This window comes from Paraburkholderia nemoris (assembly GCF_905221015.1).
Classification (GTDB): Bacteria; Pseudomonadota; Gammaproteobacteria; order Burkholderiales; family Burkholderiaceae; genus Paraburkholderia; species Paraburkholderia nemoris.
Genome location: NZ_CAJNBO010000014.1, coordinates 171646 through 228728, shown reverse-complemented (window position 1 = coordinate 228728; position 57083 = coordinate 171646). Strand labels below are relative to the sequence as shown.

At 61.6% G+C, this 57083-nt stretch carries 50 protein-coding genes and 1 pseudogene (2 of these 51 only partly in view); 22 read left to right on the top strand and 29 right to left on the bottom strand.

Features of this window, described 5'->3' with window-relative positions; genetic code table 11:
• Together KHO33_RS22865 and mdlC are read right to left on the bottom strand one after the other, a co-directional pair.
• On the bottom strand, positions 1-639 hold the 5' portion of the coding sequence (locus tag KHO33_RS22865; RefSeq protein WP_200566471.1) for an aldehyde dehydrogenase. The gene continues 813 nt to the left of window position 1, outside the view; the window shows 639 of its 1452 coding nt (coding positions 1-639); its start codon is at positions 637-639; the stop codon falls past the left edge of the window.
• A 54-nt stretch (positions 640-693) separates the two neighbouring features.
• Complete coding sequence (gene mdlC / locus KHO33_RS22860) at positions 694-2313, bottom strand: benzoylformate decarboxylase (RefSeq protein ID WP_200566470.1); 1620 nt, start codon at positions 2311-2313, stop codon at positions 694-696.
• Positions 2314-2415: 102 nt separating this feature from the next.
• Here mdlC and KHO33_RS22855 point away from each other — a divergent pair, with 102 nt between their 5' ends.
• Positions 2416-3336 (top strand): LysR family transcriptional regulator, encoded by a 921-nt coding sequence (locus tag KHO33_RS22855; RefSeq protein WP_054042778.1) that lies wholly within the window; start codon positions 2416-2418, stop codon positions 3334-3336.
• A gap of 134 nt (positions 3337-3470) precedes the next feature.
• Here KHO33_RS22855 and KHO33_RS22850 read toward each other — a convergent pair whose 3' ends face one another.
• Complete coding sequence (locus KHO33_RS22850) at positions 3471-3797, bottom strand: DUF4148 domain-containing protein (protein WP_200566487.1); 327 nt, start codon at positions 3795-3797, stop codon at positions 3471-3473.
• 217 nt (positions 3798-4014) lie between these two features.
• Positions 4015-5031, bottom strand: coding sequence for a GlxA family transcriptional regulator (locus tag KHO33_RS22845; RefSeq protein WP_234480684.1), 1017 nt, complete (start codon positions 5029-5031; stop codon positions 4015-4017).
• A 363-nt stretch (positions 5032-5394) separates the two neighbouring features.
• Between KHO33_RS22845 and KHO33_RS22840 the strand changes: the two genes are divergently transcribed.
• The 5 genes from KHO33_RS22840 (at position 5395) to KHO33_RS22820 (ending at position 9944) form a co-directional block, all read left to right on the top strand.
• A complete protein-coding gene (locus KHO33_RS22840) occupies positions 5395-6348 on the top strand; it encodes a choline ABC transporter substrate-binding protein (RefSeq protein ID WP_200566469.1) in 954 nt (317 codons plus the stop codon).
• A 56-nt stretch (positions 6349-6404) separates the two neighbouring features.
• A complete protein-coding gene (locus tag KHO33_RS22835; RefSeq protein WP_200566468.1) occupies positions 6405-7334 on the top strand; it encodes a BKACE family enzyme in 930 nt (309 codons plus the stop codon).
• 77 nt (positions 7335-7411) lie between these two features.
• Positions 7412-8377, top strand: a complete 966-nt coding sequence (locus KHO33_RS22830; RefSeq protein ID WP_200566467.1) for an L-carnitine dehydrogenase — start codon at positions 7412-7414, stop codon at positions 8375-8377.
• Positions 8378-8481: 104 nt separating this feature from the next.
• On the top strand, positions 8482-8994 hold the full coding sequence (locus tag KHO33_RS22825) for a thioesterase family protein (protein ID WP_200566466.1): 513 nt from the start codon (positions 8482-8484) through the stop codon (positions 8992-8994).
• A 2-nt stretch (positions 8995-8996) separates the two neighbouring features.
• Positions 8997-9944 (top strand): alpha/beta hydrolase, encoded by a 948-nt coding sequence (locus KHO33_RS22820; protein WP_200566465.1) that lies wholly within the window; start codon positions 8997-8999, stop codon positions 9942-9944.
• Positions 9945-9964: 20 nt separating this feature from the next.
• On the opposite strand, the gene KHO33_RS22815 is transcribed toward KHO33_RS22820, so the two are convergent.
• Entirely contained in the window at positions 9965-10807 is an 843-nt protein-coding gene (locus KHO33_RS22815) for an alpha/beta hydrolase (RefSeq protein ID WP_200566464.1), read from the bottom strand.
• Between the two features lie 227 nt (positions 10808-11034).
• On the bottom strand, positions 11035-11811 hold the full coding sequence (locus KHO33_RS22810) for an NAD(P)H-dependent oxidoreductase (protein WP_200566463.1): 777 nt from the start codon (positions 11809-11811) through the stop codon (positions 11035-11037).
• A gap of 70 nt (positions 11812-11881) precedes the next feature.
• Here KHO33_RS22810 and KHO33_RS22805 point away from each other — a divergent pair, with 70 nt between their 5' ends.
• A complete protein-coding gene (locus KHO33_RS22805; RefSeq protein ID WP_200566462.1) occupies positions 11882-12796 on the top strand; it encodes a LysR family transcriptional regulator in 915 nt (304 codons plus the stop codon).
• Between the two features lie 77 nt (positions 12797-12873).
• Here the strand turns inward: KHO33_RS22805 and KHO33_RS22800 are convergent, their stop codons facing one another.
• Together KHO33_RS22800 and KHO33_RS22795 are read right to left on the bottom strand one after the other, a co-directional pair.
• Positions 12874-14028 (bottom strand): acyltransferase family protein, encoded by a 1155-nt coding sequence (locus tag KHO33_RS22800; RefSeq protein WP_234480683.1) that lies wholly within the window; start codon positions 14026-14028, stop codon positions 12874-12876.
• 157 nt (positions 14029-14185) lie between these two features.
• On the bottom strand, positions 14186-15190 hold the full coding sequence (locus KHO33_RS22795) for an aldo/keto reductase (RefSeq protein WP_200566460.1): 1005 nt from the start codon (positions 15188-15190) through the stop codon (positions 14186-14188).
• A 142-nt stretch (positions 15191-15332) separates the two neighbouring features.
• On the opposite strand from KHO33_RS22795, the gene KHO33_RS22790 reads away from it, so the two are divergent.
• Positions 15333-16250, top strand: coding sequence for a LysR family transcriptional regulator (locus KHO33_RS22790; protein ID WP_054042792.1), 918 nt, complete (start codon positions 15333-15335; stop codon positions 16248-16250).
• Between the two features lie 43 nt (positions 16251-16293).
• Here KHO33_RS22790 and KHO33_RS22785 read toward each other — a convergent pair whose 3' ends face one another.
• Positions 16294-17175, bottom strand: coding sequence for an aldo/keto reductase family oxidoreductase (locus tag KHO33_RS22785; protein WP_200566459.1), 882 nt, complete (start codon positions 17173-17175; stop codon positions 16294-16296).
• Between the two features lie 116 nt (positions 17176-17291).
• Here KHO33_RS22785 and KHO33_RS22780 point away from each other — a divergent pair, with 116 nt between their 5' ends.
• Positions 17292-18185 carry a LysR family transcriptional regulator gene (locus KHO33_RS22780; protein WP_200566458.1) on the top strand — a complete coding sequence of 298 codons (894 nt, stop codon included), beginning with the start codon at positions 17292-17294 and terminating at the stop codon, positions 18183-18185.
• Positions 18186-18212: 27 nt separating this feature from the next.
• Here KHO33_RS22780 and KHO33_RS22775 read toward each other — a convergent pair whose 3' ends face one another.
• Positions 18213-19373, bottom strand: coding sequence for a porin (locus KHO33_RS22775; protein ID WP_054042799.1), 1161 nt, complete (start codon positions 19371-19373; stop codon positions 18213-18215).
• A 408-nt stretch (positions 19374-19781) separates the two neighbouring features.
• Entirely contained in the window at positions 19782-20513 is a 732-nt protein-coding gene (locus tag KHO33_RS22770; RefSeq protein ID WP_200566457.1) for a FadR/GntR family transcriptional regulator, read from the bottom strand.
• A 276-nt stretch (positions 20514-20789) separates the two neighbouring features.
• On the opposite strand from KHO33_RS22770, the gene uxuA reads away from it, so the two are divergent.
• From uxuA to KHO33_RS22745, 5 genes are all read left to right on the top strand, one after another.
• On the top strand, positions 20790-21830 hold the full coding sequence (gene uxuA / locus KHO33_RS22765; RefSeq protein WP_200566456.1) for a mannonate dehydratase: 1041 nt from the start codon (positions 20790-20792) through the stop codon (positions 21828-21830).
• Between the two features lie 84 nt (positions 21831-21914).
• The gene (locus tag KHO33_RS22760) at positions 21915-23231 is read left to right on the top strand and encodes an MFS transporter (RefSeq protein ID WP_200566455.1); all 1317 of its coding nucleotides are present in this window, start codon (positions 21915-21917) and stop codon (positions 23229-23231) included.
• Between the two features lie 137 nt (positions 23232-23368).
• Positions 23369-24586 carry a sensor histidine kinase gene (locus tag KHO33_RS22755; protein ID WP_054042804.1) on the top strand — a complete coding sequence of 406 codons (1218 nt, stop codon included), beginning with the start codon at positions 23369-23371 and terminating at the stop codon, positions 24584-24586.
• Between the two features lie 468 nt (positions 24587-25054).
• Complete coding sequence (locus tag KHO33_RS22750; protein ID WP_200566454.1) at positions 25055-26902, top strand: S10 family serine carboxypeptidase-like protein; 1848 nt, start codon at positions 25055-25057, stop codon at positions 26900-26902.
• A 61-nt stretch (positions 26903-26963) separates the two neighbouring features.
• On the top strand, positions 26964-27356 hold the full coding sequence (locus tag KHO33_RS22745) for a 2-oxoglutarate dehydrogenase (protein ID WP_234475302.1): 393 nt from the start codon (positions 26964-26966) through the stop codon (positions 27354-27356).
• An 88-nt stretch (positions 27357-27444) separates the two neighbouring features.
• Here the strand turns inward: KHO33_RS22745 and KHO33_RS22740 are convergent, their stop codons facing one another.
• Together KHO33_RS22740 and KHO33_RS22735 are read right to left on the bottom strand one after the other, a co-directional pair.
• A complete protein-coding gene (locus tag KHO33_RS22740) occupies positions 27445-27840 on the bottom strand; it encodes a hypothetical protein (RefSeq protein ID WP_234480682.1) in 396 nt (131 codons plus the stop codon).
• The gene (locus tag KHO33_RS22735; RefSeq protein WP_200566452.1) at positions 27837-28799 is read right to left on the bottom strand and encodes a hypothetical protein; all 963 of its coding nucleotides are present in this window, start codon (positions 28797-28799) and stop codon (positions 27837-27839) included. Before KHO33_RS22735 ends, KHO33_RS22740 begins: the two co-directional genes overlap by 4 nt.
• A 386-nt stretch (positions 28800-29185) precedes the next feature.
• On the opposite strand from KHO33_RS22735, the gene KHO33_RS22730 reads away from it, so the two are divergent.
• Entirely contained in the window at positions 29186-31516 is a 2331-nt protein-coding gene (locus KHO33_RS22730; RefSeq protein ID WP_200566451.1) for a patatin-like phospholipase family protein, read from the top strand.
• Positions 31517-31538: 22 nt separating this feature from the next.
• Here KHO33_RS22730 and KHO33_RS22725 read toward each other — a convergent pair whose 3' ends face one another.
• The 3 genes from KHO33_RS22725 to KHO33_RS22715 form a co-directional block, all read right to left on the bottom strand.
• Positions 31539-32669, bottom strand: coding sequence for an ATP-binding protein (locus KHO33_RS22725; RefSeq protein WP_200566450.1), 1131 nt, complete (start codon positions 32667-32669; stop codon positions 31539-31541).
• A 345-nt stretch (positions 32670-33014) separates the two neighbouring features.
• Complete coding sequence (locus KHO33_RS22720) at positions 33015-33800, bottom strand: alpha/beta hydrolase (RefSeq protein ID WP_200566449.1); 786 nt, start codon at positions 33798-33800, stop codon at positions 33015-33017.
• 180 nt (positions 33801-33980) lie between these two features.
• Positions 33981-34685 carry a response regulator gene (locus KHO33_RS22715; protein ID WP_054041961.1) on the bottom strand — a complete coding sequence of 235 codons (705 nt, stop codon included), beginning with the start codon at positions 34683-34685 and terminating at the stop codon, positions 33981-33983.
• A gap of 208 nt (positions 34686-34893) precedes the next feature.
• Between KHO33_RS22715 and KHO33_RS22710 the strand changes: the two genes are divergently transcribed.
• Together KHO33_RS22710 and KHO33_RS22705 are read left to right on the top strand one after the other, a co-directional pair.
• Complete coding sequence (locus tag KHO33_RS22710) at positions 34894-35898, top strand: DUF535 family protein (RefSeq protein WP_200566448.1); 1005 nt, start codon at positions 34894-34896, stop codon at positions 35896-35898.
• A gap of 248 nt (positions 35899-36146) precedes the next feature.
• Positions 36147-36527, top strand: a complete 381-nt coding sequence (locus KHO33_RS22705; RefSeq protein WP_200566447.1) for a DUF2917 domain-containing protein — start codon at positions 36147-36149, stop codon at positions 36525-36527.
• A gap of 114 nt (positions 36528-36641) precedes the next feature.
• On the opposite strand, the gene KHO33_RS22700 is transcribed toward KHO33_RS22705, so the two are convergent.
• From KHO33_RS22700 to KHO33_RS22660, 9 genes are all read right to left on the bottom strand, one after another.
• Positions 36642-37214, bottom strand: a complete 573-nt coding sequence (locus KHO33_RS22700; RefSeq protein WP_054041965.1) for a hypothetical protein — start codon at positions 37212-37214, stop codon at positions 36642-36644.
• Positions 37215-37771: 557 nt separating this feature from the next.
• Entirely contained in the window at positions 37772-38974 is a 1203-nt protein-coding gene (gene pcaF, locus KHO33_RS22695; protein WP_200566446.1) for a 3-oxoadipyl-CoA thiolase, read from the bottom strand.
• Positions 38975-39411: 437 nt separating this feature from the next.
• A complete protein-coding gene (denD, locus tag KHO33_RS22690) occupies positions 39412-40395 on the bottom strand; it encodes a D-erythronate dehydrogenase (protein ID WP_054041967.1) in 984 nt (327 codons plus the stop codon).
• Between the two features lie 45 nt (positions 40396-40440).
• Positions 40441-41229, bottom strand: a complete 789-nt coding sequence (otnI, locus tag KHO33_RS22685) for a 2-oxo-tetronate isomerase (protein WP_200566445.1) — start codon at positions 41227-41229, stop codon at positions 40441-40443.
• Between the two features lie 79 nt (positions 41230-41308).
• Positions 41309-42643 (bottom strand): MFS transporter, encoded by a 1335-nt coding sequence (locus tag KHO33_RS22680; protein ID WP_054041972.1) that lies wholly within the window; start codon positions 42641-42643, stop codon positions 41309-41311.
• A gap of 68 nt (positions 42644-42711) precedes the next feature.
• Positions 42712-43374: a 3-oxo-tetronate 4-phosphate decarboxylase gene (otnC, locus tag KHO33_RS22675; protein ID WP_200566444.1), complete on the bottom strand. Its 663-nt coding sequence runs from the start codon at positions 43372-43374 to the stop codon at positions 42712-42714.
• A complete protein-coding gene (gene otnK, locus KHO33_RS22670) occupies positions 43371-44681 on the bottom strand; it encodes a 3-oxo-tetronate kinase (protein ID WP_200566443.1) in 1311 nt (436 codons plus the stop codon). The genes otnC and otnK overlap by 4 nt, the downstream gene beginning before the upstream one ends.
• 15 nt (positions 44682-44696) lie before the next feature.
• The gene (gene ltnD / locus KHO33_RS22665) at positions 44697-45698 is read right to left on the bottom strand and encodes an L-threonate dehydrogenase (protein WP_407946191.1); all 1002 of its coding nucleotides are present in this window, start codon (positions 45696-45698) and stop codon (positions 44697-44699) included.
• Positions 45637-46341 (bottom strand): FadR/GntR family transcriptional regulator, encoded by a 705-nt coding sequence (locus KHO33_RS22660; RefSeq protein WP_054041978.1) that lies wholly within the window; start codon positions 46339-46341, stop codon positions 45637-45639. Before KHO33_RS22660 ends, ltnD begins: the two co-directional genes overlap by 62 nt.
• A 297-nt stretch (positions 46342-46638) precedes the next feature.
• On the opposite strand from KHO33_RS22660, the gene KHO33_RS22655 reads away from it, so the two are divergent.
• From KHO33_RS22655 to KHO33_RS22640, 4 genes are all read left to right on the top strand, one after another.
• Positions 46639-48144, top strand: a complete 1506-nt coding sequence (locus KHO33_RS22655) for an efflux transporter outer membrane subunit (protein WP_200566441.1) — start codon at positions 46639-46641, stop codon at positions 48142-48144.
• 131 nt (positions 48145-48275) lie between these two features.
• Entirely contained in the window at positions 48276-49427 is a 1152-nt protein-coding gene (locus KHO33_RS22650) for an efflux RND transporter periplasmic adaptor subunit (RefSeq protein ID WP_200566440.1), read from the top strand.
• Positions 49428-49439: 12 nt separating this feature from the next.
• Complete coding sequence (locus KHO33_RS22645; protein WP_200566439.1) at positions 49440-52493, top strand: efflux RND transporter permease subunit; 3054 nt, start codon at positions 49440-49442, stop codon at positions 52491-52493.
• Positions 52494-52707: 214 nt separating this feature from the next.
• On the top strand, positions 52708-53532 hold the full coding sequence (locus KHO33_RS22640) for an IclR family transcriptional regulator (protein WP_054041981.1): 825 nt from the start codon (positions 52708-52710) through the stop codon (positions 53530-53532).
• An 89-nt stretch (positions 53533-53621) separates the two neighbouring features.
• On the opposite strand, the gene KHO33_RS22635 is transcribed toward KHO33_RS22640, so the two are convergent.
• The gene (locus KHO33_RS22635) at positions 53622-54812 is read right to left on the bottom strand and encodes a M20 aminoacylase family protein (protein WP_200566438.1); all 1191 of its coding nucleotides are present in this window, start codon (positions 54810-54812) and stop codon (positions 53622-53624) included.
• Positions 54813-54904: 92 nt separating this feature from the next.
• Between KHO33_RS22635 and KHO33_RS42955 the strand changes: the two are divergent.
• Positions 54905-55006 (top strand): annotated as a pseudogene (locus tag KHO33_RS42955) (LysR family transcriptional regulator); the annotation flags it as partial.
• 6 nt (positions 55007-55012) lie between these two features.
• On the opposite strand, the gene phnN reads toward KHO33_RS42955, so the two are convergent.
• The 3 genes in view from phnN to phnF are tightly spaced (at most 2 nt apart) and all read right to left on the bottom strand, a layout consistent with a single transcriptional unit that may run on beyond the window.
• Entirely contained in the window at positions 55013-55603 is a 591-nt protein-coding gene (gene phnN / locus KHO33_RS22630) for a phosphonate metabolism protein/1,5-bisphosphokinase (PRPP-forming) PhnN (protein ID WP_200566437.1), read from the bottom strand.
• Between the two features lie 2 nt (positions 55604-55605).
• Entirely contained in the window at positions 55606-56352 is a 747-nt protein-coding gene (locus tag KHO33_RS22625; protein ID WP_200566436.1) for a DUF1045 domain-containing protein, read from the bottom strand.
• Positions 56349-57083, bottom strand: the 3' portion of a protein-coding gene (gene phnF / locus KHO33_RS22620; protein ID WP_200566435.1) for a phosphonate metabolism transcriptional regulator PhnF. It continues 24 nt past the right edge of the window; only the last 735 of its 759 coding nucleotides appear in the window; its start codon lies off the right edge, out of view; the stop codon is at positions 56349-56351. Before phnF ends, KHO33_RS22625 begins: the two co-directional genes overlap by 4 nt.

The window sequence follows — 57083 nt, the reverse complement described above, 5'->3', positions numbered from 1 at the left end:
GACGACCGCGCCTGCATCGGCCGGCGCATTGGTGACGAAGTTCACCACGCCCTTCGGCAAGCCCGCTTCCTGCAGCACTTCGATAATCAGTCCGTGTGTGCCGGGGCAGATTTCCGAACCCTTCAGCACGACTGTATTGCCACATGCGAGCGGCAACGCGATCGCACGCACGGCGAGGATCACCGGTGCGTTCCACGGCGCGATGCCCAGCACGACGCCGGCCGGCTGACGCACGCCCATCGCGAGGCTGCCGGGCACGTCCGACGGGATCACCTCGCCGCCGATCTGTGTAGTAAGCGCCGCCGCTTCCGTCAATCCGCCGGCGGCGAGATGCACATTGAACCCCGCCCACATTGCCGACGCACCCGTCTCCGCTGCCATCACCGCGGCGAACGCCTCGCTGCGCGCTTCCAGCGCATGCGCCGCCTTCATCAGCAGCGCGCGGCGCTCGCTCGGCCCCAGCGCGGACCATGCCGGAAATGCCGCTGCCGCGGCATCGGCGGCGGCTACCGCGTCGGCGACCGTCGCCGCGGGAGCACGCGTCGCGACTTCGCCGTCGAGCGGATTGCGGCGCTCGAAGGTAGCGCCGTTGCTCGCTTGCACGGCTGCGCCGTTGATCAGCATCGAAATACTCTGCATCGTGTTGTCTCCTGCGGAAAGTTTTATGAATGCGGGCGCGGCGCTCGCTCGATGTCAAGCCACGACGACTTCGACCAGCATCGGTCCAGATGACGTCAACGCGTCGCGCAACACGTCATGCAAGCGTTCGGCGTCGGTCACGCGTGTGCCCTGGCAACCCATGCCTGCAGCAAGCGCCACGAAATCGAGTCCGGGCAGATCGGTGCCTTGCACCGGATCGCTCGGACCAAAACCAAACTCCGGGGCAAAGTCCTGCAACGCGGCATAGCGGGAATTGTTCAGGATCACGAATGTGATCGGCAATTTCATCTGCACGGCGCTATAGATGGCCTGGATCGAATACATGCTGGAGCCGTCGCCGATCAGGCCGATCACGCGCGTGCCGGGCTTCGCCAATGCCACGCCGACAGCAGCCGGCATGCCATAACCGAGACCGCCGCTGTCCATCGTGTAGAAGGTGCCGCTGCGCGTGAACGGCAGATAGTTCTGCATCACCGGGCGCGAACTCGGCGCTTCCTCGACCACAATGTCGTCCGCATGGCGCACCTCGGCGAGGGTCTGCAGCGCGAACGCCACCGACATCAATGGAGACGGTTCTGCGCGCGGTGATGCGGCGCGTAGTGCAGGCAAGGGGCGCGTCTTCGGCGCGGGCCGCGTCAGCAGATCGGCCACGCCGAGGCGAATATTGCCGACCACTGCGGTACCTGTCGGCGCCCACGCCGCAATCGCCGGATCGTCGATCAGTTGACACAGCGTTGCGCCGGCAGGCAGATGCGGGCCGTGACCTTCGACGTGATACGTGAATGCCGCTGCGCCGATCACGAAGATCAGGTCATGGCCGCCGAGCAGCTCGACGATCTTCTCGCGCATCGCCGGCAAAAAGCCGGCGAACAGGCGGTGGTCTTCAGGGAACGCACAGCGGCCTGTCATCGGCGCGACGAACACGCGGGCATTGTGGCGTTCGGCGAGACGCACGACTTCGTCCCAGCCGCCGGCGCGGTCGACAGCGCCGCCCACCACGAAAGCCGGCCGTTCACAGGCATCGAGCGCCGCGCCGATCTGCTCCAGCACGAACGGCTCCGGCCGCGTCTCGGTACTCACTACGCGTGCCGGCACCGGCTCCGCGGCGCGGTCCCAATCGTCGACGGGAATCGACACCAGCACCGGCCCGCGCGGCTCCTGCATCGCCACGTGATAGGCGCGCGCGATCGCCAGCGGCACGTCTTCGGCGCGGGCCGGTTCGATGCTCCATTTGACGTACGGCTTCGGCAATTCGGTGGCTTGCGTCGATGCGAGGAACGGGTCGAACGGCAGAATCGAGCGGGCCTGCTGCCCGGCGGTAATCACGATCGGCGTGCGATTGCGGAACGCGGTGAAGATATTGCCCATCGCATTGCCCACGCCCGCCGCGGAATGCAGATTGACGAACGATGCGTTGCGGGTGGCCTGCGCATAACCGTCGGCCATGCCGACCACGACTGCTTCCTGCAAACCGAGCACATAACGGAAATCCTGCGGAAAATCGCGGAACAACGGCAATTCCGTCGAGCCCGGATTGGCGAACACCGAAGTCATGCCGAGGCGCCGCATGAGATCGATGACGGCGTGGCGCACGGTGAAAGGTTCGTGTTGAGAAGATCCCGATGCGTCTGAACGGGGCGCGTTGCTGGTCATCCATGTCTCCTAGTGATGAGCGCCATTTCTTGAAGGCTCATTATCGGAAGCTCGAGGTTGATTGAAAATTGCCTTTTTTGAGAAAAGGCATTACTTTTGCGCATGACTTTCAATCTTCAGCAATTGCACGCGTTTGCCACCATCGTCGCGAGCGGCAGCCTGGGCCGTGCCGCGGAGGTGCTGCACGTCACGCAGCCCGCGCTGAGCCGCACCATCAAGCGGCTCGAGGATCAGGTCGGCGCACCGCTGTTCGAACGGCACTCGAAGGGTATGCAGCTTACTGCGATCGGCAGCGCGCTGCTGCCGCACGCCACATTGCTGCAACGTGAAGCCGATCACGCCCGCGAGGAGATCGACGCGATGCGTGGCCTCGCGAAAGGGACGATTCGCGTCGGCGCGGTGGCGAGCATCGCGACGCTCGTGCTGCCGCTCGCGGTGAGCGGCGTGCTCGCGCGCTGGCCGAATCTGCGTGTCGAGATCATGGAGGGGGTATGGGACCGGCTTGCTGACAGCCTGATGAAACACGAGATCGACCTCGCGCTCAGCATGGCGGTGCCGGACACGGATGAGATTACGGCGATTGCCGATTGCCGATGGGAGGACACGAGCTATGTGGTCGCCGCGCTCGATCATCCGCTGCGAAACAAGACGGATCTATCGCTTGCGGACACGCTCGATCAGCAGTGGTGTGTGCCGCCGCGCGGGACGGGTCCGTTCGAGCATATGCAGCACGTATTTGCCGAGCATGGACTCGGCATGCCGCAGATTGCCGTCGAGACGCGCTCGATCACGGTGCTGAAAAGCCTGGTCACGCGTGCCGGATTTCTAAGCTGGATGGCAACGCCGATGTACGACACCGAAAGCGCGGCCGGCGTGTTCGATACGCTGCCGATTCCGGGTCTCGTCGCACGCCGCACGTTGACGGCGTTTCGACGCCGCCAGGGGATTTTGCCGAGTCCGGCGGTGAAGCTGCTGGAGCAACTCAGGCAGTTGACCGCTGTTCAGGGAGAAGGGCTCGCATGAGGCAAGCAGCGCCGACGGCCCCGTTCAACGCTCAATAGCACAGCGGCCCCGCTTTCACATTGAAGTGAAAGCGGGACCGCTGTATATCGCTGTCAATCAAGCGTGCGCGAGGCTATTGCTCGCGCTACCGCATCTTAATGACCGACGTTGACAACCGGAGCCGAATACGAGCTCGGCGTCGTTTCGCCGCGGCTGCCTGCTTGCGACGAGCCGTTCGTTGCCGTTCCATAACCGCTGGTTTGGGCGGTGCCGTTTTGTGCGGCGACGCGGGCTTCAGCAGCCTGAATGTTTGCAGGGTAGTCATCCGCATTCGACAGAGCCGGGTTGTAGCCTGCCTTTTCCAGTTGCACCAGCTCCGCACGCACTTGGGCGCGGGTCACCGGCTGATTGGATTGAGCAAAAGCAGCGAGCGGCGCAGTAATGAGAGCGGCGATAACAAAAGCTTCGATCAGGGATTTCATGACGACTACCTCCAGAGATTGTTTTTTGCGGCGCTGCAAACGTGTTTGTTTGCAGCCAGTGACGACAGTCTAGGAGGCAGCAGATATAGGGTAAACCCCTAATAAACGAATTCACTGTTGCTGGAAACGGCACAATTGCGGTGAGAGCTTGGTGACAGGCATGTCATCACGCCGGCAAATCAGGCTCTCAATGTTTGAGACCTCGCGCGCAACGAGGTCAGGTTTCCGACAATGCGGGAGCCGATGCCTGGGTTGCCTCGCTTGAAGACAACACCGCGCTGCCATTTCTGCCGCCGGTCGCCTGACGGTCGCTTCTCGGACTTACGCCGAACCGCGCGCGATACGTCCGCGAAAAATGCGAGGGCGACTCGAACCCGCAGGCGACGCAAATCGATGTGATCGACATGTCGGTCTGCTGCAGCAACTCGCGCGCACGGGTGAGGCGCAGTTGCTGATAGAAATGCGTCGGCGTGTCCTTCAGCGACGCGCAGAACAGCCGCTCCAGTTGCCGCCGCGTCACGTTGATTTCCTCGGCGAGTTGGTCGGGCGTCAGCGGCTCTTCCATATGCTGTTCCATCGCCCCAATCACCTGAATCAGCTTGCGGTTGTGCACGCCGTAACGCGCCGCAATTTCCATTCGCTGATGATCCGAACGCTGCCGGATCCGGCTCACGACGAACTGTTCCGATACCGCCGAGGCCAACGCTGCGCCGTGCTTGCGGCCGATCAGGTCGAGCATCATATCGATCGACGCCGTGCCGCCCGCACAGGTGATGCGCCGCGCGCCGATTTCGAACAGCTCCTGGCTTGCGTTTAGCGAGGGATAGCGTTCGCTGAACGCCGACAGCGCTTCCCAATGCACAGTCACGCTGTCCGAACCGCTCAGAAGCCCGGCTTCCGCAAGGATGAAGCTGCCCGTGTCGATGCCACCGAGCGTCGTGCCGGCGCGCTCGAGCCGCTTCAGACAATCGCCGAGCACGCGCGTATAGCAGGCGAGCGGCTCGAAGCCCGCCACGACGAAAACCGTCTGCGCCTCATGGACATCGGCGATTGCCGCGTCTGCATTGATCGAAATACCGTTGCTGGCCGCGACCGGCGCGCCGTCGAGACTCAGAATGCGCCAGCGGTAGAGATCGCCGCGAAAGCGGTTCGCCACACGCAAAGGCTCGACCGCCGACATGAAACCGATCGCCGAAAAGCCAGGCAGCAGCAGGAACGACATATCTTCGGGCATCGTGCAGATGACTCGATCAGGGACACAGAGGGACACAAGCCGCAAGCGAACGCGGGGTTCCGGGCGAGCGTAGCAAGCAGCGCGCAAGCCGGCAAGGCGCACCAAAATTCACAGCGACAAATCGATGCTGCGCCGCAATGACGAACGATGCTGGTTTTCCCTCGTTGTCGCGTGGGAGCAAGAACGGGTCGCTGGCGGTCGCTTTGGCGAGAATATGGGGCATTAACGTTACGTCACTCGTGCAGTTCAAGCCCGGCTCAAGCATGGCTCGAGCCGTATCGTGCAGGTCCGGGGGGCCGTTCGGTTTTTCTCGCCGCGGCCATTTCGTAACACGCTGTTCAACGTGTCCGAAGGGGGAACGTCATGAAGTTACGCGTCAAAGCCTTGCTTGCCCATCTTGCCTGTCTGGCGGCCGTCGTCGCTGCGTCGCCGGTACTTGCACAGGATCCCTCCACCTGCCGCGCGGTGCATTTTGCCGACATCGGCTGGACCGACATTACGTCGACCACGGCGCTCGCCTCGACCGTATTCGAGGGACTTGGCTATCAGCCTGTGACGACCGTCGCTTCGGTGCCGATTTCGTTCGCGGGCCTGAAGAGCAAACAGCTCGATGTGTCGCTCGGCTACTGGTGGCCCGTGCAGGAGAAAGCGATTACGCCGTTCATCGATTCGAAATCGATTCAGGTGCTGCAACCGCCCAACCTGACTGGCGCTAAAGCGACCTTCGCCGTACCGAGCTACGAATACGACGCCGGCCTGAAGACGTTCGCCGACATCGCCAAACATCGCGATCAGCTCGACGGCAAGATCTATGGCATCGAACCCGGCAGCAGCGCGAACGCGGCAATTCAGAAAATGATCGCCAGCAATCAGTTCGGCCTCGGCGATTTCAAGCTGATCGAATCGAGTGAAGCGGGCATGCTGGTTTCGGTGGATCGCGCCATTCGCGCGAAGAAATGGGTGGTATTCCTCGGCTGGGAGCCGCATCCGATGAACATCCAGATCGATATGAAATACCTCACCGGCAGCGACGGCGTATTCGGTCCGAACGATGGCGAAGCACGCGTTTATACGTTGACGTCCCCCGACTTTCTGACGCGCTGCCCGAACGCCGGCAAGCTCGTGAGCAATCTGCGCTTTTCGACGCAACTGGAGAACGTGGTGATGCAGTCGGTGATGAACAAGGAGAAGCCCGCCGACGCCGCCAAAGCGTATCTGAAGAAGAACCCGCAAGTACTGGATGCATGGCTCGCAGGCGTGAAGACGTATGACGGGAAAGACGGCTTGCCGGCGGTGAAGGCTTATCTCGGGCTTTGAGGGGGCGGTCTTGCATCCATCCAGTCGCGCATTTCAATCCACAGGAACTAGCACGCATGAATCATGAAGTTATCGTGACCTGCGCGGTCACCGGCGCGGGCGATACGGTCGGCAAGCATCCGGCCATTCCCGTCACGCCGAAGCAGATCGCCGAAGCCGCTATCGAAGCTGCAAAGGCCGGCGCCACGGTCGCGCACTGCCATGTGCGCGATCCGAAGACCGGTCGCGGCAGCCGCGATCCGCAGTTGTATCGCGAAGTTGTCGACCGGATCCGTTCGTCAGGCACCGACGTGATCATCAATCTGACGGCGGGCATGGGCGGCGATCTCGAGATCGGTCCCGGCGAAGACCCGATGCGCTTTGGCGCGGGTACCGACCTCGTCGGCGGCTTGACGCGGCTCGCGCACGTCGAGGAACTGCTGCCGGAAATCTGCACGCTCGATTGCGGCACGCTCAATTTCGGCGACGGCGACTACATCTACGTGTCGACGCCCGCGCAATTGCGGGCCGGCGCGCAGCGTATTCAGGAACTCGGCGTAAAGCCGGAGCTGGAGATCTTCGATACCGGGCATCTGTGGTTCGCAAAGCAGTTGCTCAAGGAAGGCTTGCTCGACGCGCCGCCGCTGTTTCAGATCTGCCTGGGCATTCCATGGGGGGCGCCCGCCGATACCACGACGATGAAAGCGATGGCGGACAGCCTTCCGCCTGGCGCGCAATGGGCCGGCTTCGGCATCGGCCGCATGCAGATGCCGATGGTCGCGCAGGCGATGCTCCTCGGCGGCCACGTACGTGTCGGCCTCGAAGACAACATCTGGCTCGACAAAGGTGTGCCTGCAACGAACGGCACGCTGGTGCAACGCGCGGTCGAGATCATCGAACGGCTCGGCGGGCGCGCGCTGACACCCGCGGAAGGCCGTCGCAAACTCGGCTTGCCGGCACGTGGCGAGCGGCAGTTGGAGCGGCGTGCGGCGGGACAGTACGCGTGAAGATGTCGAGTTACCCGTTGCGCTTCATATAGCGCGCTGCGGAACCTGAGAACTCATAGGCAAAGGAAACATCAGCAATGGCAGTGATCGTCGATATCAAAACATTTGCGGCAATCGGCGCGGGCGTGATCGGCAGCGGCTGGGTAGCGCGCGCGCTCGCGCACGGCCTCGACGTCGTCGCGTGGGACCCCGCTCCCGGCGCGGAGAAACAGTTGCGCGAGAACATCGCCAATGCGTGGCCGGCCTTGGAGCGAGTCGGCCTCGCCGAGGGCGCAACACCCGACAGGTTGCGTTTCGTCGATACGATTGAAGCCTGTGTCGAACAGGCGGACTTCATTCAGGAAAGCGCGCCTGAACGCGAAGAATTGAAGCTCGCGTTACACGAGCAGATCAGCCGTGCAGCGAAGCCTGAAGCGATCATCGCCTCATCCACTTCCGGCCTGCTGCCGAGCGATTTCTATGCACGGGCGGTGAATCCGCAGCGCTGCATCGTCGGGCATCCGTTCAACCCGGTGTATCTGCTGCCGCTCGTCGAAGTGCTCGGCGGCGAACGTACCGCACCGGCCACCATCGACGCCGCGATGCAGATTTATCGTTCGCTGTCGATGCGCCCGCTTCTCGTACGCAAGGAAGTGCCCGGCTTTATCGCCGACCGTTTGCTCGAAGCGCTGTGGCGCGAGGCGCTGCATCTGGTCAATGAAGGCGTCGCGACCACGGGCGAAATCGACGATGCGATCCGCTTCGGCGCGGGCATCCGCTGGTCGTTCATGGGCACGTTCCTGACCTACACGCTGGCGGGCGGCGATGCGGGTATGCGTCACTTCATGCAGCAGTTTGGACCTGCGTTGGAGCTGCCGTGGACTAAACTGGTAGCGCCGCAGCTCACTGACGAATTGATCGACCGGGTGGTGGACGGCACATCTGATCAGGTCGGATCGCGCTCGATCAAGCAGCTCGAGCGCTATCGGGACGATTGCATTACGAGCGTGCTGGCGGCGATTGGAGAAGCCAAAGCACGGCACGGCATACTCGCCGCGGAGTGATACTGTGTGCCGGAAGACGCCCCGCCCCGCTCCACCGGGATGCGTCAGCGGCACAAGAGCGCTGCGGCCGGCACCGTTCATAGGGATAAAGGAAACGATTGCATATGCCTACGCCGCACCATGCTTCACTGCCCTGCTATCGCGACGTCGTGCGCGCCGAGTGGGTCGACTACAACGGCCATTTGCGCGACGCGTTCTACATGCTGATTTTCAGCTTCGCGACCGATGCGTTGATTGATGTGATCGGGCTGCCTGATTCGGTGCGCAAGGAACGCGGCCGCTCGATCTATACGCTCGAAGCGCATATCAACTACCTGCATGAAATCAAGGAAGGCGTGCAGGTCCGCGTGGATATGCGCGTGCTTGGGCATGATGCGAAGCGGCTGCATCTGTACCTTGAAATGTTCGCCGACGAGGGCGTTGAGCCGGTGGCCGCAGGCGAACAGATGCTGCTGCATGTTGATACCGGCGGACCGCGCGCTGTTGCCTTCGACCCGGATGTCGAGGCGCGCGTGCGGGCGTTGGCGGAAGCACATACTGTGTTGCCGGCGGCCAGGTTTGCAGGCCGCGTGATCGGCTTGCCTGTCAAAGCGCAGCGTATCAGTAGCGAGGAGTGAGCATGCTTGAGCCGGAGATCGCCGCGTTCATCGAACGGACGGCTGCCATCTATGCGGGGCACTCAACTTCGTTGCCACCGAGCGAACAGCGCACGATTTACGAGCGCTATGCGGCGGCACTCACGCCGCCTTTGCCAGCCGATGTGATCACCGAAGACGCTGTGTTTCGCGCAAGCGCCGGCCATCTGATCAAACTGCGGCTTTATCGGAATCGTAGAAAGGCGAGCGGGACACCCGTCGGCATCGTGTTGTACTTTCACGGTGGCGGCTTTGTGCTCGGCTCGTTGGATAGTCACCAGATCGTAACCGCACGAATTGCCGCGGATACCGGACTCGATGTGATTGCGGTCGACTACCGGCTGGCGCCCGAACACCGCGCTCCGGCAGCGCATGAGGATTGTCTGGAGATTACGCTTGCCGCACTGGCCGGCCAATTGCCGTTCGATTCGCTCTCACGTGGCGCACTGCAATTGGCGGGCGACAGTGCCGGCGCCACGCTCGCTGCCAGCGTCGCGATGCGCTTGCGCGATGACGGGATTCAAGGCGTGCGCGGACTTGCGCTGGTCTATCCAATGCTCGGCACGGACCCGCAAATGCCCGCACGCGAAAGCGAAGCGCACGCACCGATGCTCACGCTTGCCAATGTCCATGCGTTTCGCGATCTGTATTGGGGCGAACGGCCGCCCTATCCTGCGTGGACGATACCGCTCGATGCGGCACGCTTCGACCGGCTCCCGCCGACACTTGCCGCAGGTGTTGAACACGATCCGTTGCGGGACGACGCGAGGGTGTTTGTCGAACGCGTTAGTGCGGCCGGCGGACAGGCCCGCTTGTGGATTGGAACCGGACTCGTACACGGGTGCTGGCGCGCGCTCGAATTGAGTCCCGGCGTGAAGGCAATGCATCACACTGTCTGCCAGTTTCTAGGCGAGCATTCAGGCATGCAGTGATGGCTCAAGCCATGCAAGCTTCACGTCTGTGCCGCTGCGCCACTCCGCTTGAATGAACTGGCAAAGAACAGCACCTGGTATTGCACCGCATTCGACCAATACTTCCACGTATGGCCGCCAGGCCGCTCCGCGTAATCATGCGGCACGCCCAGCTCGACAAGCCGCGCATGCAGCATCCGGTTCGACTGAACAAGCGAATCGTTCACCCCGCAATCGATCGTCAGCGCAATATGCGCATTTCCGAAATTGCGCGCGTTCTCGACAATCGCCTCGTTGTTCCAGAAGTCGGCGTGCCGAGCCGGATCTCCAAACACCTGATCGATCCCAGGCTCATCCTCGCACCCGCGCGGATCGACCGCCCCGCTAATACTTCCCGCGGCGCCGAATTCGTCCGGCCGGTCTAGCGCGATATGCAGCGCCCCGAAGCCGCCCATACTCAAGCCCGTAATCGCGCGCGCCTCACGCGTCGCAATCGTACGGAAATGCGTGTCGATATATCCGACGACTTCTGTACCTACATAAGTTTCGTAACGGCTGCGCGGATCGACAGGGCTGTCGATATACCAGCTCTCGTGACCGCCGTCGGGCATGACGAGGATCACGTGATAGCGGTCGGCCAGTTTGCCGATATGCGAGTTCGTGGTCCAGTCGGTGTAGTCGCCGCCCGAGCCGTGCAGCAAATAGACGACGGGAAAGCGATCGGCCGCCTTGCCGTGCGTGTATTGGTCAGGCAGCACCACCGTCGCCTCGAACGACTTATGCATGGCCGCGCTGGGAATGGTGACGACCCGGGACTGGAACGCCCAGACCGGGTTCGTGAAAAGCAGCGTCAGAATGAGCCAGAACGCACGATTCATTTTCATGGTTTGTCGCTCTCCCCCTTTCTATGTGTCCAAAGAACACTGTCTGGCATCTAGCGGCAAAATTCTGTCAACGACTCTAACAACGGCGACTTACAACCAAATTTCAACGAAGCATACGGTCCCGTTAGCTTGGCGCCATTCCAGGGGGAGCTGGAGCGGCCCAAACCGAACGTCTATTTAACAATTACGCCCGCCGCGCGAGCGCGAATGTGGGGAACGCAACGCATCTATTCAATGTGCGCTGAAAAGCCGACCCGATCCGTAGCAACATCCGGCCGCAATGTGAGCGCCGGGATGTCATAGGCACCGGCGTTTTGCGGGCGAAACGGTATCGGCGCAGTCTTCCAGAGATCATCGAGACGGTGCCCGAGCGCGTTTTGCACTTCGGAAAAGCGTGCTTCATCGATCCGGCTTGTCCGATGGATCACGAACGGTGGCAAAACGTCGAAACCAGGGTAATACAGAATGCCGTGCTGGATAGGGAACAACACGTCGTCGATCGGACCGTTGATACCACGCGGGCTGTAATGCGACTCCCAGCCACCTGTTGTCACGACCAGCATCGCCCGCTTGCCCGCCATGTTGCCTTCACCATAGCGGTCACCCCAGCGCGCATCGGAGTGCTCCCCGACGCCATACGCGAAGCCATATGCATAGACGCGCTCCACCCAGCCTTTCAGGATCGCAGGCATCGAGAACCACCACAGCGGGAACTGCAGAATCACTGCATCCGCCCACTTCAGTTTCTCCTGTTCGAGTGCGATGTCCTGGCTTTGCCGGCCGTCTTTGAACGCACGCTTCGAATCGAGAGAAGGATCGAAACGCGCGCCCGGTTGCCTGTCGAGGCTGTCGTTTGCATCGAGCGATGCTTTCCAGTTCATCGCATACAGATCGGATACCTGGACAGCGTGTCCGGCATCCTCGAGACGCTTGACCGAAAAGTCCTTAAGGGACCCGTTCAATGACCGGGGTTCCGGATGGGCATAGACGAGAAGAACATTCATGACCTGACCTCCTTTGCGAGAAAGCACCACGATAGGTCTCTTGCCGGTATATTGGAAATGAATAACCAATATGTCAGGTATTGCCATGAATAATCTCAGAAGGCTGGATCTCAACCTGCTGGTGACACTCGATGTGTTGTTGTCGGAGCACAATGTGACCCGCGCGGCCGAACGCCTGAACTTCTCTCAGCCCTCGGTGAGCGTGCATCTTGCCAAGCTGCGGGATATCTTTGGCGACCCGTTGTTGCTGCCGGGTCCCCGAGGCATGCGCCCCACCGCCAGAGCCGAGGAATTGCGCGAACCTTTGCGCCAGGCGCTCGATGCACTCGAGCACGCAGTGTCGCCGGCCAGCCCGTTCAATCCAGCCGAAGCCAGTCATACGTGGCGCGTTGCCGCGACCGACTATGCCGAATCGACGATCTTGCTGCCCGTCCTGTCCAGCTTGCGCGCGGCAGCGCCCGGCACCCGGCTCGCGATCGTGGAAGCTGCCCCGCCCCGCATCGCGAAGCAAGCCGAACAGGGGGACATCGATCTGGCATTCCATACCAGTGAAGGCGCGCCGCCCGGATTGCGCGGGCGATTGCTTTTCAAGGAGCGGTATGTGCTGGCAGGCCGCGCGGATCACCCGCGCCTGAAACGCCGGCCAACGCTTGCCCAGTTCTGCAAACTGGAGCACGTGATCGTGTCGCCGGATGGTGGCGGGTTTAGCGGCGTCACGGACGAAGCACTGGCTGAGGTGGGTCTCACGCGCAGGGTTGTGCTTTCGGTTCCGCACTTCCTGTTCGTGATGTCAGTCCTCGCGAGCACTGACCTCGTGGCGATGGTGCCGGCGCGATTGGTGCGCGGCAATGGCGCGCTCAGGGTCGTCGAGGCACCGGTTGAAGTGCCAGGATATGAAATGGCGATGCTCTGGCACGAGCGCTCCCATCGAGATCCGGCGCACCAATGGTTGCGGGAATGCATTGTGGACGCGGTGGCGACTTGAATACCCATAGATGTGCCGAAGCCCAGGTTGGCACAACCCGCTTTGGAGGCGTGGCCTTTGCAACGATGCTATTCAAATCAAATCACAGACTGTCCCGGTTCGCCATCGCGAACCCGCCTCGTCACATCCGCTAAGCGTGCCTTGATGCGCCTGCGCAAGGGCTCTTCGTAGAATTTGAAGCAGAGCAGGCTTACCAGCACACAAAAGACAATCACAATCCATCCATTCGATCGTCCGAATCCGATCATCAACGACCAGAGTGCGATGGGCATATGCGTGAGATAAAGCGAATAGCTCGCCTCGCCCAACCGCACCAGGGGGCGCCAGCTCAATATGCCCACGACAGGCCGCTCCAGTAGCGCGAGCCCAAGTACCAATGCGGCAAAAAACGGAGCGTCGAGGAAGAACGAAGGTGACACAGGCCGCCATGCGCTCAGTCCCACAAGAGCCGTCAAAGCCAGGGTCACAAGCGCCTTCCCCCTGACATGCTGCGATCCGGCGCCTGCCCGAAGGCGTTGATAGAAAAGAGCCGAACTGATGCCCATGACAAACTCCGCGAGCCGCGTCACCGGCATGGCGTAGATCATGGCGCCGCTGCGTGAGATCGGCATATAGGCATCCAGCAGCGCAATCCACGTTCCAGTCGTGAGCCACAACGCAATACAAAAAAATGCGAGCCGTGCAGGCTTCAACCCGGTCATCCTGCGCACCAGAAACGGGAACAGCAGATAAAAGAATGCCTCGCAGGAGACGCTGTCAGACGGTCCGTTCCAGGGTTGATTGATAGCCGAAAAAGGAAACCATGCATTGAGTAGAAGCAGTTGGCAAATCAGGCTAATGACCAATGCCGGGTAGATTGCACTCTTGAGGGCATACCACTTCAGCATCAGCGAAGCGTCGCCAGCATGCACAAGATAGATCACCACTGGAACGCACATCAGGAGGCCGAGCAGGATCACCGGATAGATCCGTGCGATACGTGCCTCGTAAAAAGTGCGAACGCCTCCGCGGACAAGTTTGTCGCGATAGGTGAAGGTAAGGATAAAACCGGAAAGGACAAAGAACAGCGACACAGCGGAACGGCCCCCGTCCAGGAAGTTAAAGACGGAGGTCGGCAACGGCAGCAGTTGATTTTCTGAGTAGTGCGAGACGACGACCGCCAATGCCGCCAGGAACCGGATACTGGTCAACGCGGGAAACGCACCGCCGGACTGGTTCAGGCTCACCGCCATCAGCATCGCCTCCTGATTACGCGGGGCTCAATCTACCATCGCAATCCGGCAAAACCTGCATACCACCTGGCAATTCCCGCAGAGATGGCGGAACGTTTGGGTAATTTGGCGCGAATGACCTGTGCGATGCACAAAACGCAAATGACCACTCAGGATTTCACGCCACGCGCCGCCCTTCAACCGGGTAACCCGGATCGGTATAACCCGGCGTAGAAGCATGGCCAGGCGCCACGAGACTATCGACCAGTTTCTCGTCGTCCGGTCCGAGCTGTAATTTCAACGCGTCGACATAACTGTCCCATTGCGCTTCGGTACGCGGTCCGGCAATGGCGCTGCTGACGGCCCGGTTCTTGAGGACCCACGCCAGCGCGAACGCAATCGAAGTCGTGCCGCGCTCGGCCGCGTGCGCGGCGATCGTCTGGGCGATCCTGAGCGACTCCGGCCGCCACTCGGTCTGCTGGATGCGCTTATCGCCGCGACCCGCACGCGAATCGGCCGGCGGCGCCGCATCCACGGCATATTTACCGCTGAGCACCCCGCGCGCGAGCGGGCTATACGAGACGACACCCAAACCGTAGTGATGCGCCGCCGGCAACTGTTCGACTTCCGCCGTGCGGTCGACGATGTTGTAAAGCGGCTCGCTTGCGACTGGCCGGTCGATTCCAAGCTGGTCGGCAAGCCGCGCGATTTCGGCAATCCGCCAGCCCCGGAAGTTGGACACGCCGAAATAGCGGATCTTGCCCTGACGGATCAGATCGCCGATGGCGCGCACGCCCTCTTCCATCGGTGCATCGGCGAGCGCCCGGTGAAAGTAGAGGATGTCGATGTAGTCAGTGCCGAGCCGTTTCAGGCTCGCTTCAACCGACTGGATGATCCACTTGCGCGACTGACCTTGTTCGTTCGGGCCTGGCGAGCTTGGGAAACCGAACTTCGTAGCCACGACCCAGTTGTCCCGGCGCTCCGCGATGGCCCGCCCGACGATTTCTTCCGAACGACCTGCATGATAGACGTCCGCCGTGTCGATGAAATTGACGCCCTGGTCGTATGCCTTGTCGATGATCCGCTTCGAGCTCGCCTCGTCAGTCTCGCCACCGAACATCATCGCGCCGAGACACAAGGGCGAAACCTTCAGGGCACTGCGGCCCAGATACCGATAGTCCATTACCTGTGCTCCGTTCAGGCTGCGCCTGAATTAGAAATTGCTGAACGACTCAAACCGATCAGTTACGACGCTCAATTTACTGGCTGCGAAGACAGGTGACTAGACGGTAGAATCGGCAAACACTTATGAGCGAGATTCATGAATGGCACGCGAAAACCTGAACGATCTGCTGGCCTTCCTCGCAGTCGCGCGCGAACGCAGCTTTACCAAAGCCGCGGCGAAACTGGGCGTGTCGCAATCGGCGCTGAGCCACACCATCCGTGGGCTCGAATCGAGGCTCGGCATCCGCCTGCTGACCCGAACAACCCGAAGCGTCGCGCCTACGCCGGCCGGCGAACGATTGCTGGCCACCGTGGGACCGCGGTTCGATGAAATCGACGAAGAACTCGCCGCCTTGAGCGAGCTTCGCGATAAGCCCGCCGGCACCATCCGCATCACGACGGACGAACATGCGGCGAATTCGATACTTCAACCGAAGCTGACGCAGCTTCTGTCCGAGTATCCGGACATCAAGGTCGAGGTCATCGTCGATCTTGGTTTGACCGATATCGTCGCGCAGCAATACGACGTTGGCGTACGTCTTGGCGATCAGGTGGCGAAAGACATGATCGCGGTACGCATTGCGCCCGACCTGCGTATGGCCGTCGTCGGCGCGCCCGCCTACTTCGCGAAACGTTCGCGGCCCAAAACGCCTCGGGACTTGACCGACCATAACTGCATCAATCTTCGGCTACCCACCCACGGCGGCTTGTACGCCTGGGAGTTCGAAAAGTCTGGCCACGAACTGAACGTACGTGTGGAGGGTCAATTCGTGTTCAACGGAACCAGCCAGATGCTCAATGCAGCGCTGGCCGGCTGCGGTCTTGCCTATGTCCCGGAAGATCTGGCGCGACCGCATATCGCCGACGGACAACTCAAGCAGGTTCTCAAGGACTGGTGCCCGACCTTTCCGGGCTACCACCTTTATTACCCGAGCCGCCGTCAATCGTCACGCGCCTTGGCCGTGCTGGTCGATGCACTGCGCTACCGGGCGGGTCCATCCGCGCAAGGACATCGATAGCAACGACCCGATGCGGATTGCGCGCGCAATCCAAAAAGTGCGATTACGCCTTCCCATTCCCGCGGCCAATGGCGTCCAGTTCAGCGCGCACCTCGTCGGTCAATCTCAACTGTGCTGCCTGCATGTTTTCCCGCAGATGCCCGAGCGACGAAGTACCCGGAATCAGCATGATGTTGGGCGCGCGATGCAAGAGCCAGGCGAGCGCCACTTGCATCGGCGTCGCGCCGATCGATTGCGCGATCGTGGAAAGCGCCGACGACTGGATCGGTGTGAATCCGCCAAGCGGGAAGAACGGTACGTAGGCGATGCCCTTCGCGGCCAGTTCATCGACCAGCGCATCGTCTTCCCGGTGAACCAGGTTGTAGTGATTCTGTACGCAGACGATCTCAACAATGCCCTGTGCCTCGGCAACCTGAGCCGCGGTCGCGTTGCTCAAGCCGATATGGCGAACCAGTCCGCGCTGTTGAAGTTCGGCAAGCGCCACGACCTGCTTTTCGATCGCCCCTTCGGACGGAGCATGCACGTCGCCCATGATTCGCATATTGACGACATCGAGTGCGTCGACACCGAGATTGCGAAGGTTGTCGTGAACGCCACACTCGATATCTTCCGGCTCGAGCGCCGGCATCCAGGAGCCATCGCTGCCACGCACCGCGCCAACCTTGGTGACGATCACGAGGTCATCCGGATAAGGATGCAGTGCCTCGCGAATCAACTGGTTGGTGATGTGAGGGCCGTAGAAGTCGCTCGTATCGATGTGATTGACGCCCGACGCCACCGCTTCGCGCAGCACGGCAATCGCCGCGTCGCGATCTTTCGGCGGCCCGAATACGCCGGGTCCGGCCAGTTGCATGGCGCCATAGCCCATGCGTTGCACAGGGTGGCCAGCCAGCGGAAATGTGTCCACAGGGGTGAAGTTCGACATAGCGCGCTCCTTGAGATGCGATGACGTGAAGGTTTGAGCGGCAGTATGACGAGGATTGCGCTGTTCGATAATCCGGCCTAAATTGCACGGGTTGTTAAACATTTTGAACAATGGTCATGGAATTCAACGATCTTGCCGCCTTCGTCTCGGTCGCGCGCGCCGGCGGCTTTCGCGACGCCGCGCGCATCAGCGGCGTCTCCGCGTCCAGTCTAAGCATTGCCGTGCGCCGTCTCGAATCGAAGCTGGGTATGCGTCTGCTCAACCGGACCACACGCAGCGTGGCCCCGACCGAAGCCGGATTGCGTCTGATCGAAAAGCTAACGCCATTGTTCAGCGAAATGGAAGCCGCGCTGGACGTCCTGAACCGGTTCAGGGACAAGCCGAGCGGCACGCTCAAACTCAACGTGCCGTCAAGCGCCGCACGCATCGTGTTGCCGACCGTCATTCCCCAGTTCCTGAAGGCCTATCCCGACATACGCGTGGAGGTCGTGGTGGAGGATGGCTTCGTCGATGTGCTGTCGATCGGTTGCGATGCGGGCATTCGCTACGACGAGCGGCTCGAGCAGGACATGATCGCGATGCCAATCGGTCCGCGTGTGCAGCGCTTCGCTACCGCCGCGACGGCGGGCTATCTCGACACGCAGGGCAGACCCGAGCATCCGCGCGACCTGCTGGCTCATGCGTGCTTGCGTGGCCAGTTTGCCGGCGGCGCTACGCCGACCTGGTATTTCGAGCGTGACGGCGAGGTGGTGCAGTTGAATCCGTCGGGACCGCTTCTCGTCAGACCCGGCGCGGCAATCGACCTTGCGATCAGTACTGCTGTCGCAGGCGTAGGAGTGATTCACCTGTTCGAGGACATGCTGCGCCCGCATCTCGATAGCGGGGCATTGGAGCCGATTCTGGAGCCGTGGTGGCAGCGCTTTTCGGGGCCGTTTCTATACTATCCGGGCCGGCGTCACTTGCCGGCGCCGTTGCGCGCATTTGTCGATTTCCTGAAGGCGGGTGCTTAGCGTGAGCGTTTGACCGCGCCTTCCCGGTCAGAATGCGTGACGCATCCCCACCGTAACGGCGACTTGCGTATTCGACGACGAAGGCGAGAGCGTATTGATCATGGCATGCGAGAGCACGGAATCAGCCGGTGCGCCGTGCACGTTCTGATAGACGCCTTCAAGATAGAAGTCAGTGCGCTTGCTGATCGAATAGTCGGCCTGCAGCATCCCCGTATTCCATCCCGGCGACGAGCCGTTATAAGCGCCATGCGTGTACGTATACGCGCCCGATAAAGTCAACGCAGGCGTGAGCGCGTACTTGACGTTCGCTTCGTAGTTGTCGAGGCGCAGCGAGCCGCTCAGGGTTCCGGCTGAAGCATCGTTCGCACCGAGGTAAGTGCCGGTTCCGAACGAGAAGACGCCCGACGCGTTGTCCATCTGCGTATGGCTCCAGACGAGGCCTACGGTAGCCGGTCCGAACGTGTAGTTACCGCCAAGCGACCAGATACGCTGACGTTGCGCAAGGAAGTTCGCGCTGGTGTCGCCCGTGGTAACGGCGCCGCCTGCGCTGCCTGCGTTGTTCAATTGCAGGTAGCCGGCAGCAAGGTTGATGGGCCCTTGCGCATAGGACACACCGAAGCCGTATGAGCGGTTGTTCGCGAAACTGCCTGCCTTATTGCTGAAGGCATACATCGTTTCGAATGTGACGCCGCTGAACGTCGGGCTCGTGTACTTGACCGTATTGTTGAAAACGACCGAATTGGCGGCAAGGTTGTCGTTTTCGAACGGATGCGCAGCCATGTTGCCGCCCCACGTGTTGAACTCCGCCGTAAGCGGTCCGACCAGGTCGTTCATCACGTCAAACTGGCGACCGAATGTCACCGTGCCGTATGGATCGCTTTGCAAACCGACCCACGCCTGCGAGCCGAAGCCATCGCCGGAGAAAGCCTGGGCGCCGTTATTCAGCAGGAATCCCTGCTCCAGCTTGAAGACCGCATGCAAGCCGCCACCGAGATCTTCCGAACCCTTGAGGCCGAAGACCGTGTTCTGCGTCGAGCTGCTCACTTCCTGCCAGTTGCTATGGCCGCCCTGATTGTTCGTGTAGACCAATCCTGCATCAATGAGACCATAGAGCGTCACGCTGCTTTGCGCATGCGCCGAAATAGCAAAGGCGCCGGAAAGCGCGACCACGAGTAAAGACTTTTTCATAACTGTTGGCTCCGTGATTGAGCGATGTTGAACGTAATTAATTGTGTGCGTTCGATTCCCACTGGCGAGCGCGTTGGCTGCCAACAGGATCTACGAACGCATAGGCAACGGATAGGCAACGCGTTCGCATGGCCGATGCCATGAGAATTGCGAAAACATCCGTTATTGTTTATTGATTATTGCGTGTGGCGCATTTAATGACGTGTGGAAAGCGCGTGCTGACTAAAGCATGGTTTTCAATTGAATTACACAGGCGTATCTTGCGAGGCGCTGCCGAAAATGAACAGTGCAATCATATGACGGCGAAAATAAATTCCGCGTCAAAAATAAAAGTGACGTGGTGCAAAAAGAACACGCAAATGGCATGTTCAGACAACGTGCCAGGTCAAACGTAAATGGCGCGCATACTTATCGCCACGCTTGAGTAAACTCTCCCACCACGCGAGACAGATGCGACTGCATTGCCTCTCGCGCCGCAACTGGATCGCGGCCCATGATGGCAGCAAAGATACGCTGATGATCTTCCTGTGACGCCGCACGCATCGCCGGCGTATGAAAGTGTTCCTCGATCTTGGCCCACAGCGGATCGCTTCGCGCACAGTCCCACATCGCGGTGACCATATGCAATAGCACGGCATTGCCGGTCGCTTCGGCAATGCGCATGTGGAACTGACGATCAGCCGCGTCGTTAGCCTGCTTGTCATGCATCTGCTCGCGCATCGTGGTGAGGGCGGAGAAGATGCGGTCGAGGTCGCTGTCCTTGCGCTCGGTGGCCGCGAGCGCCGCCACCTCGGACTCGATTAACGCGCGCGCGCGCAGCGTTTCGATCGGACCGGGGCCGCGTGGCAGCTCGAAGGTCACCGGCTTGGCACCGATGCCCGCCGACACATAGATACCCGACCCGCCGCGCACTTCGACCACGCCCTGCACCTCCAGCGCAATGATCGCCTCGCGAACCTGCGTGCGGCTCACGCCGAATTTATCGGCCAGGGTCCGCTCCGAGGGCAATCTCGAGCCTGCTTCGAACTCTCCGGACGCCGCGATCAACGCGTGAATCTGTTTCGCGAGGCCGATGTACGAACGGTCCGCGGCTTCGGCGTCCTGTCTGTGGGCGAATGGCTGGGTGGAGAAATCGGTCATCAAGTGCTCATGGGTAGGCATAGCGAGGCGCCACCTGCGGCCCTCGCGCAAAAAATGGTACACCACTTTCGTCCGCCAGCAGCTTTCCCTTCATTTAACTCAATGCCAACCGCTCTCTCATCACGCAGGGACAAGGCTCAGCACGAACATAGACTGGTAAACCACTATCGCCTCAAATTGGTCAACCAATCATAATCCGCCTGAATCGGGAGACCGGACAACGCGTTCCCTTCCCGAGCCAGCAAGGCTGGTGCAATCCATCCAAGGAGTGAAGTCGTGAAGATGTCTTTCCGGTGGTACGGCGAGTCCGATCCCGTCACGCTGCAATACATTCGCCAGATTCCCGGCATGACGGATATCGTGTCCGCCATCTACGACGAGCCAGTAGGCGAAGTGTGGCCCGCGCACAAGATCGCCGCCCTGAAGTCGACGATCGAAGCGGCCGGTCTTCGGTTCGAACTCGTCGAATCGGTGCCCGTGCATGAAGACATCAAGCTCGGCAAGCCGGGCCGTGACCGTCTCATCGCCAACTATCAGCAGACCATCCGGAATCTCGCCGCAGCAGGCATCAAGGTCATCTGCTACAACTTCATGCCGGTGTTCGACTGGACCCGCACGGAACTGTCGAAAACGCTCGAAGACGGCTCGACCTGCCTCGCGTTCAGCACCAAGGAAATCGACGAGATCGATCCGAACAACGGCATTGCGCTGCCCGGCTGGGATTCGAGCTACAAGCCCGAAGAATTGAAAGCGCTGCTCGCCGAGTATCGCGAAGTCGACGAAGCCAGGCTTTGGCAGCACCTGGAATATTTCCTGAAAGCGATCATCCCTGTCGCCGAAGAATGCGGCATGAAAATGGCCATCCATCCGGACGATCCACCGCGCCCTATCTTCGGATTGCCTCGCATCGTGAAGAACCGCGACGACCTCGCGCGCATCGTGGGGATCGTGGACTCACCAGCGAACGGCCTCACCCTTTGCTCCGGTTCGCTCGGCGCCGGACCGCAGAACAACGTGGAAGCACTCGTGCGCGAATTCGGCGGCATGGGGCGCATCCACTTCGCGCACATTCGCAACGTGAAGATCACGCCTGAGGGCGATTTCGAAGAATCGGCCCACCTGTCCAGTTGCGGTTCGCTGGATATCGCCGCGATCGTGAAGGCGTATCACGACACCGGATTCACCGGCTATTTCCGCCCGGATCATGGCCGCATGATCTGGGGCGAAACCGGCAAGCCTGGCTATGGTTTGTACGACCGCGCGCTTGGTGCCGTGTATATCAACGGTTTGTGGGAAGCGATGGACAAGCTTTCCTGACGCCCGAATAGAACGATCCAGACCAAAGGCGCCGGCGCCGTGCCAGCCGGCGCCGCCATAACGCTATAAAAAACGGAGACTGCCATGCCACGCATCCGATGGACCATGATCTTCATGTGTTTCCTCGCCAACGTCATCAACTTCGTCGATCGGGCCAACCTGGCGATCGCCGCGCCGAGCATTCGCGCGGAGTTGGGTCTGGACGCCGTCGGCATGGGGCTCGTGCTCAGCGCGTTCTTCTGGACCTACGCGTTCCTGCAACTGCCGGCCGGCTGGTTCATCGACAAGGTCGGCGTACGTGTGAGTCTGGCACTGGCGGTCGGCTGGTGGTCGGCCTTCACGATCGCGACCGGCGCGGCCCGCGGTCTTGCGCAACTCGTGGGCGTGCGGCTGATGCTCGGCGTCGGCGAAGCCGCCGCAATTCCGTCGTTCGCCAAGGTTGCGTTCAACTGGTTTCCGCGCAGCGAGCGCGGGCTCGCGAGCAGCATCTTCGATAGCGGCTCGCGCGTCGGCTCAGCGCTCTCGCTGCCCCTGGTTGCGTGGTTGATCTCCCTTGTCGGCTGGCGTGGTTCGTTCGTGATCACAGGAGGCCTTGGTGTGGTGTGGGCGCTCGCGTGGTGGTTCATCTATCGTGACCCGGAACGCTACCGAGCCATTGCACCAGCGGCCGTCGACGCCTTGCTGGCACAGCGCGCCGCCCCTGCCAGAGCCGTTACGTCAGACGAAAACGCCGGCACCGTGTCGTGGCTCGATCTGTTTCGCTATCGCACGGTGTGGGGCATGATGATCGGGCTGTTCTGCCTGAACTTCGCGATTTACTTTTTCATCACGTGGTTCCCGAGTTATCTGCTGCAGTCACGTGGATTCTCGCTCGCGTCACTCGGCACGTGGGGCATGCTGCCGGCGCTGCTGGCCATTCCTGGCGGCTGGCTTGGCGGCCTCGTGTCGGACAGTCTGTTCAAACGCGGATGGAGCGCAACCGCGGCTCGCAAGACATGCCTTGTGATCGGCATGCTGCTCTCCTCGTCGATCGCGTTGTCGGTACTGGTTCAAAGCACGTGGGCGTGCCTGGCACTGTTCGCTCTCGCTTACGCCAGCTTGTCGTTCGCCGGCGCTAATGTGTGGACCCTGGTCGGCGAAGTGGCGCCGACCCCCGCTCATGTGGCATCGCTCGGCGGCATCCAGAACTTTGCAGGGAATCTCGCCGGCATTTTTATCACCACGTTTACCGGGGTCATGCTGGCGATCACAAAGGGTTCGTTTGTGATTCCGCTGATGGTTGCGGGTTCGCTATGCGTGGTCGGCGCCCTGTCGTATCTGTTCGTTGTCGGTAAGGTCGAACCGTTGTCTTTACTCCCGCGCGCCAGAACGGCAAAAATTGCCGGACACGAAGCCGCTTGAACAACAACATCGCAGCCGCCAGGTTTAACCTCGTGTTCATCTGGCCCGGGTTACGCAAGAGCGTGTTCCACAATCAGCAATTGCGGCCATAATGGGGCAGAAACTTCAGTTAGAAACTTCACCCCGATGTACCCACTATGACCGAGACACGCATTAGCCCGCTGCGCAAATTTGCCGATTTCGTTCGCGAGCAGCGGACGCGCCTGACCGCGCAATGGATGAAAACCGTTTTCGGCGATGTCGACCTCGTCGAAGCGGACAAGCTCACCTATCAACAGCTCGCTGATCACCTTCCGGAAATTCTCGAAGGACTATGCCTTGCGCTCGACGTCGAAGATCTCGAACGCGTCGAGCCGGCGATCGAACGCGATGCGAGAAAACATGGCCTGGTCCGCTGGCGTCAGGGCTACCGGATCGAGGAACTCGTGCGCGAGCTCGATCTGTTCCATCAGGTGCTCGCTGACGCGCTGGAAGAATTCGCCGACCAGGACAGCACGTTCACGCGCCGCCATGAAGGACGGGCGCGGCGCCTGATCGCGGAAACACTCAGCATGGTGACGCTCACGTCGATCAAGGAGGTGGTCAGCGAACGGGACCGCAAGATCGACGAGTACACCGGCAGGCTCGAGCGCGCCAATCACGAACTGACGCTCAAGCAGCGGCTGGTCGGCGATCTTTACGAGTCGCGCATGCAGATCACCCGCAGTGTGGTGCACGATCTGCGCAATTTTCTGAACGCGTTTTCGATTGCGCTGCAACTAATCGAACGGGCGCCTTCAAAAGCCGATATGGCGCTGACGCTGGCTAACCGGCAAGCCGCGGACATGAAGCAACTCGTCGACCAGATGGTCGAGTACTCCGTCGTGCTCGGCGACGGCACGCCGAACACATTCGAGCCAGTGGATCTGCATGCGCTTTACGATGAGCTCGTCGCCTCCTCGCGCCCGGCCATCGAAGCCAAAGGACTTAAGCTACATGCAGCGTTCGATCCGGCGCTATCCGTCGTCACGTCCAATCGTCTCAAGCTTAAGCAGATTGCAGTCAATCTGCTCTCCAACGCGACGAAGTACACGAAGTCCGGCGAGATCCAACTTGCCTTCGCCATGGCCGATGCGGAGCACTGGTCGATTCGCGTGTCGGATACCGGCGTGGGCATCGCCCCTGCTGATGCAAACCGCGTTTTCGACGAATTCGAGCGCGCTGCAGGCGACGATATTCCGGGCACGGGCCTCGGCCTCGCGATCGTGAAGGAGCTCTGCCGCGTGCTGAACGGCCAGATTGATTTTGCGTCACACGAAGGCGTTGGGACGACGTTCCAAATCCGGTTCCCGCTTGTGGTCGCCGAAGTCGAATAAGTACCTGCTGGCATCCGGCGCCAGAACCGGATGATCAGCACATTTTAATTATTACGATTAACAAACAAACACATTTAACTTCGTAATAAATAATCGATTAACTCACACACGCGTCACGCCCGGCCTGCTTGGCTCCCGTGCGAATTCAGGCGCGCTTTTCCGAAGTTTCAATTACGGAAATCCGGTACATCCTTGACAAAGGCGGGTGGCGTCACCTATTTTTCTTCTGCCGCCAATATACGAATATTCGATTGCGGAAAAATGCCCCGAAAGAACCGGAATATCCAATCCAGATATTTAGTTATTCTACGCATACTGCATAGAGATCTGAATCTATGCGCTTTGAAGTAAGTTGGTCTCACCGCTGCATGCCGACGATGCATCGCTAATATTTCGAACTCCGATCTATTTTCATCGGCGATAGCGGCCTTTGTGAAACGGTATCTGAACCCACCACCAAGGATAGAGATGAAACGAGACGAGCGTCTTTCCGGCAATAGCCAACACCGCCAAAACAGGCTGCCGGGCCTGGGAACGAGCCTGGGAACATTGACAGTTGCGATCCTGCTTCTCGGCGGATGCGGCGGAGGGGACGGCGGTTCGTCCTCCGGCACGGCTGTGAGCATGCAGCAGACTGCAGCGAATCAGCAACTCAGCGCACAGGCCGCCGCGCAGTCGCAATCGCCAACGGCCAATCAAACCTATATCGACCCGGTCGCCTATTCGGGCAATGCCACAGATGGCCTCGCGCCGGCTCAGGCCTCAGAGAAAGCCGCGGTCATGCACTACCAGTGGACCCAAGGCAGAACGCCGATCAACTACACCACCACGACCGGCCATTTGACGGCCACCGATTCGAGCGGCAATCCCGAAGCCACGATGTCCTATGTCGCGTACACCGTGCCGAGTACGAACGGCGCGCCGCGGCCTGTCACATTCGTCTACAACGGCGGCCCGGGGTCCTCATCCATCTGGCTGCGCCTCGGGTCGTTCGCGCCAACGCGGGTTGCCACGCCAGACCCGGTGTTCGGAAACTGGCCGAATTATCCACTCGTCGACAATAAGGAGAGCCTGATCGACACCACGGACATGGTCTTCATCGACCCGCCCGGAACAGGTCTTTCCGAGGCGATTCTGCCGAATACGAACCAGAAATACTGGACGACCGACGCGGACGTCAACATCATGCGCGACTTTATCCAGCGCTATCTGACGGTCAACAGTCGCAGCAGCTCGCCGATTTATCTGTACGGCGAGTCGTATGGCACGCCGCGTACCGACATGCTCGCATTGGCGCTCGAATCGGCCGGCGTGCATCTGACCGGTATCGTTCTTCAGTCTGCAATCCTGAACTATTTCGCGGATGCAATCGAGGCCGTCGCCATCACGGATTCGACAAGCGCGCTGGCATTGGATACGGATACGCTGGCCGGCTATTTCCCCGGCTACGCGGAAGTCGCGGCTTACTACAACCAGGTGTCGCCGGCGCCGCTCAATCAGGACCTGTACGCATACCAGGCAAGCCTGTTCGTCACGAACGAATACAACAAGTTCAGGCGGTATTCGCAGTCGTGGGTGCTCAGTCAGCTCGGCATACCGGACGCTCTGGGCACGCCGGTGTTTCCCAATGCGAAAACGCTTCAGTCATGGACCTTGCCGTCCAGTTTGACCCTGCAGGCGCTACAAGGCTACTTCGGCGCCAACCCGTTCTCGACGAGCCTCATACCAGGCACGACGATCGGACGCTACGACGGACGCGTGTCATTGCCGAACTCGGATCCGCGTCTGCAAAACGACGGGGACCCGTCCGACATCCTGATCTCCCAGCCGTTCACCACGGCTCTGGCGACGCAGATGCCTGACTACCTGGGATACACGGCGCCGAACGCGACGTATTTGCCGCTGAACGACAACATCATCGAGGTATGGGATTTCTCGCATGACGGACAGCCCCTGCCCGATACGATCCCGGATCTGCTGGGCGCGCTGACGCTCAACCCGCAATTGAAGGTACTCTCGGAAAACGGCTTTCATGACCTGGCCACACCGTTCTTCAATACCGAGAAGCAACTGGCACGGCTGCAGACTGTGCCCGGTCTGAATCCGGACTTGCAGGTCAACTTCTTCCAGGGCGGACATATGATCTATCTGGATGACGTCGCCCGTCCGCTGATGAAACGGGATCTGGTGCGCTTCTACCGCGGCACGCCACTTCCGGATGCGCTCGCCCTCTGGACGCTGCCGCCGCCGTGGCGCGACGAGAGCCCCGCCAGTCAGCCGACCGCTACTGCCACGGCGCAAGCCACGGCACCCTGACTGAACTGACGCGATGTGCCTCGTTCGCGATACTCTATTCACTCAATCAATGCGAGTCATCATGTCCCTTTTCGATATGTTGCGGCGTGTCTCCCCGTTGATCGCCCTCGGCTGCTTTATTGGCAGCGCGCATGCGTTACCGCCGCAAGCGGTAGCGCCGGCGACACCGCCAAACGGCGCCAGGGGAGTCGACGGTCCGTTCTTTCCTCAAAACCGTGCTGCTCCCGTCACGCCGACGACAGGCACGGCCCTGCAGCAGGAAGCCCAGCAGCGGCTTGAAGCGCGACTGGGGGCGAACACGGCCCTCAGCAACGGCGCCGCGGTCACGAAAACGCAGGCTCAGACCGCGGGGCTCGGCTATGTCGCCAAGCACTTCGATCAGATCGACACGAGCCACAAAGGAAGCGTGACCATGAGCGACGTCAGACAGTATCTGCAGCAGCAGGGCCGATAGCGACCGGCCATTAGTCAAAGGCATGCCTTTTCTAAGGGACCGCTTTTGACAGGCGCGAATGGCCGCTCCGGCCATTCGCGCGTTTCGTTTACCTCGTCCCGACGCTCCCAACAGTCGGCAAACAGTCGCCCATTGCGCCGCCGCGCTCGCTCAGTCCCCGCATCACAACTTCGGATGACTTGCCATCACGTCTCGCCAGTTCGGCGAGGTCGAGCAACGCTGCGTATTTTGCCGAACAGTCCTGTCCGGATTCAATCGCCCGGTGCACAGCAGGCGTTTCAGTGCTTGCGATGCCCTCACCGACTGCAATCGCTATCCCTGTTGCAACGATCATCGTTGCCAACGCACCGAACTTGCATAGCGTCCGTGTGCGTACTGCGTCGAAACGTGGCCGCACCGGCTGAGCACTTCCCTGCTCGCTCATCCACTGCGGACCGATCCGAACGGCCTCCTCGCCGCTTCGCGCTCGCACGTTTTTTCTCATGACCAGTGCGCCGGAACCCACACATTCCCCACCCAGTGCCCCGGCACCCACACGGCGGGGCGCGGCGCAGGAGCCACATAGACAACACGCGGCGCGACATACACAGCAGGCGGCGGGGGCGGCGGAACGTAGACAACCGGGGGCGGCGGCACATACACAACCGGCGGCGGAACAACGACTGGCGGCGGGACGACAACCACTGGCTTCGGTGCCACCACGACCGTCGTGCTGCCCGTCGTGACGACGCCGGTAGTCGTAACCGTTCCGCTCGTCGTCACGGTGTTGCCATGCGTGCCCGTCGTGCTCGTCGATGTCGTGACGACGCCCGGTGCTACACGCGTTGCCGTGCCGGAATGATTGACGGTTCCGCCATCAGAACCGGTCACCGTGCCGGAACGTGAGCACGACGCGCCTGCGCAGTTGGTCGATGCCGAGTGGTTGACCGTGTTGCCGTTCGAACCCGTGACCGACCCGGACGACGAATACTGGCCCGGCGCGGTTTTGGTCACATCGCCTGAGGTGGTCGCCGTTTTACCGTCGGGTCCGGTGAGGGTGCCGGTGTGGGAACACGTGCCGCCCGCGCAGTTGGTGTCGCCGGCATGCTGGACCTGGTTGCCGTAGCGTCCCGTAGCGGTGCCCGAATTCGAGAACTGGCCGGGCGCGTTGCGGGTCACCGTGCCGGTGTTGGTCGCCACGCCGCCGTAGGGGCCGGCCACGCCGCCAGCATGCGAACAGCTACCGCCGCCACACGAGCCGTAACGCGCGCCGTTATAGGTGCCACGCGACGTGTAGGCGGTGCCGTGCTGCGACCAGGCGAAAGCGGAAGCGCTGCTGAGCGCGAGCACGGTAACGGTTGCGGTAAGCGCGAGTTTGCGCAGCGCGCCACGTACGGATGCGGCAGGCGTCACGGAGGCAGAGGAAGCGGCGGTGGCTGCGACGACGAACGAACAGTTTTTCACGGTATGTCCTTCTTGATTTCGGGCCACTTCTGCGCACTGCGGCGTGGCGACAAACGGACTATAGAAGGACGCCTGGATTTAATCAGCAGCGAAGATATGTCACCCTGTTTCACCACGGAGGAGGCCCACCGGGCAAGGCTTTGCGGGCGATTTGGAGGCGCCGTGACATAAGCCGACATAAATTGTTTCAGGGCGGATTCCGCTCGTCACGCAGGCGGTGCCAACTCAGATCCCGCACTCACGCGCCGTAAGCCGCATACCGCCGCGACGCCGGATAAAAAGCATCAGGACTACGTTTTTCCGCAAACGCGCGTTTGCACCCAATCACCTGTTTTTACCGGGGCAAAACCATGTAATCTCTCGGTTTTCTTCCAGCATCAAAACAGATGAGTCGAGCGTTGGCGAGCGAACAACTTCAACAAACAGCGGCACACATGCGGCGCCGGCCCATCGTTCTTCGTTTTCGCTGCACCGTGGCGCTGCTGGCGTGTGGGGTCGCCACCTTCGCACGCCCCGCTCTCGCGGCCGAATCCGCGTGCAGCGCGCAAGCCGGGCCAGCCGGCCGCCCCTCCGTTGGTCTCGTGCTGTCGGGCGGCGGCGCGCGCGGTTATGCGCACCTCGGCGTACTGAAGGTGCTCGAGGAAAACCGTATCCCGGTCGATTGCATCGCTGCCACCAGCATGGGCTCCGTGGTCGGCGGCCTGTACGCGAGCGGTATGACGGCGCAGGACATGCAAAATCGCCTCGCGGGCATCAATCTCGCGGACATCGCGTTCGACGTCACCGACCGTGCCGATCTGCCGCAATCGCGTCGGGAAGACGAGCGGCTGTATGTGAACAGTCTTTCGCTCGGCTTCGGCACCAATGGCTTCCGCTTGCCGGTCGGGCTCGTCCAGGGCAATCGTTTGCAAGCGCTGCTGCAGGACTGGACATCCGCCGTGCCGGGCAACGTTTCGTTCGACCGGTTGCCGATCCCCTATCGCGCGATCGCAACCGATCTGCGCACCGGCCAGAAGGTCGTGCTCGATCGCGGTTCGCTGCCGCAGGCGATTCGCGCCAGCATGGCATTGCCCGGCCTGTTCGCGCCGGCCGATATCGACGGGCGCACGCTGGTGGACGGCGGCATCGTCAGCAACCTGCCGATCGAAACGGCGCGCGACATGGGCGCAAATGTCGTGATCGCGGTCGATATCGGCTCGCCGCTGCGACCACTGGATGCGCTGGCTTCGCCCGCCGACGTGATGCAGCAGATGATCGGCATCCTGATTCACCAGAACGTTGCGCGCCAACGTGAGCAGTTGCAGGCCGGTGACGTACTGATCGAACCGGCGCTCGGCTCGCTAAGCTTCACCGACTTTGCCAATGCGAGCCAGGCCATCGCGGCCGGCGCCGCCGCCACGCGCGCGGCCATGCCGCAGCTTCAGCATCTGGCGCTCTCGCCCGCCGACTATGCCGCGTGGCGCGCCCGGCACGGTACGCCCGCCATACATCCGGTGAGGATCACGCAGATCGAGATCGCCTCGCAGGGCTATGTGCCCGAGGCACGCATCCGCGCCGCGCTGCATGTCAAAACCGGCGATGTCTACGATCCGGTCGCGCTCAATAAGGACTTGCTGGCGCTCACCACCGCGGGCGACTTCGACAGCGTGAGCCAGCAACTCGTCGACGACGGCGACGCGCACACGCTCATTGTCTCCGCGCAGCAGAAGCTGTGGGGACCGAATTTCCTGTTGTTCGGGCTGGGTTTGTCGAGCAGCTCGACAGATGAAGGCGGCTTCCGGCTGCATCTCGGTTATCGCCGGCCGTGGCTCACGTCGTCAGGGCTCGAAGGTCGAGTGGACGGGACCGTCGGCAGCGATCTGATCAACCTGCACGCGGAGCTGCGGCAGCCACTGTCGAGTTCTTTCGGCTATTACGTGGCGCCGTATCTCGAGTTTCAGCGTCGCTATGCCAACCTCTACGACGATTCCGGCAACGTCAAGGTCACGCAATACAGCTTGCAAACCGAACGCGCCGGGCTCGACTTCGGCGTACCGCTCGCCCGTTTCGGTGACTTCCGTATCGGCGTGGCGTACGCGCATGGCTACGCGTCGCCGCAATACAACTTGCCGCTCGAGGATGAGTTGAACTCGCCGCTGCTGTTCCCCGATATCTACGGGCGGCAGCTTAGCGCGCGCGCACGTCTCGTGATCGATCAGCTCGACGATCCGCTGTTTGCCCGCAAAGGTTATTTCGGCGAACTACGCGTAGAACGTTCGTTGTTCGCGGGCAGCGACAGCTTCACCGAGGTATACGGAAAGAGCCTTGTCGCGGCGAGCTATGGACGGCACAGCATCAACGCGAGCATCGAAGCGGGCAACGACTTCGGCGGCACCAATCTGACGAATCCGTTCGGCTTTACGCTGGGCGGTTTTCAGCATCTGTCGGCCTACGCCGCCGACCAACTGTCCGGCAACTCGATGGTGTACGGCCAGATCACCTATATGAATCAGCTTGCCACGTTCAACGCGTCGCCGATTCGCGGTCTGTTTGCAGGGCTGAGCATTGAAGCCGGCAACGTCTGGAACCGCGATTCGGAGTTCGGCAGCGGGCCGCTGAAGCGCAGCGTGACGGTCTTCACCGCGATGACCAGTTCATTCGGACCGATCTATCTGGGCGTAGCGTTCGCGCCGGGCGGCCGCCATAACTTTTACTTCCAGTTGGGACATACCTATTGAGGCTGCGCGGGTGCGGTGAGTTTCACGCCGCCGTGCCCACCGGCCAGCTCATTTCGAAGCGTGCTCCGCCTAGCGTCAAGGGATCAGTCACGGCGATCCGGCCATGGTGGGCGCGCAGCACCTGTTGCGTTATCGCGAGACCCAGCCCGTAGCCGCCTGTCTGACGATCGAGCCGCACGAAGGCATCGAAGATGCGTTCGCGTTGTTCGGGCGGCACGCCTGCGCCGTCGTCTTCCACGTAGATTTCCACATTGCCGTGCTTGACGCTCAAGCCGACCATGATCCGCGAATGGGCATATTTGCTGGCGTTGCGCAGCAAGTTTCGCATTGCGTAGGACATGAGACGTTTGTCCATCACCACGCGTAGCGATGTGTCGACGTTTGCTTGCGGGATGAGTTGCTTGTCCGCGTACAGCAGCGTGGCGTCGGTGATCTGGCTGTCGAACCATGCCGTGAGCAAGGTGGATTCGAGGTTCGATTGCAGGGAGCTGTACTCGAGGCGCGCGTAGGTCAGGCTCATGTCGATGAGCTCGTCGAGCTCGGTGACGTCCTGGTCGATGCTCGCCAAGGCGCTGTTGTACTCGGCCGCTGACGCGGGTTCGCGGAGGTTTTCTAGCGCGAAGCGCACGCGGGCTAAAGGCGTGCGCAATTCATGGGAGATGCCGTTGGTGAGTTCGCGCTGCGCGGCGATCAGGCGTTCCATGCGTTCGGCCAAGGCGTTTAGCGTGCGGGCCAAGGGGCCGATTATGACGCTGTGTGATTCGCGGGCGCGGGTGTTGAAGCGGCCGCCGGCGAAGTCGATTGCGCGTTCGCGGACCATGACCAGGTCTAGCCAGACTGGGCGCATCCAGCGGTAAGCGGTTACTGCTGGTAGCAGTAGGGTTGCTAATGTGATTGGTATTAGCGTTTTTGCTGTTGTTAGGGTTTGCCAGATTGATGGTGAGGTTTTTAGTGTCAGGCTTAAGGTTGCTATCGATGCTGCTAGTACTAGCACTGTCAGTGTCAGTAGGCGCGTGTAGACACGCAGGTATAGTCGAGACCAGCTCGGGATTCTGTCTGCTCTTGTGTCCGTCCAGGAACGGCGGAAACGGTGCCAGCGCCATTTTCCATAGCGATAGGCTGTTAGTTTTCTTTGCTCCGCTGGGGGTGGCATTTTTTTCTCTTCGCGTTGTTTAATGCGTTGGTGGTCTATTAGTGTTGCCCCTGTGCGGGGCGGCACCTACTTTTCTTTGCCGCCGCAAAGAAAAGTAGGCAAAAGAAAGCGGCTAGAAGCCCCTGCTAAGCGGGTCCCGCAGCTCGCTCAGGGTAGTGGTGCATCTGGAATCTGGGTTCGTGCCCAGCATGCGCTTGTGACAAGGGCGTCATACTTCCAGCGGCGCTGCGCGCGCCGAAGCGTTCTTCTTAAAACCAATCGGCAGTTTAGCTTGGTTTCTTCAGGGCGTATCGGTGGTTTGCTTGGGTCTGAACTGCGTTTTTTGCTTGTTCTTCCGCTCGTCTCTTACGCCCTCTGTACGAACGCCAAGGTTTGCTCTGCTACCGTGTCTCGTTCGTTGTCCAGTGTGATCATGTGGTAGCTGTCGGTCAAGCGTACGAAGGTCACGGCGCGGCTTCCCAGGTGTTCGCACACGAATTCCGCGGAGCGGATGCTCGTCACTTCATCCTCTTCTGAATGCATGACCAAGGTTTCGCATGTTACGCGGCTCAGGGCTCGCTTCACCGCGAAGCGCATCCAGTCAACCTGCTCGATCGCCGCCAACGGAACGTACGGGTAGTGGACGCCACTGCCCTTCTGCAGATGGCGGCGGATCAGGTTGCGTATGCGCGCGTTCTTGATGCCGAACGGCTCGCCCTCCGGGACGCGAATCAGTCGACGCAGGCCCGGCACGCAATACATCAGGTAACGCAATGGACGCAAGCGGGAACCGCCCCAGCCGTCCAGAAACAACGGCGGCGAGAGCAGAATCAGACGCCCTGTCGTCATGCGCTCGCGCGCACTCAACATCAACGCAAGCAAGGCCCCCATCGAAATGCCCGCCACGTCGACCCGCTCGTAACGTTTGGCCAGTTCGCGGTAAGTGCGGCTCAACAACTGCATGTAGTCGCTCAACGTTACGCGGCTCAATGCGTCAGGGTTCGAGCCGTGGCCCGGCAGCGACGGCAAATGCACGTCGCAACCGATCTGCTCGAACTTGCGGTCGAGCGCGCCGAAATCATGACGTGTGCCGCCCAAGCCGTGAATCATCAACACGGCATGGCGGGAAAGTGGGGAAACGCGAGCGGACATCGATAAGCCTGTCATTACACAAGGCTGCGATGCTAATCATCCCCGTCTCGCGTGACTGTCAATTTGATACCGCGTTTGTGGAGTTTTGTCGGCCGATATTTCGACGTATTACTCAATTGAAACTCAATGCGGACTCCGTCGAACTGCGATCACACTCAACCGCAACTGCCGTAAGCGTCTTCAATCCCACGCCGATTTGCTGAACTGGTAGCCCTTGCCGCGTATCGTTTTGATGCGCTGCGGGGTGCCGGCGTCGTCATGCAGCTTGCGGCGCAGCTTGGAAATGCCGCCGTCGATTGTGCGGTCGAGGCCGTCGAATTCGATGCCGCGCAGTTGCCGCATCAGCTCGTCGCGGCTCACCACCTCGCCCGCGCAACTCACCAAGGCCCACAGCAAATCGAATTCGGCCGATGTCAGATCGGGCAGACTGCCGTCCGGCAGCTTGACCGTGCGGCTGGCCCGGCTGATCTCGAACTTGCCGAAGGTATAGCTCTCCGGCCGGCCAGTCTCCGGCGTGCGTGCGCTCACGCGGCGCAGTTGCGCCTTGATGCGCGCCAGCAGCACGCGGGGTTCGACAGGCTTGTGCACGTAGTCGTCCGCACCAAATTCGAGGCCCAGCACTTCGTCGAACTGCTCGTCGCGCGCGGTCACCATGATGATCACGCCGTCGAATTGCTCGCGCGCCTCGCGGCAAATCTGGAACCCGTCCTTGCCCGGCAGGTTCACGTCGAGAATCACCAGGTCCGGGCGGCGTTTGAGAATCGCCGGCACGGCATCGTTACCGTGCAGCACGGTCTCGACTTCGTATTCGTGTTTGCGCAGATAACCGGCGACCAGCGCGGACAAGCGGTCATCGTCTTCGACAAGCAGGATCCGGAATGGCATGGGGCGAATCGTTCAGGGCTAACTCATTTAATAGCGGCGGGCAACAAGCCGGACGAAGCGGACGAGCCGGCTCGACGCACAGCATAGCGGATGCGCCGCACATCATGCGACACGCGCGACAAAACTCGACAAACACTCAAGCAATTCGACACGGTAGTGCGATCCCCACCACTAGCATCGCCTCGTTGCAATAGCCAAGGGATCTGCCATGTCGACCGTTTCCAACCAGGAGGCTCGGGCCCGCTCGCCGTGGTTTGCGAGAGCCACTGCGTCCTTTGCGGTCATTCAGCAAGCCGCTCATGCACTCTATCCCGGCACCAGCGTGTTTCATCGCTGGCGCCGCCTGCGCCTATGGCTGCGCTCGCTGATGTCGTGGCGTTCGACGCAAGTATGGCTCAAAGGCTGCGCCATTTCACCCTTGCAAGATCTGGTGCGACGTCATCCCACCGCGCTCGAACGCATGCATCGGCCCTTCCTCCACACCCGCTTCAGTCCGCGCGAACGCCTCACGGCGAGCCTCGATCATCATGCGCTGACCCAGCAGCGCGTGCCGCAACTCGCCGCGCGCATCGCCGCAGCCGGCTCGGCGCCGATCGCATCGTTCGAGGTAGGCGCCGAGCGCTGGCACGTGTCGCTCGAGTCGATCGAACAGTTTCAGAAGGAAGGCGACTGGACCTTGTGCATCCGCGATGCGCGGGACCGGCGCATCGTTTCCTGCACCTTCAGCCTCGCCTATCTCGGCGGCAAAGTGCGTCGGCCACGTCTTTGCATCGGCTCAGTCCAGGGGCCGGACACGTCGGTCAACGGCCGCGAGCTGTTTCGCGCGCTTACCAAACGGTGGTACGGACTGCGGCCGAAGGTGCTGGTGATTTACCTCGCGCAATGTGTCGCCGCGGCGCTCGATGCAGGCGGCACCTTCATCGTCTCGAAGCAGGCGCACATCTACGCGAACTGGCGCTATTGCCTGAGAAAGCGTCGCGTGGCCGCGGACTACGATCGGCTGTCGATCGAATGCGGAGCGCTCGCGCGCTGGAATGGCTGGTTCGTTCTCGCGCCGCCGGCGCGCTATCTGGCCGAACGCCAGGGCGACAATACCGGCGACGCAACCCGTCGCAAGCGTTACGCATTGCGAAACGCACTCGCCGCGCAAATCCGCGCCAGCCTCTCAGCAAGCAAAGCGAGCCGGCTCTGCGTGCCTCGCATTGTCGCTTGAATTCATTGCGATTTTTTTATTGACAAGACATGCGGCAAAACGGCACACTCATTCGCATGTTGACGCACACCTCCATCGCAGTCGCGATTAAAAACCGAACAATGCATGCCATCATCGGCAGGCGTTTGGGAGCATGTGCGCGTTAGCAGTCTGAATCTGCAAACAGGACCCAAAGGCCCCGCCGGTAACGGAAGGGGCCTTTTGTTTTGTAGGTGCCTCCGTCCGCCGGCTCGATGACGGAGAGCAAGATGGATCAGGCAAGCCCGCAGTGCATGGATGACGACTCAAGTCTGTCTGCATATCAACAAGACGAGCGTCTGCCGAAGGTAGTCGTACATTTTTCCGTAGTGCGAGGCGCGACGCTGACCTGGCGTGTCGACGCCGACAGCACGCTCAGTGTTCAAGGCGCGCGCCTATGGCTCACGCGCGTCAACTCGCCTTACGATCATTGGCTCGAACCGGGCAACGAGTTCCGGCTGCAACGCGGCGAGCGCGTGTGGCTCAGCACGGATGGCGAACGCACCGCGCGCGTGTCGTTGAGTTGCGCGCTGCCTGCCCGACGTGGCTTCGTCAGGCGATGGCTGGGGCGGCTCGCATGGTTGGGCCTCGGGCCACCGGCGGCTCGATAGCGCGCCCCCTCGCGATTTGATGGCCGAACTTTCGTGCCCTTGAAAAGCAAACACCCCTGCAATGAGGGGTGTTTGCTCGCGTGGCATTGACTGCGCCACCTAATGTGGTGCCGCCTATTGCGGCGTCACCTGCACGGCCGCTGCCGAAACGAATACCGCGTGAACCGTATCGCCGACCTTGACGCCCTTCAGATCGACGTCCGGTCCGACTTGGAGCGTTTGTGTCTGATACGCGCCGCGCAGCGTGACGAGGCGTTTCTTGTGATCGATCTTCTGCACGGTGGCGAGCACTTCGACCTGACGCGCGGATGCAAAGCCACCCGAGGCCGGCGCATACACCTGAGTATCGACGCGCGCACGAATGCCCTTGTCCGGGCCGGTGACCTTGTCTGCCTTCACCAGCAACGCATTCTTGTACAGTACGTCTACCCGATCGCCGATCTTCAGTTGATCGAAGCCTGCGACTTCCTGGCTCACCAGTACGACCACGGCGTTGCCGCCCGGCCCTTTGAGCGTGAGCGTGCGGGTGCCCGGATCGATACCGACGATCTGCGCCTTCACGTGCACCGGTTGCACTTCGCTGACGATGCCCTGCGCGGCACTGGCCATCGCATCTTGCGCCCACGCCGGTTGTGCCGCGGCGAAAGCCGCTACCATCAACGCTGCTCCAATCGTCGCTGCCTTCATTTACTCTCTCCTCGGGAAATTGTTCGATCTGGTGTTACGGCGATCTGAAACCGCAGGATGCCGATTAACGCCACGAATGCATACAGCTTCAGAGTGTCAATTACTAAATGTGTACGGCGCAACGATTGTACATGCCTTACAAGAAGCTACGACTGTTTATATTTGCGATTTTAGATTCAGCCAGCGGCATGCTGCGAAACACCGCAGCGTGGCGCCGCAGCGGCATCTGGCGGGTTGACAGCACTGCTTTAACCTGCCAGACCATTTATATGGGGCGACAATACATGCCATGCATAAAGCATTAAACACATACTGCATGACAGTCCGATGGACTCATTATTCTTTTTATCGACGACATTCGCCGCAGCGCAATCGGAAGCCGCATTAACACCGATTAAACATTAATTCAATAGCCGGTGAATCCATGCGCCGCGCACAAATAAAACAGCCCCGTCGCCTGAGCGAAGGGGCTGTTCATTATGCGGCTACGGGAACGCTATATGCGAAGCGTCGACCCTCAAGATGCGGCGGCGCTTCCCTGCACAAACGCCAAACCGTTACACACGTTCGATCGCGATCGCGATGCCTTGACCGACGCCGATACACATCGTGCACAGCGCAAAACGGCCTTGCGTGCGGTGCAGTTGATACATCGCGGTGGTCACCAGACGCGCGCCGCTCATGCCGAGCGGGTGGCCGAGCGCGATCGCTCCGCCGTTCGGATTCACGCGAGCGTCGTCGTCGGCCACGCCGAGTGCGCGCAGCACCGCGAGGCCTTGCGACGCGAACGCTTCGTTCAGCTCGATCACGTCGAACTGGTTGATGGTCATGTTCAGACGCGCCAGCAACTTCTGCGTGGCCGGCGCCGGGCCGATGCCCATCACACGCGGCGCGACACCTGCCGTTGCGATACCCAGCACGCGTGCACGCGGCGTGAGGCCGAAGCGCTTCGCGGTCTCTTCATTCGCGAGCAGCAACGCCGCTGCGCCGTCGTTCACGCCCGACGCGTTGCCTGCCGTAACCGTGCCGTCCGGACGCACCACGCCCTTCAGTTTGGCGAGCGTTTCAAGGCTGGTTTCGCGCGGGTGTTCGTCTTGCAACACCGTGATCGGATCACCCTTCTTCTGCGCGATGGTCACGCCGACGATTTCCTGCGCGAGCGTGCCGTCGCGTTGTGCGCGTGCCGCTTTCTGCTGACTGCGCAGCGCAAACGCGTCCTGATCGGCACGGCTGATCTTGTAGTCGGTCGCGACGTTTTCACCAGTCTCGGGCATCGAATCGACGCCGTACATCTGCTTCATCAACGGGTTCACGAAACGCCAGCCGATCGTCGTGTCGAAGATATCGGCCTGGCGCGAAAACGCGCTGGTGGCCTTGCCCATCACGAACGGCGCACGGCTCATGCTTTCGACGCCGCCGGCCAGCATCAACGCAGCCTCGCCCGACTTGATCGCGCGTGCGGCAATGCCGACGGCGTCCATGCCCGAGCCGCACAGGCGGTTCACGGTGGAGCCCGGCACGCCTTGCGGCAAACCGGCCAGCAACAGCGACATGCGCGCGACGTTGCGGTTGTCTTCACCGGCCTGGTTCGCGCAGCCGTAGATCACGTCGTCGATCGCGTTCCAGTCGACGTCCTTGTTGCGCTCCATCAGCGCTTTGAGCGGCACCGCGCCCAGATCGTCGGCGCGAACCGATGACAGCGAACCCGCATAGCGGCCGATGGGGGTGCGAATCGCGTCGCACAGGAATGCTTCGGTCATGTGATGTCTCCAGTTGATGTACTGCATGCGCTGCGCCGCTAGCGGATATCGGTTCGTGACGCGCGCTGGATACCGTGCGGTATCGACCCGGCGGACGCAACGGGAACGATCACATGGCAGCCGTCGCGACTGACCAGCTTAGCGCAGGATGATGAACGATGGGCTCAGGATTTCAGCCATTTGTTCTATATACGAACACAAGGTCATATATCGAACAACTAGACTCGATAATAGGCGTGTGCCTGAAACCATGTCAAGCAAAGCCAGCCTCAGACCAGGGAATATCTGCAGGCCGGTGGCGCTTGGCCATGACCCGTCAAAAGGTCTGAAGATTGACGCGCTCGTGCCGGCAAGCGTGTTCTTACGCCTGCCAGCACAAGGCTTGGGATCGTTCTGCTGTCCGGGATGTCGTTGAAGTACCCGCCCCGACACGTGCGTTATCTGTGGATCTGAATACCCTCGTCGGCGATATAGCCGCGAATCACATCGGCGAAGCTCTGGTCGCCGGTCAAGCCGAGCCGTTCGGCACGCGAGCAATCCCACTGCCCCGGCCAACTGCCGACAATCTTCTCCACCCGTGCATCCGGCTGCCACACGATCCGCTTCGCGGTCTCCTCCCCCACTACTTCACGCAGCGCCGCCACCATCTCGTCGACGCTCACCGAAATGCCCGGCAGATTCAGCACGCGCTGGTTGCCGAGCGCAGCGGAATCGATTTCGAGTCCGGCGATCAGGCTTTCGATGGCCTTGCGCGGCGACAGCAGCCACAAACGCGTCGCACCCGCTACCGGGCACACCGCCGCTTCGCCGTTCAGCGGCTCGCGAATGATGCCGCTCGCGAACGACGAGGCCGCCGCATTCGGCTTGCCCGGACGCACGCTAATCGTGGGCAGGCGCAACACCCGGCCGTCGACGAACCCCCGCCGCGAGTAGTCGTTGAGCAACAACTCCGCGATCGCCTTCTGCGCGCCGTACGACGATTGCGGATTCAGCGCGGTGTCGTCCTGCACGACTTCCGGCAGATCGCCGCCATACACGGCCACCGAACTCGTGAACAGCACACGCGGGACATGCCCGCGCTGCCGGCACGTTTCCAGCAACTGGCGCGATGCGTCCAGATTGATGCGCATGCCGAGATCGAAATCCGCCTCGGCCTGCCCGCTCACGATCGCGGCAAGATGGAAAATAGCCGACGTCTTATCGTCGATCACGCGCTCGAGCACGCTGCGTTCGGCGATATCGCCCACTTCCGTGCGTACACGCGTGTCGCCGAAATCGCTTCCGTGCACCACGTCGAGCAGCACCAGCTCGGTAATCGCTTGCGGCTTGCCGTGCTCGTCCTTCACTGAACCGCGCACCAACAATTCGCGCGCGAGACGCTGGCCGAGAAAACCCGCACCGCCGGTAATCAGTACTTTCATGATGTGCTTTGTCCTTGCTTGCTTGATTGGCTGCTCTGTCGATTGCTAGCGCGCGGCATTCAGATACGGCTTAAGCCAATCGAGCCCGGCTGACGTGCCGGCTCGCGGCCGGTACTCGCAACCGATGTAGCCGTCATAGCCCAGCGAGTCGATCAGATCGAACAGATAGGGATAATTCAGTTCGCCGATATTGGGCTCATGGCGTTCCGGCACGCCGGCGACCTGAATGTGACCAATACCTGCCATATCGCGTTTGAGCTTCACCGCGAGATCACCCTCGACGATCTGGCAGTGATAGCAGTCGAATTGCACCTTGAGATTCGGGGCGCCCACTTCCGCGCAGATCGCCTGCGCGTCATCCTGGCGGTTCAGAAAGAAGCCCGGCATATCGCGCGTATTGATCGGCTCGATCACCACGGTGACGCCGTCCGCTTGCGCGGCCTTGGCGGCATAAGCGAGATTCTTCAGATACACCTCGCGATGCTTCGCCCGCGGCTGATCCGCGCCGATCAACCCGGCCATCACATGCAGTTTGCGATTGCCGAGCACGCGCGTGTAGTCGAGCGCGGTTTCGATGCTGCGGCGAAATTCGTCTTCGCGCCCCGGCAGCGAAGCAATGCCGCGTTCGCCCGCGGCCCAGTCGCCAGGCGGCGCATTGAAGAGCGCCTGAGTCAGGTCGTTCGCTTCGAGCCGGGCCTTGATCTCCTCTGCGCGGAAATCGTAGGGGAACAGAAACTCCACAGCCTTGAAACCGTCTTTTGCCGCAGCGGCGAAACGATCGAGGAAAGCATGCTCGTTGTACATCATGGTCAGGTTGGCGGCGAAGCGAAGCATGGCAGCAACTCCTTGAAAACAGTTAGTCCTGCGCGCGGCAGCTGCAAGCAACTGCAACAAGCGGCGCGCGGTATCCGATCTAGCGATTGACCAGCCTGGCCGGTGTCAGCCACGTGGCGATCGCACCAATCACCAGCATGCCGGCCAGCACATACATGCCGGTCTGCGTGCTATGCGTGAGATCCTTCAGATAGCCAATCATGTAGGGGCTCGCAAAACCCGCGAGATTGCCGATCGAATTGATGATCGCGATGCCGGCAGCGGCGCTCGCGCCGGACATGAATGCGGTCGGCAACGACCAGAACAGCGGCGCGCAGGTCAGCACGCCCGCTGCGGCGAGCGAGAGAAATGCGATCGACACGACCGTATTGTCCGCAAACGAAGCGGCTACCGTAAAACCGATCGCGCCGAACAGCGCGGGGACAATCAGATGCCAGCGGCGCTCGCGGCGCTTGTCCGCGCTGTGGCCCATCAGGTTCATCACGACGATCGCGCACAGGAACGGAATGGCGCTCAGCAGGCCGATATTGAATGCGCCGCTCACGCCGGTCGATTTGACGAGCGTCGGCATCCAGAACGTCAGGCCATATTGCCCGGTAACGAACGCAAAATAGATCAGCGACATCCACCACGTGCGCGGATCGCGGAACACCGCGCCGAGCGAGTGCGCCTGCGCTGTTTGTTGCGGCTGCGCGGCGGCGATCTCATCGGCGAGCAAACGCTTTTCGCGCTCGCTCAGCCACTTCGCGCTGGAGATGTTGTTGTCGAGATACAGGATGGTCGCAATGCCGACCGCAATCGCGGGGATCGCCTCGATCAGGAACATCCATTGCCAGCCCGCGAAACCCGAGTTGTTGTGAAACGACTGCATGATCCAGCCCGACAGCGGATTGCCGAAAATCCCCGATACCGGAATCGCCGACATGAACACCGCGATGATCTTCGCACGCCGATGCGACGGAAACCAGTACGTCAGATACAAAATCACACCGGGGTAGAACCCAGCTTCGGCCAAGCCCAGCAGGAAGCGCAAGATATAGAACTGCATCGGCGTCTTCACGAACACAAAGAGCGCCGACATCACGCCCCACGTGATCATGATCCGCGCGATCCAGATACGCGCGCCGATCTTGTGCATCAGAATGTTGCTCGGCAACTCGAACAGGAAGTAGCCAATAAAGAACACACCGGCGCCGAGGCCGAACACTGTTTCGCTGAACGCGAGGTCTTGCGACATTTGCAGTTTCGCGAAACCGACATTCACGCGGTCCAGGTACGCGACCACGTAGCACAGCATCAGAAATGGCACGATGCGCCAGAACACCTTCTTATAGGTGCGTTCGACTTCGGCAGCGCCAGGTTGTCCCGCAACTGCTGTAACGGGGCTGCTAGATGGCGTCTGATAAGAACTCATGCATTGTCTCCTTCTATGGATAGCCTGATGCGCCGCATGCGGTCGCCTGGCTTTGTTGGCGTACGGTTCTACCAGCGGGCGCCGAACACCGTGCGCAGTTCTTCGAGTGCGGCTTCGGCGAGCGGCACGGGCCGTGGATTCGTCATCAGCCACAGCCGCGCGGTCTCTTCGAGTTCTTCCAGCACGTACGCGGCCTGTGCAACCGAGCGCTCCCACACCACCGGGCCGAGGCGCTCGAGCAGGACGGCACGTACGGTATCGGCAAGCGCGGCGATCTGCTCGGCCACTTGTGGATCGCCGGGCCGCCTGTAACGAATCAAGGGGACATGTCCCACTTTCATGACGTAGTACGGGGTGATCGGCGGCAGCACATCCTGGTCGCTCCAGGTGCCGGCTAGCGTCAGCGCGACCAGATGCGTCGAGTGCGTGTGGACGATGCCGCGCGCTTCGCCGTTACGCGAGTAGATGCCGCGATGCAGCGCCAGCGTCTTCGAGGGCTTGCCGCCGGATACCGCGTTGCCGGCCAGATCGACTTTGGCGATGTCGGTGGGGTCGAGCCGCCCCAGGCACGCATCGGTCGGTGTGATCAGCCAGCCGTCATCGAGACGTGCGCTAATGTTGCCGGCGGTGCCCACGGTGTAGCCGCGTTGATAGAGACTCGCGCCGGTCAGGCAGATTTCTTCGCGAACCTTCGCTTCGTTCGTCGTATGGAGTGCGGGCGTGCTGGTCATTGCGCCGCTCCATCGAGACGGCGCAGCGCCTTTTCGAAGAAGTCGGTCGAACCGAAGTTGCCGGATTTCAACGCCAGTGCGAGTGGCTCGGCGCCGGTCGTCGCGGTGGCCGGCACGCCGGGATCGATCTGCGCGCCGATGCGCAGTGTGTGCACACCGAGCGCCTGCACCACCGCGCCCGATGTTTCGCCGCCGGCCACCACGAACTTGCGTACGCCGCGCTCGCGCAGGCCGCGTGCGATCGAGGCCAATGTGGTTTCGACCAGATGCCCTGCTTCGCTAACGCCGAGTTCGCGCTGCACGGCTTTGACTTCATCGGGCGTGGCGGTCGCGTAGATCAGCACCGGCTGGGCTTTATCGAAGTGCTCCTGTGCAAACGCCAGGGCCTGTTCGATCACCGGCTCGCCGCGCGCGACCGCCAGCGGATCAATGCGGAACGAAGACCGCGTTTCGCGCCACATCGCCACTTGCGCGTTGGTCGCTTTGGATGCGCTTCCAGCCAGTACGACCGACAATCCTTCGACTCGAGGCAATTGCGCGGCGTCGGCTTGCTCCGCGAGCAAACCCGCGCGGCGGAAATTGCGGGGCAAACCTAGCGCGACACCGGAGCCGCCCGTGATGAGCGCGAGATCGGCACACGCCTCGCCGAGTATGTAGAGATCCTCATCCGACACTGCATCGGCAATCGCCATCCGCACGCCGTCGTTGCGCAAAGCATCGATCGATTCGCGTACCCTGGAAACGCCTTTGGCGACGGCGTCGTAACGCACCAGGCCAACTTTCGACCCGGTCTGCCGTTGCAGCACGCGTACGAGATTGGCATCGCGCATCGGCGTGAGCGGATGGTTTTCCATTCCCGACTCGTTGAGCAAGGTATCGCCGACGAACAGATGGCCGCGATAGATCGTGCGGCCGTTCTCGGGAAACGCAGGGCAGGCGATCGTAAAAGCCGTTACTCCCGTGTCCGCGCGCAACGCATCGAGCAACGCATCGGTCACCTGGCCGATGTTGCCCGCATCGGTCGAATCGAAGGTCGAGCAGTATTTGAAGAAGAACTGGCGGCATCCTTGCGCGCGCAACCAGTCGAGTGCGGCGAGCGATTGCGCGACCGCGTCGGCGGCGGGAATGGTGCGCGATTTCAGCGCGACCACGAGTGCGTCGGCCTCGACCGCTTCGTTCGACGTGGGCACACCGATGGTTTGCACCGTGCGCATGCCGCCGCGCACCAGCATGTTAGCGAGGTCGGTGGCGCCGGTGAAATCGTCAGCAATACAGCCGAGCAGCGCGCGTTTGGACGTGATGGTCATGACGGGCCCCAGCGTTTATTTCGCCGCCGGCACAGTGATGCCGGGGAAAATCTTGATCACGGCAGAATCGTCTTCACCGCCGTGACCGGCAGAGGACGCCATCATGAACATCTGATGCGCGGCCGCCGAGAGCGGCAAAGGAAACTTCGAACGGCGCGCGGTATCGAGCACGAGGCCGAGATCCTTGACGAAGATATCGACCGCCGACAGCGGCGTGTAGTCGCCGTTCAGAATGTGCGGCACACGGTTCTCGAACATCCATGAATTGCCCGCGCTATGCGTGATGACCTCGTACAGTGCATCGGCATCAACGCCTTCCCGCAAACCGAGCGCCATCGCCTCGGCAGCCACCGCGATATGCACGCCGGCCAGCAACTGGTTGATGATCTTCACTTTCGACCCGGCGCCGTGCGCCGAACCGAGCCGATACACCTTGCCGGCCATCGCGGCCAGCACATCCTCGCACGCGGCATAGGCCGTATCCGGGCCGGACGTCATCATCGTCATCTCGCCGGATGCAGCGCGCGCCGCACCACCCGACACCGGCGCATCGAGCATCTGCAAGCCGGCCGCTTCGATGCGTTGACCGAGTCCGATCGCGAAGTCCGGCGCGACTGTCGCGCTGGCGATCACGACGCCGCCCTGCTTCATTGCAGCGACCGCACCTTCTTCACCGAACAACACCGCTTCGGTCTGCGCCGCATTGACGACCAGTGTGACGACCACGTCGCATTCCTTCCCGAGCTCGGCGGGCGAAGCGCAAGCCACGCCGCCCTCCGCGACGAACGCTTGCAGGACCTGACTGCGCAGATCGCACGCGTGCACCCGAAAACCCGCCCGCAACAATGACCGCGCGACACCCAGGCCCATTGCACCAAGACCGATGACACCGACATTTCTCGACATGCCTGACCTCTGAAAATTCGTTAGTGGCTCGCGCCTCAAGCGCTCACGCTCAGCAAATACCCGCTTGCTCGAGCCGTCGTGCCGCGTTGTACATATGCGTGCGCGCCGCATTGCGCGCCGCCATCGGATCGCCAGCGCGAATCGCGGCGACGATCGCCGCGTGCTCTTCGCGCACCTGGCGCGAGAAGTCCTCGCGCAGCGCTTCGTTGCGCCGCGTCACCACGGTGCCCGCTTCAAGGTACTGGTTCAGGAAAGTGAGCGTTTTGAGGAAATACGGATTGCCGGTGGCCGCGGCGATTGCGCGATGGAACGCCACGTCTTCAGCGACGCCGTCCTCGCCTTCGGCCACGGCTTCGTCGATCTTCGCGAGTGCGGCGTCGATCGACACCATGTCCGCGTCGCTGCGACGCATGGCGGCTTCCGATGCGACTTCCGCTTCGATCGCCCGCCGCAACGCGAGGATTTGCAGCACCGAGCCAGCCTCGACGGCTTCCGCGTAATCGATGCGCAGTGGCCGGATCGCGCCGTGCGCGGCAATGAACACGCCGCTGCCCTGACGCGGCTCAACCACGCCTTCGTTCTTCAGCCGCGAAATCGCCTCGCGGATCACCGTGCGGCTCACGCCGAACTGCTGCGCCAGTACGGCCTCAGTCGGCAGCTTGCCGCCGCGCTTGAAGGTGCCCTTGTCGATCTGCTTGAGTAGCTGCTGCGCGACCGTATCGCTCAGCGCCCTGGCAGGAATCTTGTCGAACATCGATTGCCCCGATTGATCATGTCATCGGGTCATCATACAAATTTTTGCCCCTGGCAGCATCCATGCAAACCCTGAGTGCTGAGTCGACGCACGTGCCTGTCTGAAAGCCCGCCAAGCGCCCTGACTACGTGATCTCGTGCGCAAGCGCGGCGATCGGCCATGCTAGGCTACGCGTAGAAATGTCCCGCGTGGTATAAATTGCGGCGTCGGGAAAAGAAACATCGAAAGTTCAAGTTGCCTGAATATCCGCGTCCGCTCTGTCGTTTAGGTTAAACGCAGGCGACATAAGGTGGATCGATGATCGACGTTATCCAGCGTATTGTCCGGCAGCGGCGCCTGTGCGTCGCCTTATGCGGCTGCGCCGCAGTCGCCGGCTGCATGGTCGGTCCCGATTACCGTACTCCCCCCGCGCCCGCTACCGACACCTACACTGCCTCACCACTGCCCGACCAGACGGCCTCGTCTCCAGGCGCCGCCGGCTTGCCGCAGCGCTTTGTGCCGGGACAGGACATTCCCGCCGCCTGGTGGGCGCTGTTTCATTGCGAACCGCTCGACGCGCTGATCCGTCAGGCCCTCGTCAACAGTCCAAACATCACCGCGGCGCAAGCCGCATTGCGGCAGGCACGCGAAAACTTCTCGGCGCAAGCAGGCGGCACCCTTCTGCCTAGCGTCGACGCGCAACTTGGCGCCACGCGCGAAAAACTGAACGGCATCTCGTTCGGCGAGCCCGGCGTGGTCGACGAGTTCAATCTGTACAACGCGTCGGTGAACGTGTCGTACAAACTCGACGTGTTCGGCGGCTCGCGGCGTGAGCTCGAAGCGTTGCACGCGCAAATCGATTACCAGCGTTTCCAGTTGCAGGCCGCCTATCTCGCGATGTCCGCCAACATCGTGACCGCGGCCGTCAAGGAAGCGTCACTGCGCGCGCAGATCGAGGCAACCGAGCGGATCGCCGCGGAAGAAGACGAGCAATTGGGCGTGCTCGGCAAGCAGTTCGAACTGGGGGGCGTGGGCCGCACGGCGGTGCTCTCGCAGCAGACCCTCGTCGCGCAGACTCGCGCCACGCTGCCGCCGCTGCAACAGCAACTCGACCAGACGCGTCACCAGCTCGCCGTGCTGGCCGGTCAATTGCCCAGCGACGCCACCTTGCCTGAATTCAGGCTCGAGATGTTTTCGTTACCCGAAACGCTGCCTGTGAGCCTGCCGTCGGCACTCGTGCAGCAGCGGCCCGACATCCTCGCCGCCGACGCCGTGCTGCATCAGGCCAGCGCGCAAGTCGGCGTGGCGACCGCGGCGATGTATCCGCAGATCACGCTGTCCGCCAGCTACGGCGCCGAGGCGCTGACGCCGGCCCAGGTGTTTAAGGCCGGCAGCACGATCTGGAGCCTCGGCGCCGGTCTGCTGCAACCGGTCTTCCACGGCGGGCAACTGAGTGCGCAGAAGCGCGCGGCCGAGGCGGCGTACGAACAGGCCAATGCGCAATATCGTGAAACGGTGCTGCTGGCGTTCCAGAACGTCGCGGATTCGCTGCGCGCGCTCGATCACGACGCGACCGGTCTGAAAGCGCAGACGGACGCCTGGCGCTCCGCCAGCGATTCGCTGGAACTCACGCGCGGGCAGTATCGCGTCGGCGGCGTGAGCTACCTGGCGCTACTCGATGCCCAACGTCAGTACCAGCAGACGGTGGTGAGCCTCGCGCAGGCCCAGGCCTCCCGCTACGCAGACACCGCAGCCCTCTTCCAGGCGCTCGGTGGCGGCTGGTGGAACGCCGCCGCGCCGAGCTCCGCTGCGACGACGCAATGACTGATGCAATGACTGACGCATTGACATAGCCAGACAGAACGCTCGCCGTACCGCTCTTTGCAACACGCGCTGTCAGACACGAAGGCATGCAAAGTCCGGCGCTTCGCCCAATGCCGTGCAAGGACATCACGATGACCGAAAGAAAACCGATGACGAAGCGGATGGTGATCATGCTGATCTGTGTCGGCCTGCTGCTGGCCGCACTCGTCGGCTTCAACCAGTTCCGCTCGTATATGTTCGCCAAGTTCATGGCGGGCAACGCGGCGCCGCCCGCCACCGTTTCGGCGGTCGTCGCCGGTTATCAGTCGTGGCAACCGCAATTGGCGGCGGTCGGCAGTCTGCGCGCCGTGCGCGGCGTCGACGTCACCACCGAAGTCGCGGGCCTCGTGCGCGAGGTGGCGTTCAGCTCAGGGCAGGAAGCGAAGGCCGGGCAAGTCCTCGTCAGACTCAATGCCGACAGCGACGTGGCGCTGCTGCAGTCGCTCCAGGCAGCAGCGGAACTCGCACAGACGGTCTACACGCGCGACAAGGCGCAGTACGACATCAAGGCCATCGCCAAGGCGCAGCTCGATGCGGACGCTGCCGATCTGAAGGGCAAGAAGGCGCAAGTCGCGCAACAGGCTGCGCTCGTCGACAAGAAGACCATCCGCGCACCGTTTGCGGGGCGCCTCGGCATCACCACGATCAATCCCGGCCAATACATCAATCCTGGCGATGCGATCGTCACGCTGCAGGCGATCGATCCGATCTACGCCGATTTCTACCTGCCGCAGCAACAGCTCGGCCAGCTCGCGATCGGCCAGACCATCGTGGTCGACACCAACGCGTTTAGCGGCCAAACATTCGTGGGCAAGATCCAGTCGCTCAGCCCGAAAGTCGACAGCACCACGCGCAACGTGCAGATCGAAGCGAGCGTGGACAATCACGAGCGCAAGCTGCTGCCGGGCATGTATGCGAACGTGAAGATCGACGCGGGCGCCGGACAGCGCTACCTCACGCTGCCGCAAACGGCCATCACATACAACCCCTATGGCGCAACCGTGTTCGTCGTCAAGCCGGGCACACAAGCCAATGCGCAAGGCAAGAAGCTGCCCGTCGCGCAGCAGGTGTTCGTCACGCCAGGGCCGACGCGCGGCGATCAGGTTGCGATCCTCAAGGGCGTCGAGGCCGGCACGCAGGTCGTGACGAGTGGGCAGCTCAAGCTCAAGAACGGCACGCCGCTCGTCATCAACAACAGTGTGCAGCCCTCGGACAGTCCGAACCCGACGCCGCAGGAACAATAGAGAGACCGCGCGATGACATTCACCGATCTCTTTATCCGGCGGCCCGTGCTTGCATCGGTCGTCAGCCTGCTGATTCTCGTGCTCGGACTGCGCTCGCTGGCCACCCTGAAAGTCAGCCAGTATCCGCAAACCGAAAACGCCGTCGTGACGATCAGCACGGCCTACTATGGGGCGAACGCCGACACCATCGCCGGTTTCATTACGCAGCCGCTCGAGGCGGCGATCGCTCAGGCGCAAGGCATCGACTACATGTCGTCGACGAGCAGCACCGGCGTGTCGACCATTACGGCCACGCTGCGCCTGAACTACGATGCGAACCGCGCGCTAACCGAGATCAACACGCAGATCGGCTCGGTGCGCAACCAGTTGCCGCCGCAGGCGCAGCAGCCGGTGCTGACGGTACAGACCGGGCAGACCACCGACGCGATGTACATGGGCTTCTACAGCGACGTGCTGCCGAGCAACAACGTCACGGACTATCTGCTGCGTGTTATCAAGCCCAAGCTCGATTCGATCGAAGGCGTGCAGACGGCGGAAATTCTCGGCGGACGGCAGTTCGCGTTACGCGCGTGGCTTGATTCGACGCGGCTCGCCGCGCACGGCGTGACGGCAAGCGACGTCTTCACGGCGCTCGGCAACAACAACTACCTCGCGACACTCGGCACGACGAAGGGGCAAATGGTCAGCGTCGACCTGAACGCAGGCACGGACCTGCATACCGTCGACGACTTCAAGCAACTCGTCATCAAGCAGAAAAACGGCGCGATCGTGCGCCTCGAAGACGTCGCGAACGTCGTGCTCGGCGCCGACAGCTACGACTTCAACGTCGCGTTCAGCGGCAAGCGTTCGGTGTTCATCGGCATCAAGGTGGCGCCGGACGCCAATATCCTCGATGTCGCCAAACGTGTGAAGGCCGTGTTTCCCGGGCTGCAGAAGCAGTTTCCGACCGGCATGACCGGTGAGATCGTTTATGACGCGACCGACTTCGTCAACACGGCCATCGTCGAGGTGATCAAGACGCTGGTCGAGGCGCTGCTGATCGTCACCGCGGTGATTTTCCTGTTCCTCGGCAGTTTCCGCGCGGTCATCGTGCCGCTGATCGCGATGCCGTTGTCACTCATCGGCACGTTCTTCGTGATGCAGTTGCTCGGCTATTCGATCAATCTGCTGACTCTGCTCGCGCTCGTGCTCGCGATCGGGCTCGTCGTGGACGACGCGATCATCGTCGTCGAAAACGTCGATCGCCATATGAAGGAGGAAGGCAAGGCGCCTTTCGACGCCGCGCTGATCGCCGCGCGCGAACTCGGCGGACCAATTCTCGCGATGACTGTCGTGCTGATCGCCGTGTATGTGCCGATCGGTTTTCAGGGCGGCCTGACCGGCGCGCTCTTCACCGAGTTCGCCTTCTCGCTCGCCGGCGCGGTGACCGTGTCCGGTGTGATCGCGCTGACTTTGTCGCCGATGATGTGCTCGCGCTTCTTCCGTGCGGATCAGGAATCGGGGCGCTTCGCTCGCTTCGTCGACCGCCAGTTCGAACGCGTCCATCGTGGCTATGGCCGCCTGTTGCACTCGACGCTCGACACCTGGCCCGTGTTCACCATCATGGGCGCGCTGCTGCTCTGCGGCACGGTCTACCTGTTTATGACCTCGAAAGCTGAGCTTGCGCCGCAGGAGGATCAGGGCATCGTCCTGTCGCAGATCCAGGGGCCGCCGAACGCGACCATCCAGCAGATGCAGATGTACGCCGACCAGGTGTTCGATATCTCCAAGGCACTGCCCGAATACGCGCAGATGTTCCAGCTCACGGGTGCGCCGACACTCAACCAGGGTATCGGCGGTGTGCTGTTCAAGACATGGGACCAGCGCAGCAAGGGCGCGACCGCCTTGCAGCAGGAATTGCAGCAGAAATGGAATCAGATTTCAGGTGCGCGCGTCGCGGCGTTCCAGTTTCCGCCGCTGCCGGGCTCGCAGGGCCTGCCGGTGCAATTCGTCATCAGCACGACCGAGCCGTTCGAGAACCTCAACGAAGTTTCACAGGCAGTCCTGCAAAAAGCCCGCGAAAGTGGGATGTTTTTCTTCGTCGACAGCGATCTCAAGCTCGACAAGCCGGAAGCCACGCTCGTGGTCGACCGCGACAAGGTCGCCTCCCTCGGGCTCTCGCAGAGCGACGTCGGGCAAGCGCTCGGGTCGGCGCTTGGCGGCGGCTATGTCAACTACTTCTCGATCGCCGGACGCTCGTACAAGGTGATTCCGCAGGTCCTGCAGACCGATCGTCTGAATCCTTCGCAGGTGCTCGATTACTACCTGCGCACGCCGGATGGCAGCGTCATGCCGGCTTCGACGATTGCGCATCTCGAACACAACGTGGTGCCGGAATCGATCAACCACTTCCAGCAACTCAACTCGGCGACGATCTCGGGCGTGATCGTGCCGGGCGTGTCGCAAGGCGAAGTGCTCGATTTTCTGCGTAAGGCGACTACCCAGGTCGCACCGGCAGGTTACGCAGCGGACTATTCGGGCCAGTCGCGGCAGTTCGTGCAGGAATCGGGCGGCTTCGTCATCACGCTGCTGCTCGCCACGATCATCGTGTTCCTTGCGCTTGCCGCGCAATTCGAAAGCTTTCGTGACCCGATCGTGATCCTGGTTTCGGTGCCGATGGCGCTGTTCGGTGCGCTCATCTTCATCAACATCGGCTTGACCACGCTGAACATCTACACGCAGGTCGGGCTCGTCACGCTGATGGGGCTCGTCAGCAAACACGGCATCCTGATCGTCCAGTTCGCCAACGAGTTGCAACACGCCGGGAAGTCGAAGCGCGAAGCCCTGGAAGAAGCGGCGGCCGTGCGGCTGCGCCCGATTCTGATGACCACCGCGGCGATGGTGCTCGGCGTCGTGCCGCTCGTGTTCGCCTCGGGCGCGGGCGCCGCGGGCCGCAATGCAATGGGGCTCGTGATCTTCACGGGGCTCTCGATCGGCACCCTTTTTACTTTGTTCGTGGTGCCTGCGATGTATATGTTCCTCGCCGCCGATCATCATCGGGACGCTGCCGCGCAGGAGGCGAGTTAGCGTTTAACCCAGCTTCCAAGCCTATGAATTATTTATAATCAATGGCTTAGCCATTTGGCGCAAGGTAGATTTCACTCGCGGCGACCTAGGCGCTGAAGCGGGCAAAGTTGGCGAAACAAAAGGCTTACGCTATCGTCACGCCTTTGCACCGCATCGCGCCGGCTGAAACGCGCGAACGCTACGCGCCCTTCTTCGAACGCATCTTTCAAGGTCCATGAGCAAAGCCCTGCCACCGCCTTCTGCCGTTCCTGCCAGCGCCGAACCGGCCGCGGACAAACCGGGCGACTCGTATGTGCAGTCGTTCGCGCGCGGCCTCTCGGTGATTCGCGCGTTCAATGCCACCCGCCCCGAACAGACGCTCACTGACGTCGCCGCCGCCACCGGCCTGACACGCGCCGGCGCACGCCGCATTCTGCTGACCCTGCAGACGCTCGGCTACGTGGAGGCCGAAGGCCGCCTGTTCCGCCTCACGCCGAAGATTCTCGATCTGGGTTTCGCGTATCTGACCTCGATGCCGTTCTGGAATCTCGCCGAACCGGTGATGGAAAATCTGTCGTCGCAGGTTCACGAAAGTTGCTCGGCGGCCGTGCTCGACCGCACCGAAATCGTCTACGTGCTGCGCGTGCCGACGCACAAGATCATGACCATCAACCTGTCGATCGGCAGCCGCTTGCCGGCGTATTGCACGTCGATGGGCCGCGTGCTGTTATCCGCGCTCGACGATGAAGCGCTCGAAGCGACCCTGAGTTCGTCGCCGCTCTACGCGCATACGCCGCGCACGGTGACCGACAAGGAAGAGCTGAAAAAGCTGATCGCGCAGGTGCGCCGCCAGGGGTGGGCGATCGTCGACCAGGAGCTGGAAGGCGGTCTGATTTCGCTGTCCGCGCCGATTCGCAACCGCCAGGGGCGCGTGATCGCGGCGATGAACATCAGCGGCAATGCTCAGCGCAATTCGGCCAAGCAGATGGTGAAGGCGTTTCTGGAGCCGCTGCAGCAGGCCGCGCAGACGGTTTCGGAGATGGTGGCGCGGCGCGGTTGATTGCGCGCCGGTGGCTTCGATCAGGGCGCGCGCTTCTCGCGCGCGCGCCCATTGCGCCTGACGCGGCGCTCATTAGCAATCCGGGCGCTTCATTGCCTTAGGTACCGCTCCACCAGCCGCGTCCAGAATGCGGCTCCTACCGGCAGATTGCGGTCGTTGAAATCGTAATGAGGGTTGTGCACCATGCAGCCGTCTTCGCCCGCCCCATTGCCGATCCGCAGGAACGTGCCGGGCCGCTTTTGCAGCATGAAGGCGAAATCTTCGCTACCCATCAGGATGTCGGTCTGCTCGACCACTTTGTCGTCGCCAACCAGCTCGCGCGCCACCTGCACCGCGAAGTCCGTTTCGGCATCCGAGTTGATCACCACCGGATAGCCTTCGATATACTCCACCACCGCCTTGCCGCCATAGCTCGCGGCCTGGCTTTCGGCGAGTTCGGTAATGCGTTTTTTCAGCAGCGCGCGCACTTCAGGGCTGAATGAGCGCACGCTCAATTCCAGCTTCGCGCTGCTCGAAATCACGTTGTTCGCGGTGCCCGCATGCATCGAGCCGACCGTCACCACCGCCGGCTGCGACGGGTCGACGTTACGCGCCACGATCGTCTGCAAGGCCATCACGATGCTCGCCGCCACCACCACCGGATCGACCGTCAGATGCGGACGCGCCGCATGGCCGCCAACGCCTTCGATCGTGATGATCGCCTTGTCGCCCGCCGACATGAACGGCCCCTTGCGGAACAGCATCACGCCCGGTTCCGCGCCCGGATGGTTGTGCAGACCGAACACGGCGTCGCACGGAAAGCGCTCGAACAGGCCGTCGTTGATCATCTTCATCGCACCGCTGTCGATGCCGCTTTCTTCGGCCGGCTGGAAGTACAGATGCACGGTGCCCGAGAAATTGCGCGTGGTGGCAAGGTGTTGCGCCGCGCCGAGCAGCATCGTCGTGTGGCCGTCATGGCCGCAGGCGTGCATCTTGCCGTGCGTGCCGCTTGCATACGGCAGACCGGTTTGTTCGATGATCGGCAGCGCGTCCATGTCGGCGCGAATGCCGATGCTGCGCGTGCCGTTGCCCACCTTCAGCGTGCCTACCACGCCGGTTTGACCGACCCCGCGCGTAACCTGCCAGCCCCATTGTTCGAGCTTCTCGGCCACCAGCGCGCCGGTTTGCACTTCTTCGTAGGCCAATTCCGGATGGTGATGGATGTGATGGCGGATCTCGCGCAGGCTTTCGGTTGCAGGCGCCAGGTCGGACACTTCAGTAAATCGCGCGGCTTCGCTCATCTATCGCTCCATGGAATTCACGCCGCATGACGCGGCAAACAGACGAGCACTATAGCCACGCCATCTTGTTCGAACAAGATACTGGTCTTTTTAGCGTCATCTCGCGGCGTGATTTGCTGCCCACGCCGGCGGTGCAGCAGTTTGTATCGTGTTTGCAGGAAGCAACCCGGGAGCGCATGGCGGCGCCCGGGTAGTCGAGCCTAGCGAACGTGCGGAACGCGGGAAACGTCGCGAATGTCGCGAATATTGGCCCCCGCCTGCAAAAAAGCGATCAGCGCGTGCCCCGCGTCTTCCAGTGCCCCGGAGTTATCGATCGTTGTGCACCGAACCCCTTCCGGCAATGAAAACGGTGCCCGTCGTGCAAGCCTGGCCGCAACCTGCTCCGCCGACTCACGCGCCCGCGCGCCGAGCCGTGCTTCGAGGATATGCGGCGCGGCGTCCACATGCACGACTTCCGTGCGCGGATAACGCGCCAACGTATGCTGCAAATGCTGGCGCGAACCGTTGACGACGACCGTGCAGCCGCGCGCAAGCCATGCATCGATCTCGATACCGATGCCATAACGCAGTGAATGGCTCGACCATTCGAGTGCGAACAGACCGAGCACCGAACGCGCCGCGAATTCCTCGACGCTCAACGCAACATGCGCTTCACCGTTGCCGCTCGGCCGCGTGATGTAGCGATGCGCAAACAGAATCGGCTCGCCCATCAGACGGCTGCGCGCGAAACTGAGCAATGAATCCTTGCCCGCGCCGGACGGCCCCATTACATAAATCAAGCGACCTGCCATTGTTATTTCACCTCGCGGGTCTGAAACGGCACGCGCTGCCACAGGACGAACGGCTCACCGGGCGCGGGTTCGACAAAGAGCGCCGCGTGATCGACCGCGAGCGGCCCGAGCGCGGACGTTTGCGCCTGCCACCACGCAACCAGCGTTGCGCGCTCGTCAGCATCGGTGAGAGAACTGGAGAGCGTCATGTGAAAACGGAATTCGTCGAAGACGTACGGATAACCCCATTCGATCAGCAGCGCACGTTGCCGTTCGCTCAACGGCGCGGCGAGACGGCGGCCGAGATCGGCCGCAGAGGGTCTGGCGCGCAGTGCATCGAGCGAGCGCAATGCACTTGCGGCAACAGCACCAATGTTTGCTTCGCCGTTCTGATCCGCGGGACGCAGCGCGACGAAATCGCCGAGCGTTGCGGCTTCGACCGGCAATGCGAATGGGCTTTGCGTATGCGCCCATTGACGCGTCGCTTCCAGCACATGCTGTTGAGTCACGCCTTCAGCGAGACGAAAGGGCGCGACCAGTGTGCCGTGCCAACCATAGCGACGCGGTGCTTCGGTTAGATCCGCCAGCGGACGCGTCAGGCCTTCGGGTTGCGGCGATACACAGCGCTCGCCGCTTTCCGCGTCACGCTCCAGCCACGCCGAACCGGCGCGCCACCATGCCGACTCGCGCGACGGCGCGTAATAGACCGCGAAACGTGCGCCGGTGCTCCATTCGATCTGATCGCCGGTGTTCCTTACCACCGCGTTCATACCTCGTGCTCCACCAGCAACTGCACACGGTCCGCCGCAAAATGCGTGAAGCCGTATTTAATCGGTGTGCCTTCCAGATCGACGTCGACGTTTTCGACCCACAATACGGGCTGCTGCCGATTGATATTCAAACGCCGTGCCACTTCCGGCTCAGGCAACACGCTGCCGATGCGGCTCCACTTACGCAGATAATCGGTTACGCCCAATTCGGCCATCGCCTTGGTCACACCGCCGGTACGCTCCAGCACTTCCGGCAAGTCCGGGAAACGCCCGGCCGGATACCAACTGCGCGCGAACGTGAGCGGCACGCCATCCGATTCGTGCAACGTCTCGATCCGGTAGACCGCGGCGCCGGCCCGCAAGCTAAGCGCCTTCGCCACATTCGGCTCGGCCTTCACGCGTGCGGACGACAACATCGTGCCCGCCGCCGCATGATGCTGCTGCCGCAAGTTTTCTGTAAACCGCGTGCGCCGTCCGATCGTATAGTCGATCGCGCCGGGCTGCACGAAGGTGCCACGTCCCTGCTCGACGCTGACGAGGCCCAATGCAGCAAGACCGAGCATGGCGCGGCGCACGGTATGCCGGTTCACGTCGAAGCGTTTGGCCAGTTCGCCCTCGCTCGGCAAACGGCCGTCTTCGCCAAAGCCGCTCGCTGCAATTTCCGCTGCCAGAATCTGTTCGATCTGCCGCCAGACGGCAACGCCCGCGCCGCGTTCGAGCAGCGTGCCCGG

What these genes read in the sequence shown, in the direction of transcription:
- mdlC (WP_200566470.1), bottom strand. Translation starts at nt 2,313, where the DNA reads ATGACCAGCAACGCGCCCCGTTCAGACGCATCGGGATCTTCTCAACAC.
- KHO33_RS22855 (WP_054042778.1), top strand. Translation starts at nt 2,416, where the DNA reads ATGACTTTCAATCTTCAGCAATTGCACGCGTTTGCCACCATCGTCGCG.
- KHO33_RS22850 (WP_200566487.1), bottom strand. Translation starts at nt 3,797, where the DNA reads ATGAAATCCCTGATCGAAGCTTTTGTTATCGCCGCTCTCATTACTGCG.
- KHO33_RS22845 (WP_234480684.1), bottom strand. Translation starts at nt 5,031, where the DNA reads ATGCCCGAAGATATGTCGTTCCTGCTGCTGCCTGGCTTTTCGGCGATC.
- KHO33_RS22840 (WP_200566469.1), top strand. Translation starts at nt 5,395, where the DNA reads ATGAAGTTACGCGTCAAAGCCTTGCTTGCCCATCTTGCCTGTCTGGCG.
- KHO33_RS22835 (WP_200566468.1), top strand. Translation starts at nt 6,405, where the DNA reads ATGAATCATGAAGTTATCGTGACCTGCGCGGTCACCGGCGCGGGCGAT.
- KHO33_RS22830 (WP_200566467.1), top strand. Translation starts at nt 7,412, where the DNA reads ATGGCAGTGATCGTCGATATCAAAACATTTGCGGCAATCGGCGCGGGC.
- KHO33_RS22825 (WP_200566466.1), top strand. Translation starts at nt 8,482, where the DNA reads ATGCCTACGCCGCACCATGCTTCACTGCCCTGCTATCGCGACGTCGTG.
- KHO33_RS22820 (WP_200566465.1), top strand. Translation starts at nt 8,997, where the DNA reads ATGCTTGAGCCGGAGATCGCCGCGTTCATCGAACGGACGGCTGCCATC.
- KHO33_RS22815 (WP_200566464.1), bottom strand. Translation starts at nt 10,807, where the DNA reads ATGAAAATGAATCGTGCGTTCTGGCTCATTCTGACGCTGCTTTTCACG.
- KHO33_RS22810 (WP_200566463.1), bottom strand. Translation starts at nt 11,811, where the DNA reads ATGAATGTTCTTCTCGTCTATGCCCATCCGGAACCCCGGTCATTGAAC.
- KHO33_RS22805 (WP_200566462.1), top strand. Translation starts at nt 11,882, where the DNA reads ATGTCAGGTATTGCCATGAATAATCTCAGAAGGCTGGATCTCAACCTG.
- KHO33_RS22800 (WP_234480683.1), bottom strand. Translation starts at nt 14,028, where the DNA reads ATGGCGGTGAGCCTGAACCAGTCCGGCGGTGCGTTTCCCGCGTTGACC.
- KHO33_RS22795 (WP_200566460.1), bottom strand. Translation starts at nt 15,190, where the DNA reads ATGGACTATCGGTATCTGGGCCGCAGTGCCCTGAAGGTTTCGCCCTTG.
- KHO33_RS22790 (WP_054042792.1), top strand. Translation starts at nt 15,333, where the DNA reads ATGGCACGCGAAAACCTGAACGATCTGCTGGCCTTCCTCGCAGTCGCG.
- KHO33_RS22785 (WP_200566459.1), bottom strand. Translation starts at nt 17,175, where the DNA reads ATGTCGAACTTCACCCCTGTGGACACATTTCCGCTGGCTGGCCACCCT.
- KHO33_RS22780 (WP_200566458.1), top strand. Translation starts at nt 17,292, where the DNA reads ATGGAATTCAACGATCTTGCCGCCTTCGTCTCGGTCGCGCGCGCCGGC.
- KHO33_RS22775 (WP_054042799.1), bottom strand. Translation starts at nt 19,373, where the DNA reads ATGAAAAAGTCTTTACTCGTGGTCGCGCTTTCCGGCGCCTTTGCTATT.
- KHO33_RS22770 (WP_200566457.1), bottom strand. Translation starts at nt 20,513, where the DNA reads ATGACCGATTTCTCCACCCAGCCATTCGCCCACAGACAGGACGCCGAA.
- KHO33_RS22760 (WP_200566455.1), top strand. Translation starts at nt 21,915, where the DNA reads ATGCCACGCATCCGATGGACCATGATCTTCATGTGTTTCCTCGCCAAC.
- KHO33_RS22755 (WP_054042804.1), top strand. Translation starts at nt 23,369, where the DNA reads ATGACCGAGACACGCATTAGCCCGCTGCGCAAATTTGCCGATTTCGTT.
- KHO33_RS22750 (WP_200566454.1), top strand. Translation starts at nt 25,055, where the DNA reads ATGAAACGAGACGAGCGTCTTTCCGGCAATAGCCAACACCGCCAAAAC.
- KHO33_RS22745 (WP_234475302.1), top strand. Translation starts at nt 26,964, where the DNA reads ATGTCCCTTTTCGATATGTTGCGGCGTGTCTCCCCGTTGATCGCCCTC.
- KHO33_RS22740 (WP_234480682.1), bottom strand. Translation starts at nt 27,840, where the DNA reads ATGAGAAAAAACGTGCGAGCGCGAAGCGGCGAGGAGGCCGTTCGGATC.
- KHO33_RS22730 (WP_200566451.1), top strand. Translation starts at nt 29,186, where the DNA reads ATGAGTCGAGCGTTGGCGAGCGAACAACTTCAACAAACAGCGGCACAC.
- KHO33_RS22725 (WP_200566450.1), bottom strand. Translation starts at nt 32,669, where the DNA reads ATGCCACCCCCAGCGGAGCAAAGAAAACTAACAGCCTATCGCTATGGA.
- KHO33_RS22720 (WP_200566449.1), bottom strand. Translation starts at nt 33,800, where the DNA reads ATGTCCGCTCGCGTTTCCCCACTTTCCCGCCATGCCGTGTTGATGATT.
- KHO33_RS22715 (WP_054041961.1), bottom strand. Translation starts at nt 34,685, where the DNA reads ATGCCATTCCGGATCCTGCTTGTCGAAGACGATGACCGCTTGTCCGCG.
- KHO33_RS22710 (WP_200566448.1), top strand. Translation starts at nt 34,894, where the DNA reads ATGTCGACCGTTTCCAACCAGGAGGCTCGGGCCCGCTCGCCGTGGTTT.
- KHO33_RS22705 (WP_200566447.1), top strand. Translation starts at nt 36,147, where the DNA reads ATGGATCAGGCAAGCCCGCAGTGCATGGATGACGACTCAAGTCTGTCT.
- KHO33_RS22700 (WP_054041965.1), bottom strand. Translation starts at nt 37,214, where the DNA reads ATGAAGGCAGCGACGATTGGAGCAGCGTTGATGGTAGCGGCTTTCGCC.
- pcaF (WP_200566446.1), bottom strand. Translation starts at nt 38,974, where the DNA reads ATGACCGAAGCATTCCTGTGCGACGCGATTCGCACCCCCATCGGCCGC.
- denD (WP_054041967.1), bottom strand. Translation starts at nt 40,395, where the DNA reads ATGAAAGTACTGATTACCGGCGGTGCGGGTTTTCTCGGCCAGCGTCTC.
- otnI (WP_200566445.1), bottom strand. Translation starts at nt 41,229, where the DNA reads ATGCTTCGCTTCGCCGCCAACCTGACCATGATGTACAACGAGCATGCT.
- KHO33_RS22680 (WP_054041972.1), bottom strand. Translation starts at nt 42,643, where the DNA reads ATGAGTTCTTATCAGACGCCATCTAGCAGCCCCGTTACAGCAGTTGCG.
- otnC (WP_200566444.1), bottom strand. Translation starts at nt 43,374, where the DNA reads ATGACCAGCACGCCCGCACTCCATACGACGAACGAAGCGAAGGTTCGC.
- otnK (WP_200566443.1), bottom strand. Translation starts at nt 44,681, where the DNA reads ATGACCATCACGTCCAAACGCGCGCTGCTCGGCTGTATTGCTGACGAT.
- ltnD (WP_407946191.1), bottom strand. Translation starts at nt 45,698, where the DNA reads ATGCGGCGCGCACGCATATGTACAACGCGGCACGACGGCTCGAGCAAG.
- KHO33_RS22660 (WP_054041978.1), bottom strand. Translation starts at nt 46,341, where the DNA reads ATGTTCGACAAGATTCCTGCCAGGGCGCTGAGCGATACGGTCGCGCAG.
- KHO33_RS22655 (WP_200566441.1), top strand. Translation starts at nt 46,639, where the DNA reads ATGATCGACGTTATCCAGCGTATTGTCCGGCAGCGGCGCCTGTGCGTC.
- KHO33_RS22650 (WP_200566440.1), top strand. Translation starts at nt 48,276, where the DNA reads ATGACCGAAAGAAAACCGATGACGAAGCGGATGGTGATCATGCTGATC.
- KHO33_RS22645 (WP_200566439.1), top strand. Translation starts at nt 49,440, where the DNA reads ATGACATTCACCGATCTCTTTATCCGGCGGCCCGTGCTTGCATCGGTC.
- KHO33_RS22640 (WP_054041981.1), top strand. Translation starts at nt 52,708, where the DNA reads ATGAGCAAAGCCCTGCCACCGCCTTCTGCCGTTCCTGCCAGCGCCGAA.
- KHO33_RS22635 (WP_200566438.1), bottom strand. Translation starts at nt 54,812, where the DNA reads ATGAGCGAAGCCGCGCGATTTACTGAAGTGTCCGACCTGGCGCCTGCA.
- phnN (WP_200566437.1), bottom strand. Translation starts at nt 55,603, where the DNA reads ATGGCAGGTCGCTTGATTTATGTAATGGGGCCGTCCGGCGCGGGCAAG.
- KHO33_RS22625 (WP_200566436.1), bottom strand. Translation starts at nt 56,352, where the DNA reads ATGAACGCGGTGGTAAGGAACACCGGCGATCAGATCGAATGGAGCACC.